Below are 44485 nucleotides of genomic sequence, written 5' to 3'. Positions count from 1 at the left end.
TAGTAGCTCCGCTACGAGGGCTTCCGCCCGGCACGCCGAGAGCACGCACCGAACGCCGCTCCTTCTCCCACGGAGATCCATCAGAAGAGCCCTAGTGGTGCTGCTCTGCCGGTGCCTTGCGCGGCAGCAGTCGTACCAGGGGCAGGCACAGGGCGACGGCCGCGGCGACCACGGCGAGGCTCGCGAGCAGGGCGTGGGTCTCGCCGCCGTCGACCGCCTTGAAGTACACGGTGGTTACGGCCGCAGCGCCGATCGCGTTGGCGAGTTGCTGCACCGCGTTGAGCGAGCCGCTCGCGCTGCCGGCCTCCTCGGGGGCGATGTCACCGATGGTGACGTCGTAGACGGTGCCGAAGCAGGTGCCCATGCCGAGGCCGACGAGGAGGAGGGGCGGGACGAGGGCCCATCCGGACGAGTCGGTGAGCAGCGCCAGGCAGCCGCAGCCGGTGAGGATCAACAGCAGTCCGGCGACGACCAGTTGGCGGCCGTAGGTGTGGATCAGCCGGTGGCAGGCGATGGATGCCACGACGATCCCGGCGGAGAGCGGGATCAGGCCGAGTGCGGTTCCGGCGGGGGAGTGGCCGAGGCCGCGTTGGAGGTGGAGGGAGACGACGTAGAGGAGGCCGGCGACCGCGGCGAAGGCGAGGACGCCGAGGATCAGGCCCGAGGTGAAGCCGCGGTTGTGCAGGAGGCTCGGGCGGATCAGGGGCTCGGGGGCGGTGCGCTGGCGGTGGCAGAAGGCGGCGGACAGGGCGAGGCCGAGGAGGAGTTGGGCGAGCGGGCGGGCACCCCAGCCGCCGTCCGAGCCGTCGATCAGGCCGCCGAGGAGGCCGAGCAGCGCGCCCGCGAGGAGCGCTGATCCCGGGCCGTCGACCGAGACGGACCGGTCGCCCGTGTCTCGCGGGAGCAGCCGGGCGGCGGCCAGGAACGCGGCGCCGCCGAGCAGCAGGTTGATCAGGAACATGGGGCGCCAGCCCAGGCCCGCGAGGTCGGTGTCGACGAGGAAGCCGGCGAGGATCGGACCAGCGACGGCGGACAGGCCCATGACGGGCCCGAAGAGGCTGAACGCCTTGCCGATCTCCTCGCGCGGCCAGGTCGCGCCGAGGATGCCGAAGCCCTGCGGGACGACCAGGGCCCCGAAGGCGCCCTGCACCAGCCGGGCGGCGACCAGCGCCGCCGGATTCGGGGCGAGCCCGCAGGCCAGCGAGGCGGCGACGAAACCGGCGAGGCCGAGCAGGAACAGCCGCCGGCGCCCGTATTTGTCGCCGAGCCGGCCGCCGGGCACCAGCAGCACACCGAGCGCGAGGGCGTAGGAGGCGCCGAGCCACTGCACGAGACTCGCGCCGCCGCCGAGGTCCCTCGTGATGGTCGGCGCGGCGATGTTGGTGATCGTCGCGTCGAGCAGGTCGAGGACGTCTGCGGCGAGGACGACGGCGAGCACGGCCCAGCGGGCGCGGGCGGTCAGGACAGGTTTTTCTCTTGCGTTGCGAAGAATCTGCGTCACGCAGATAAATATCGGGAGTGCCGCCCCCGGCCGTCAAGGGGATATCCCTGCCGTGCGGGCGCCCACCGCTTCCATCTGCGTGAGCGGATGGGCATCACGGCCTTCCGCGTCGTGAAGCCGCTGGGCTGACGGCGGCCGCGTATGCCGTCGGTGGTACGCCCACCGTCGCCGTGAAGTCCCGTGCCAGATGGGCCTGGTCGGCATAGCCGAGGTCGGCCGCGAGGGCCGCCCAGTCGACGTCCCGGTCGGTCTCCGCGCGCTCCAGCGCCTCGTGGATGCGGTAGCGCAGGATGACCCACTTGGGGCCGACGCCGACGTACCCGGCGAACAGGCGCTGCAGCACTCGTACGGACATCCCCTCGGTGCGGGCGAAGTCGCCGGCGCGGCGGATCGTGCGGTCGGTGCGGATGCGGTCGACCAGGGCCATCGCGAGGTCGGCCTGGGGGTCGGGGCGGGGCGAGAGGGAGAGGAGGAAGGCGTCCAGGGCGGCCACCCGGGCGTCCTCGTCGTACGGGGTGAGGACCTCGCGCGGGTCGGCCTCCAGGGGGACGTCGGGGAAGCGGACCCGCTGTCCCGTCCAGTCGCTCACCGTCCGGTCCGGGGCGAAGGGGCGGAAGCCGCCGGGGCGGAACTGGATGCCGCAGACCCGCCCCCGCCCCTCCAGCTTCTGGGTGAACAGCTCCAGTCCGATGCCCGCGATCTCGGCGAAGGGCTCCTGCCCCTCGAACCGCTGGAAGACGATGTTGACCGACGGGTGCGGGACCACGTGCGAGGCGTACGGCTGGGGCAGGTCCCAGTCGATCAGCCAGTAGTGCTCCAGATACGGGCGCAGCGGCTCGGCGGGTTCGCGGCGCCGGAAGCGGACGCGCGCGAAGAGTTCCGCGGCGTCGACGATGCCTCGGGTGTCACGGCGTGGGGCGGCCATGTCGGGATCGTAGGGCGGGGCACCGACAGTCGGCGGAATACGGGGGAGGGGGAGGTCGTTTGCCGGTATAGTTTAATCGTCAACAACTTGGAGGTTGAGCGACCATGCAGTTCGGGATCTTCAGCGTCGGCGACGTCACGCCGGACCCGACGACGGGCCGTACGCCGACGGAGCGCGAGCGCATCAAGGCCATGGTCGCCATCGCGCTGAAGGCCGAGGAGGTCGGCCTGGACGTGTTCGCGACCGGCGAGCACCACAACCCGCCCTTCGTGCCGTCGTCCCCGACCACGATGCTCGGCTATGTCGCCGCGCAGACGGAGAAGCTGGTCCTCTCCACCTCCACGACGCTCATCACCACGAACGACCCGGTGAAGATCGCCGAGGACTTCGCGATGCTCCAGCACCTGGCCGACGGCCGGGTGGACCTGATGATGGGCCGCGGCAACACCGGCCCGGTGTATCCGTGGTTCGGCCAGGACATCCGCCAGGGCATCAACCTCGCCATCGAGAACTACGCGCTGCTGCGTCGCCTGTGGCGTGAGGACGTCGTGAACTGGGAGGGCAAGTTCCGGACGCCGCTGCAGGGCTTCACGTCCACGCCGCGGCCGCTGGACGGGGTCCCGCCGTTCGTCTGGCACGGCTCGATCCGCTCGCCGGAGATCGCCGAGCAGGCCGCGTACTACGGCGACGGCTTCTTCCACAACAACATCTTCTGGCCGGCCGACCACACCAAGCAGATGGTCGAGCTCTACCGGACGAGGTACGCGCACTACGGGCACGGGACGCCGGAACAGGCGATCGTCGGGCTCGGCGGCCAGGTCTTCATGCGGAAGAACTCGCAGGACGCGGTGCGGGAGTTCCGCCCGTACTTCGACGTCGCGCCGGTGTACGGCCACGGGCCCTCCCTCGAGGACTTCACGGACCAGACGCCGCTCACCGTCGGCTCCCCGCAGCAGGTGATCGAGAAGACCCTGTCCTTCCGGGAGTACGCCGGTGACTACCAGCGTCAGCTCTTCCTGGTGGACCATGCCGGGCTGCCGCTGAAGACCGTGCTGGAGCAGATCGACATGCTGGGCGAGGAGGTCGTACCGGTGCTGCGCGAGGAGTTCGCGAAGGGCCGTCCGGCGGACGTGCCCGAGGCGCCGACGCACGCGTCGCTGCTGGCCGCGGTGGAGAAGGAGGTCGTGGCATGAGGCTCGTCGTCGTGTCGGCGGGGCTGGGCGTGCCGTCGTCCACGCGGCTGCTGGGGGACCGGCTGGCCGCGGCCGTGGGCCGGCAGACCCCGGTGGAGGTGCAGGTCGTGGAGCTGCGCGAGCTCGCGGTGGAGATCGCGCACAACTTCACGAACGGGTTCCCGGGGCGGAATCTGTCGGCCGCGCTCGAGGCGGTGACGGAGGCGGACGGGCTGATCGTCGTCACGCCCGTCTTCTCGGCGTCGTACAGCGGACTGTTCAAGTCCTTCTTCGACGTGATCGAGCCGGACGCCCTGGTGGGCAAGCCGGTGCTGATCGCGGCGACCGGCGGCACGGCCCGGCACTCGCTGGTGCTGGAACACGCGCTGCGTCCGCTGTTCGCGTATCTGAAGGCCGTGGTCGTCCCGACGGGGGTCTACGCCGCCTCGGAGGACTGGGGCGCGGAGGGCCTGGACGGACGGATCGAACGGGCCGCGGGAGAGCTGGCGGGGCTGATGGCGGGGCTCACCAAGAGGGCCACGACGGAGGTCGAGCCCGGGTTCGTGCCGTTCGAGCAGCAGCTCGCCGCGCTTCGACCCACAGGGTGAGAGGACGGTAGGGGCGCCGCCTTGGTTGCGCCCCAGGGGTGAGAGGCCAGTAAGAAGGGCGCCCGGTGAGCTGCTCATCACGTCGTACGACACCTGGACCTTGGCAGACTGGAGCCGTGTCCCAAACTGTGCTGCTCGCCGAAGACGACCGCGCCATCCGTCACGCCCTGGAGCGCGCCCTGACCCTGGAGGGCTACCAGGTCACCGCGGTCGCCGACGGCGTGGAGGCGCTGGCGCAGGCCCACCGGACCCCGCCGGACGTGCTCCTGCTGGACGTGATGATGCCCGGCATCGACGGCCTCCAGGTCTGCCGGGTGCTGCGCGCCGAGGGCGACCGCACCCCGATCCTCATGCTCACCGCCCTCGTCGAGACCGCGGACCGCATCGCCGGCCTGGACGCCGGCGCCGACGACTACGTGGTCAAGCCGTTCGACGTCGAGGAGGTCTTCGCACGGCTGCGTGCGCTGCTGCGCCGTACCAGCGCGGACGGCGCGCCCGTGGCCGACGTACCGAAGGAGCCCCCGGCCTCCGCCGACCGGCAGATCCAGGCCGCCGGACTGCGCATGGACGTGCAGGCGCGGCGGGCCTGGCGCGGGGAGCGCGAGCTGGAGCTGACGCGGACCGAGTTCGAGCTGCTGGAACTGCTCGTGCGCAACGCCGGGATCGTCCTCGACCACTCCACCATCTACGACCGCATCTGGGGCTACGACTTCGGGCCCGGCTCCAAGAACCTCGCCGTGTACGTCGGCTACCTGCGCCGCAAGCTCGACGAGCCGGGCGCGCCCGCGCTGATCCACACGGTGCGGGGTGTGGGTTACGTGCTGCGGGAGGACTGAGTGGGCCGGCTCAGGCGGCTGCTGGCGAGACGGCGGCCCGGGCTGGTGTCCCTGCGTACGACGTTCGCCGTGTCCTTCGCGGCCGTCACTGCTGCCGTCACCGTGCTGGTCGGCGTCCTGTCGTACAGCGCGGCCGCGCGGCTGGTGCGGGTCGACCAGGAGTCCGTGTTCGACCAGGTCGTGCAGGACCTGCGCGACGAGGTGCGCCAGCACCGGATGACGACGGACGACTTCTCGTCCTCGGCGCCGGGCCACGACATCGTCCGGCCGGCCCGCACCGATGTGCAGGTGCTGGGGGCGGACGGCAAGGTCGTCGACACCGGCAGCCCGGGCCTGCCCGTCACCGCCGCCGACCGGTCCATCGCGGCGGACCGGACCGCCGGGAAGATGGTCGAGCACAAGGACGTCAACGTCGCCGAGGACGTGTACCGCATCGCCACCGTCTCCCTCGGTGACCGGCGGGGCGCGGTGCAGGTCGCGCAGGAGTTCAGCGACACCGAGGACCTGCTGCGGGCGCTGCAGCAGCGCACGCTGATCCTGATGGGCGCGGTGGTGACCGCCGCGGGCCTGTTCGGCTGGTGGCTGGCGCGCCGCATCACCCGGCGGCTGATCATCCTGACCTCGGCGGCGGAGGACGTCGCCCGCACCCGGCGGCTCGGCATCGAGGTGCCCGTCACCGGCTACGACGAGGTGGGCCGCCTCGGCCGCGCCTTCGACCGCATGCTGGGCCGCCTCGCGCAGTCCGAGGAGGACCAGCGGCGCCTGGTCCAGGACGCCGGGCACGAGCTCCGTACGCCGCTCACCTCCCTGCGTACGAACATCTCGCTCCTGCGCCGCATCGACGAACTGCCTCCTTCCACCCGCGACGAGCTGGTCGCGGACCTCACCCAGGAGGCACGCGAACTCACCGACCTGGTCAACGAGTTGGTGGACCTGGCGGCCGGGCAGTCCGACACCGAGCCGCCCCAGCGGGTCGACATCGCCGACATCGCCGAGGACGTGGCCGGGCTCGCCCGGCGGCGCTCGGGACGTCACATCACCGTCCGCGCGAGCGGCGACACGACGACCGACGGGCGCCCCGGGATGCTCCAGCGCGCGATCTCCAACCTCGTCGAGAACGCGGCCAAGTTCGACCGCGACGGCACCGGGCCCATCGAGATCGCCGTCTCCGGGCCCGCCCGGTCCGGCACGGTCCGCGTCGAGGTCCTCGACCGCGGCCCCGGTATCGCCGACTGCGACCTGATCCGCATCTTCGACCGCTTCTACCGCGCGGCGGACGCCCGCTCCCTGCCGGGCTCAGGCCTCGGCCTGTCGATCGTCCGCGAGGTGGCCATGGCCCACGGCGGCGCCCCGTTCGCACTCCAGCGGGACGGGGGCGGCTCGGTGATCGGCTTCACGGTGGGCGGGGCACCGGGGGGCGGGGGGCGCGACGGGGGCTGAGGGGCGGCTGGGCTCCGACGGGGGTCCGGTCTCCGACGGGCACCTCGTCCGGGCGGTGCAGGAATCGGCCGAAGGAAGTACGGGCCCCGGTGTGCGCGTCTTCCGCCACGGATCGGCTGCCGCCGTCCCCGACCACATCAGCCTGTGGGGCCTGCGTCTGAAGATCTGCCAGAGCTTCGACCAGTGGGCCAACGTCCGTCCCGTGCACTTCCTGCCGGGTGTGCAGAGCCCGTTGCGCAAGGCCGACGACACCGATCTCGACCGGGTCGTCGTCCGGGAGAACAGCGAGGGCGAGTACGCCGGTCTCGGCGGACGCAACCTCGGCGGGCGCGGGCCGGGCGGTGAAGTCGCCGTCCAGTCCGCCCTGTTCACCGAGGTGGGCTGCGAACGCATCATGCGCTTCGCCTTCGACCTGGCCCGCACCTGGGCCCACCGGAAGGTCTCGTCGGTGACGAAGAGCAACGTCCAGCAGTACGGCATGGTCCTGTGGGACGACGTGTTCAAGCGGGTCGCCGCCGACTACCCGGACGTGGAGACGGAGAGCGTCCTGGTCGACGCCATGTCCGCGAAGTTCGTCCTGCGCCCCGAGGAACTGTCGGTGGTCGTCGCCTCAACCCTCAACGCCGACATCCTCTCCGACCTGGGCAGCGCGCTGGCGGGCAGCCTGGGCCCGGCGGCGAGCGCCAACCTCAATCTCGAGCGCCGCTTCCCGAGCATGTTCGAGCCGGTGCACGGCTCCGCGCCGGACATCGCCGGGCAGGGCCTGGCCAACCCCGTCGGCGCGGTGGTCAGTGCGGCCCTGATGCTGGACCACTTCGGCCTCCCCGACCAGGCGGCCCGTCTGAACAAGGCCATCGAGTCGACCACGGCCGCCGGCATCCTCACCCGCGACGTCGGCGGTACGGCCGCCACGGAGGACGTCACCAAGGCCCTGATCGACGTGCTGGGGGCGTGAGCTCGTCCCGGTTCGCCTCATGTCGCGCCGGCGGACCGGGACGGCGGGTTTCCGTGGTGGCGCCCGCCTACCGCAACGGCGCCGTGTCCAGCAGGTCCCGCGCCATCAACTGCGCGGGGCGCGCCGTCTGTTCGGCGATCCGGCGGAAGGTCTCCTGGGCCGGGCGGGCCGGCCAGGCGGGCGGCAGGTGGCGGGCCGGGAGGCGGGGATCCGTGCGGATGGTCCAGAGCCATTCGCTGACCAGACGCAGCCGGGTGCCGATGGGGTCCTCGCCGGAACCGGTGCCGAGGTGGGCGGTCCAGCGCTTGTCGAAGGTGACGTAGCGGGCGGCGATGGACTCCAGGTCCCAGGTGTCGCTGATCATCCGCTCGATGTCGGTCACCTCGGCCGCCCGGGCGTGGAAGATCTTCACGTGGGCCGAGAGACCGAGCTCCGAGACCGGGCCGGAGACGTCGACGTCACCCGGCGCGATCCACAGCCCGCTGTACAGCGCACCGAATCCGGACCAGGTGAGGCGTGAACGCAGGTCGTGGCGCTGGCGCTTCCAGGAGTCGGGCAGGGAGAACCCGAGCAGGGTCCAGGAGCCGTCCCAGTCGTCGTTGACCGCGCCCTGCTTCCAGATGCGGGTACGGCCGTCCTGCAGGACACGGGTGGCCTGCGGGGTGAGACCGAAGTACATCCTGCGGCCCTCGCGCTGGCGCCGCAGCAGACCGCGGTTGACCATGCGGGTGAGGGTGGAGCGTACGGCCTGTTCACCGACCCCGACACGACCGAGCACGTCGATGATGCTGCCCGAGTAGACGCACAGATCGCCCTCCTCCAGCACATGGTTGCCGAAGAAGGCGAGCATGAGCGACTGGGGGCGCGGCGCCGGGCCGTCCACGAGGTCGCTGTCCGAGGTGTCCAGGATGTCTTCGTCCTCCACGGGGGCAAGAGTACGGCCGCCGGCTTTGGACGCGGTGGGCGGCCGCACCAGGTGAAGGTGCCGCGCCGGTCCGTCAGTCGTCTGCGGCACCGTCGTGTCTGGTCGCGCAGTTCCCCGCGCCTCTGCCTGCGGCGACGCCGCAAACCCGGCTTCGCTTACGTGACTTCGCCCGCGGTGCGTCCATGCCGCCTGCCTGCTCCGGCGGGATCCGGGGGGCCTTGCGTCTGCCAGGCCCGGGACATGGCCGGTTTGCATCTGCTTCACATACCGTTCCTTTGAACTCTCAAGATGTCATGACATGCTCGCCGCTCGGCGTGTGATCGTCCCGGCCTTTTGTGAGAGCGAATGCCAGTGAACGTGAAAAGCCATGTGCGGGAGCATCCTTGACCGGGCGGCAGCGGGGACGCCCCGAGCGGCCGCTCGATCCCGACGCGGGGCCGGTGCAGCGCTTCGCCCACGAGCTGCGGTCACTGCGTGCGCAGGCCGGCTCCCCGTCGTACCGGACGATGTCCGAGCAGGCCCGTGTCTCGGTGGCCGCCCTGTCCCGCGCGGCCTCGGGCGAGCGGCTGCCGTCGGTCGCGGTCGTGCGGGCGTACGCGCAGGCCTGCGGGGCCGATCCGGACGCGTGGGAGGGTCGGCTGGACGCGGCGGCCGACGAGGTCGCCTCCTGCGACACGGCCGAGGGGGAGTCGCCGTACCAGGGACTGGCCCGGTTCGAACCGGGCGACCAGGAGCTGTTCTTCGGCCGGGACGAACTGGCCGAGGACACGGTGCAGTTGATGAAGGAGCACCTGTTCGCGGTGCTCGTCGGCGCGTCCGGCAGCGGCAAGTCCTCGCTCCTGCGGGCCGGCGTGATGCCCCGCCTGCAGAAGGTCGTGCAGGAGCTGGGCTGCGACGCGGAGCTCCGGCTGATCACGCCCGGCGCCCGGCCCGCCGCCACCCACGCCCGGCTGCTGGCACCGGCGCCGGGGGAGCCCTCCAGGGCCTGTCCGGCGGATCATGTCGGCGTCGCGGGGTCTGGCACGCACTCCCCCGGAGGGGGGACCCCCATCGCGTCGACGCCCTCCTCCGCCTTGCAGCTGCACGCTCCCCCACGCTCGAACAACCTCGCGCGGGGGCACGCCCATGACCCCGCTCGGGGCGGCCAAGATGCACAGTCTCCCGAGGCCGGCCTGATCCGCCGGACAGGCCCTCGTATCGTCGTGGTCGACCAGTTCGAGGAGATCTTCACGCTCTGCCGGGACCGGGCCGAACGCTGGCGGTTCGTCGACCAGTTGCTCGCCGCCAAGGACTCCGGCGGCCGGCTGCGCGTGGTCGTCGCCGTCGGCGCCGGCTTCCACGGCCGGTGTGCCGAACACCCGGGTCTCGCCGAGGCGTTGCGGCACACGAGCCTGACGGTCGGGCCGATGACCCGCGAGGCGCTGCGGGACGCGGTCGTCAGACCGGCCACAGCGGCGGGCCTGAGGGTCGAGCGGGAGCTCACCGCCCGCATCGTCGAGGAGGTCCACGACCAGCCCGGCGCGCTGCCGATGCTCTCGCACGCCCTGCGCGAGACCTGGCGGCGCAGGCGCAGTGGAGTGCTGACACTGGCCGCGTACGAGGAGGCGGGCGGCGTCCATGGAGCGATCGCCGCGGCGGCCGAGGAGGTCTACGGCGGACTCTCCCCCGACCAGGCCGGCACCGCCCGGCGACTCCTGCTGGCCCTCATCGCCCCCGGCGACGGCACCGCCGACTCCCGCCGCCCGGTCCGCCGGGCCGATCTGCGCGAGTGGCCGGACCCCGAGGTGCCCATCGTCCTCGAACGGCTCTCCCGCGCCCGGCTCATCACCGTGGACGAGGAGAACGTCGAACTCGCCCACGAGGCCCTGATCACCGGCTGGCCCCGGCTGCAGTGCTGGATCGAGGAGAACCGCGAGCGGCTGCGCATGCACCGCCACCTCACCGAGGCCGCCCGCAACTGGCAGGAGCACGGCCGCGATCCTGGCACCCTCTACCGGGGCGTCCATCTCGCCCTGGCCGACGTCCTGTTCACCCGCGAGCGGCACGACGACGACCTCACCGCACGGGAGCGCGCCTTCCTCTGCGCCTCCCGGGTGGCCCACCGCATGGAGCGCTGGACGGCCGCCCGGATGCAGCGCCGCATACGAAGACTCGTCCTCGCCCTCACCTGCGTCATGGCCGGCGCCCTGGTCGCCGGCCAGATCGCCTGGCACGAGAGCGACGTTGCCGAGGGGGAGCGCAGCCTCGCCGGGGCCCGCCAGGCCGCCGACTTCGCCGACCGGGACCGGGTGACCGACCCCCGTACCAGGACCCTGCTCAGCATCGCCGCCTGGCGGCTCGCCCAGCTGCCCGAGAGCCGCGCGGCCCTCTTCGACGCCCTCGCCGAACCCGAGCGCGACGCCTTCACCGACCCGGACCAGAACGACGAAACCCGCGACTTCCTCACCGACTCCGGGCGCACCCTGCTCAGCGTGGGCGGCGGCAGCTGGTCGGCCTGGGACGTGGCCACCCACAGCCGTACGGGATCGGGACGGCTGCCGGACCTTCCGGTGACCGCGGTCAGCCTCGACGGACGGACCCTCGCACTGGCCGGCACCGACGCCGACTCCCACGCCGGGCGACGGCTGTGGCGGCTGCCGGCGGTGACGGAGGGCCCCGCCGAGACGCAGAACCCTTCAGGCCTGCAGGATCCGGATCCCGTCGGATATCAACAGGACCCCGTCGGCCACCGAACGGCGGCCGACTCGAACCTCGGCGTCGACGCCTATGTCGTCAACGGCCCTGATACGACGGCGCAGTTGCGCGCGTTCACGGACGACCCGGTGGTGCTGGAACGTTCCGTCGCCGATGTCGTCGTCCCGAGCGCGGACGCGCAGCTGGCGGCCGTCTGCGCGCAGGACGGGCCGCTCACACTGCGGGACATCGTCCACCACCGCACCGTGTCGGGGGAGTGGCAGAACTCGCCGGCGGTGGACTGCTCGTCCGCCTCCCTCGTCTTCGACCGGGCCGGGACACACCTCGCGGCGGTCTCCGACACCGGGATACACGTCTGGGACACGGCCTCCGGACGGCAGCTCGCGCACCTCGCCCAACCGGGCGCCTCCCACCTGGCGTTCACCCCGGACGGGCGGTTCCTGGCGGCGGCCGGGCAGGACGGGACGACGGTCTGGCGCATATCGGCGGCCACGGCACCGGTGTTCCGCCACACCCTGACCGACGGGCCCGTCACCGCCCTCGCCTGGGACCCCGCCGCCCCGACCCTGCGCTGTCTCACCGGCAGCACGGTCCACTCGCTCGACCTCACGGTGCCCCTCACCTCCCCGTGGCTCGACCGGCCGCTGGACCACGAGACGCTCGGCCCGGACGGCCGCCTGCTGGCCACCGCCGAACGGCACGGCGACCGCTACCGCTTCCACCTGCGCGACACCCGCACCGGCCGTGTGGTCGCCGAACCGCCCGCCCTCGAGGCGCCCGGACGCACCCACGCCGCACCACTCATGACGTTCAGCCCCGACGGCCGGGCCTTCGCCTACGGCATCGGCGACCCAGACGCGTCCGGCGCCCGGTTCGTCATATGGAATACGACAACTCACCGCGTACAGGCGGCAGTTCATCCGAGCGGCTCGCCTACCGTCCGCTCGATCGCGCTCGCCCCGGGCGGCCGGGAACTGCTGCTCTCCCGGGCGACCGCCACCGGCTCGCCCACCGGCGAGGTGTGGAACACCGCCCGCGGCACGCGGACCGACCGGCCCGAGGACCTGGCCGCCACCCTGAAGTCCGCCCTGGCCTCCGGTTTCGCCGGCCCTGTCACCGCCCTGCCCTACGGCCTGGACACCGACGTACCCCTCGATTCCGACGGCGACGCGGACCTCCTCGCTCTCAGCCCCGACGGCGCCCACCTCGCCACCGGCGGCGACTTCGGCAGCGTCACGGTGTGGCACGGCCGCAGGGAACGCCACCGGGAGGCCGTCCTCCCGCCCGCCGCCGGAGCCCGCGTCACCGCGCTCGCCTTCAGCCCCGACGGCCGCACCCTCGCGGTGGGTTACGGCTCCGGCGCGCTGCGCCTGTGGGACACCGACACCCGGCAGCCGCTCGGCGGCAGCCTCAACACGCCGGGCGACGCGATCCGTTCGCTCGCCTTCGGTGCGCACGGCGACTCCGTCTACGCCAGCAGCGCGCACGTCCCCGTCCAGCGGTACGCCGTCGGTCCCGCCCAGGTCGTCGCCCGGCTCTGCGCGCGGGCCGGACGGAACCTGACCGCCAACGAATGGCGTACGTACCTTCCCGATGTGCCCTTCCGGCGGCTGTGCGACGTCTCCGGCTCGGCCGATCCGGTCGCGGAAACCGGTCCCGCACCGGCCGCGACTCCCCATCCGACCGCGGCTCCGGCGCCGGAGGGTGCCCTCTCGTCCTCGCATGCCGCCCGGAAGCCCGCGTCCCGTAAGCACGCGTCCCAGAGGCCCGGCGCGCGTGTGCACGGCACCGGGAAGCACACCGCCGTGAAGTCCCCCGAGGCGCGCCGCGAAGCCGCTGCCCCCTCGGCCGCCGAGGCGCATCCGCACGCCATGTCGCGAAAAGCCGCCCGTTCGGAGTCGGGGAAGAACGGCCGGGGCAACGGCACGAATGATCACGGCCGCTCCTAGGAAAGGCCCTGGCAGCGCGGGGGCCGCGGTCCGAGTCGGACGGACCGCGGCCCTGATCAATGGGACGTGAACGGGCGGTCACAGGTCCGATTTTCGCCTGCCGTTGGGTTGTTTACGCCTCTGACCTGCATTGATAGACAAATCCGGGCCGCCAAGAGTGGGGGTCAACCGGTCCGCTGCACTCCCCGGTCAGTGAAACCGGCGGGCAGCCGACGGCAACCCCGTCGGCTGCCCGGAAACCAGCTGTACCCCCCACACCGACGTTCGCTGCCGTCGGTATCCGACCCTCTCCCCTCACTGGAGTGATCGATGGCATTCGCGCGCCGCAAGACCGCTTCCCCCAAGCGCACCCTCCGCACCGCCGGGGCCGTCGCGGCCCTGACCCTGGGTGCCTCGCTGATGGCGGCCCCGCAGGCCTCCGCGGCGGACAGCCCGACCACGAAGGAGCTTCTGGACGCCTGCAGTTGGGCGGACCTGTGCGAGTTCCACGCGACGAACTACTGGACGTACACCGGCCCGAACCACCAGGTCGGCACCACCGCGTACAACTGCGCGAGCCAGACCAACCAGCACCGTATCGACTGGTCGGACACGACCGGCTCCACGAACACCTTCGGCATCTCGATCAGCGCGAGCTACGAGTTCTTCAAGGTGTTCACGGTCGGCGTCGAGACCAGCTACAGCCACAGCTGGGAGGCCTCGCACACGGACACCGAGAGCAACACGGTGAACGTTCCGGCCGGTTACAAGGGCTGGATCGAGCGCGGTACGGCCAAGCAGCAGGCGACGGGCTGGTACGAGATCCACTTCGGGAAGCGCTACTACGGCCACTACATCTGGTACGTCAACAACTACCAGTCGTCCGGCTTCAACTCCGACAGCCCCAACAAGGGCTACGTCAACTTCAAGGACGCGAAGATGACCTCCGGCGAGCGCTCCGCCCACTGCAACTGAGACCGGGCGACAGCATGTGGTGCTCCGTGACTCCGGGAATCCGCCCCCGGCTCCGCCTCGCCGCGGCCGCCCTCTGCTCACTGGTCCTGCTGACCGGGTGCGCGGCGGGCGCACAGAACAAGCCCAACACCTCCTACGCGGACGGCGACGGCCCGACGGTGATCGGCACCGACACCTCCGCGGAGAGCCGGGTGGTGGCGGCCATGTACGGCGAACTCCTCACCAGGGCCGGACAGAAGGTGGTGACGGCGAAGACCCGCTACTCGTCTCCCGCCGCCAGCGCCAAGGCCGTGGTGGCGGGGAAGCTCGGGCTGGCTCCCGCCTACGAGAGCACCCTGCTGCGTACGTTCCCGGACGGCGACACCCTGCCCGGGAACATGTCGGCGACGCTGAGCATGGCGCTGCCGATGGGCATCACCGCCCTGCCCCCGGCCGCCGCCCAGCGCGGCGTCGTCCTCGCGGTCACCCAGGCCACGGCCCGGCGCCACGACCTGCACAGCCTCTCCGGCCTCCGCAAGGCCGGCAGCCGCCTCACCCTCGGCGGCTCCGCGTCCTCGGCCCCCGACGCCCCCACACCCTCGTCGTTGAAGAAGGTGTACGGCGTCACTCTCACCACCGCCGGCACCTCGGCCAACGCCGATGTCCTGGCCCTGCGCGGCACGGACCCGTCCATCACCGAGGACAAGCTGGTCGTGCTGGCCGACCCCGAGGGCGTCATCCCGCCCGAGCACGTCTTCCCGCTCATCCAGGCCCCCTACGCCGGCCTGGCCGCGAGAAAGGCCCTGGCCCGAGTCAACTCGGCGCTCACCACGGACCAGTTGGCCGCGCTCGCCGCCTCCGTCGACACGGGCGGGTCGCCCGCCGAGGCGGCGCGGAACTGGCTGAAGTCCAAAGGGCTGCTCAGCTGATCCCCCGCACTTGATCCCCCTCACTCGAACAGGACGGTGGTAGTGAAATGCGTGACCTCAGAAGGAAGTTCGCGGTCGCGGCGCTGACCGCGGGTGTCGTCGTCGGCGGCCTGGCCGTCCCCACGACGGCCGGCGCGGACTCGGTCAAGGCCGTTCAGATCACGGTCTGCAACGACGCGAGCGTGGAGCAGCTGTTCTGGGTCAAGGGCTACAACCAGCACGGCGACTGGGACGACTCGCCCATCTGGAAGGTCAACGGCGGGACCTGCGCGACCGGTTGGGACTACTGGTGGCAGCAGGACCGGTCCGTCGAACTCCACTACAAGCGCGGCAACGCCGGGTGGACCTGGAAGCAGGCGTACGTCCCCAGGACCAAGGACCGGACGACGACGCTTCGACTGTCGTAGAACCTCGGCCGGACACACACCCGGGGCGGGACTCGAAAGGGTCCCGCCCCGGGCGTGCTCACGCCACGGGCCTCACCGGCGCCACGCTCAGGTGAGTTCCTTCGGTTCGTGCAATGCCGTGTCGGCGGGGCCGTGAGCGAAGCGGGTGAAGCGGACCCGCAGCCCCTCCCGCTCCGGCGAACAGCAGAAGGGGCCGGCCGTTGCAGGGACCTCCGGTGGCAGTGGCGCCAGCCGGACCATGCGCCAGGGACCGTCCTCGCAGCGGGCGCGGACGGTCACCGCGTCTCCGGCGCGGCTGGCCCGAACGGTCACCGGACGGCCGTGCCACTCGGGCACCGGCGCCACCGACCAGTCCGAAACCCCGTGGGTGACGACCGCGCCCAGCTGCGGGAGACCGTCCGACATCTCGATGCCCGCCTTGATCCACGTCCCGGCGTCGACGCGGACCATCAGGCCGGCCTGGTCGTAGAGCGTGTCGAAGTCCGCGAGGAAGGTCACTTCGATCGCGCTGTCCTGCGGGAAGTCGTGGAGCAGCGCATGCCCGTCGTCGCGGACGAAACCGTAGCTGGTGGTCCGCCAGAAGTCACTGCGGCCGCGTGCGGTGACCAGGAGATCGGTCCCGTCGCTCTCGGTGTGCAGGGGCTGGTTGAGCCAGGCGGCCTCGTGCCAGGGGATCACGCGTTGCTGCTGCATGTGCCGTCCTTGTCTGCGGATGCGGAGGATGCTCAGCAACATACGCCGGGCCAACTTTCCTTGGTCCCGCGGGAGATGAGGATCCCGGGCCGAAATCCCTACGGAGATGAGCACCCGTACTCATGCCTGCCCTCGCGCTCCGGTCCACCGTTGAGAACACCCCCCCCACGGACCCGATCCGAAGGGACCCGCGATGCCGATGCCGAAAGCCTCCCGCCCGCGCCGCCTCCCGTGGCTGCGGCGGCTGGTCGCGCTCGCCACGGACAACTGGCCCGCCCGCGGTTATCTGGCGGCCTTCGCCGCCTCCGTGCCGGCCGCGTTCGTCTTCCCGGACAGCGTCTGGGCCATGGCACCCATGCTGTTCACGGAACCCCTCTCCTTCCTGGGCGTGGCCCTCCCCGTCGGCCCCGGCAGCGTGGACGGCAGCGGCCCCGCCGCGGTGCTTACCTCCGCCGCCACGGGCGCCTGGCTGCTCCTGTGCGTCCTCGTGAACGCCGCCGCGATCGGTGCCCTGGCGCACCATGTCCGCGACGTCCGGCACGCGTGAAGCCCTCGTACTGCTCCCAAGAGAAAGGAACGGACATGGCGCGCTCCACACGCCCCCGACTGCACAGGATCCGGGCCCTGTTGGCGCCCGCGGTGGACAACTGGCTCGCGCGCGGCTACCTCGCGGTGGTCGCCGCGTCGCTGGGGTTCTTCCTGTACGCCGTGTATCTGTCGCCGGACCCGGGCTTCGCCGGCATCTGGCCGATCATGGCCACGGCACCGCTCAGCATGTTCGTGACCCTGCCCCTGATGCTGGTGTCACCGGACTGGGACTCCCCGCTGGCCTGGCTGAGCCCGCTGATCTTCTCCGCCGGGGCGGCCCTGTCCGGCCTGGTCAACGCAGCACTGATCGGCCTGCTCGCCCGCAGGCTGACGGAACGGGAGCCGCGGCCGGCGGCCTGAGCGGCGCCGGTCGGCTACTGCCGAGGCCGGGGTGATCTGACGCTGCACCGCGTCCACGAGAACTGGACCGGTTGGCGCGGCAGGGCCGTCGAACCCCTCGTCCGCGAGGCACTGGCCCGCCTCCTGCCCGATGACCAGCTCGCTGCCGCGCCTGCCATCGGCGCCTACTGGACCCGCACCAACGATGTGGAGATCGACATCGTGGGAGCCGATCGCGCGCCCATCGCCAAGGAACTGCAGTTCGTCGGCTCGGTGAAGTGGCTGGAGAACGCCCCCTTCGACCGCCACGACCTTGCGGCCCTCCTGCGTCACCGCGCCGTGCTCACGCCCGACCCCGTCCCGTTGGTCGCGATCTCCCGGAGTGGCACAAACTGCACGGGGCTGGATGCCGAGTACGGGCCGACGGACCTCCTCGACGCATGGCCTTCCTGAGCCCGACAGGACCTACGACAAAGGGCGGGGCCCCAAGACCCCGCCCGCTGTTCGACAGACCCCGCCTCAGGGCCAGACCAAGCAATACGGCTGATGCCCCGCCTCATGCAACCGATGGCTGAAGTCCTGCCACTCGTGCAGCAGCTGGTACACGTTGAACGCATCCCGCGGTCCACCCCGGTCCGGCACCGTCGACCAGATGAACGCCGCCGCGCCGACCGCCTCCTCGCCTATGCCGCGCAGGGGGTCGACCACCGTCATCGGGAGCTTGACCACCGCGTAGTCGGGATGCAGGACGACCAGTTCCAGGGGCGGGACCTTGTGGAGGGGGACGCCCTCTATGCCGGTCAGGACCATCGCCGCCATCGTCTCCGGCTTGATCTTGGTGAACATGCCGTTCATGCCGAGCTCGTCGCCGCCGAGTTCCTCGGGGCGCATCGAGATCGGGACGCGGGCCGCGGTCGCGCCGTCCGGCGCGCCGAAGTACTTGTACGTCACCCCCACCCGACCACCATTCCTGCTCCCTGCCCGGAGCTGCTCGACCCGGCGGTCGATCCGCCGGTCGATCTGCTCGGGCTCACCCGGTACACCCTGTGTCCGACGTGCCTCGGCAGCTTCCTCCGCCTCGCGTCGGTGCCTTCCCCGCCGGGCACGTCGAGGACCGAGGTCATCAGTCCCCTCGCCCAGTCCGCCACCGCGATGCATATCTCCACCCGACTGCTTTTCTAGGACGCGCAGGCCCCGCTGCGCAACCCGATCATCGTGTCAGTGACCTCCCCCACGGCCGCCCGCCGAAACGTGCGTTGAAACACCTGTCCGCAGGATCTTCGCAGTCCCTGAACAAGGCCCTGCAGACCTTGTCGTACATCTATACGTACGCCGAAGTCGTTTGAGCTGTGTGTATCAGGTCCCAGTTTCGCAGATCGAACCGGGCCGCGACTGTCCCCGCGGTCAGCAGCGGTGCCCGCTGCCGTGCGGTTCTGCTGGCCTACCCTGAGGAGGTCACAGCCAACCGGAGTCCGAGAAGGTCGGAGAAGTCGCTGGTCATGAGCGAACTGCCATATCCATACGAAGCACCCGTGTCGCAGGCGCTGTTCGACCGTGCGGCCGCCGTCACGCCCGGTGGCGTGAACTCACCGGTGCGCGCCTTCCGCGCCGTGGGCGGTACGCCCCGGTTCATGGTGTCCGGTCGTGGTCCGTACCTGACGGATGCCGATGGGCGGGAGTACGTCGATCTCGTCTGTTCGTGGGGTCCGATGATCCTCGGTCACTCGCACCCCGACGTCATCGCCGCAGTCCAGGACGCCGTCTCGCGCGGCACCTCCTTCGGTACGCCCGGTGAGGGCGAGGTCGCGCTCGCCGAGGAGATCGTCGGGCGGGTCGAGCCCGTGGAGCAGGTGCGGCTGGTCAGCAGCGGGACCGAGGCCACGATGAGTGCCATCCGGCTGGCCCGTGGGTTCACCCGGCGCTCCAAGGTGATCAAGTTCGCCGGGTGTTATCACGGTCACGTCGACTCGCTGCTGGCCGCGGCGGGCAGTGGTGTCGCCACGTTCGCCCTTCCCGACACCCCGGGTGTCACGGGCGCCCAGGCCGGCGACACCATCGTCCTCCCTTACAACGACCTCGAGGCCGTCAACGAGGCCTTCCACCGGCACCCCGGCGAGATCGCCTGCGTGATCACCGAGGCCTCGCCCGGCAACATGGGCGTCGTCCCGCCCCGGCCCGGCTTCAACCAGGGGCTGAAGGACGCCTGCTCCAAGAACGGCGCCCTCTTCATCTCCGACGAGGTGATGACCGGGTTCAGGACCAGCAGGGCGGGTTGGTACGGCATCGACGGCGTGCGGCCCGACCTCATGACCTTCGGCAAGGTCATGGGCGGTGGCTTCCCCGCCGCCGCCTTCGGCGGGCGCGCCGACGTCATGGGGCACCTCGCCCCCGCCGGGCCCGTCTACCAGGCCGGCACCCTCTCCGGGAACCCGATCGCCACCGCGGCCGGTCTCGCCCAGCTCCGCCTCCTCGACGACGCGGCCTACGGCAAGGTCGACTCCGTGTCGCAGACGATCCAGGGGCTCGTGACCGACGCCCTGAGCAAGGAAGGCGTCGCGCACCGGCTGCAGAGCGCCTCCAACATGTTCTCCGTCTTCTTCACGGACCGTGAGGTCCGCGACTACGAGGGCGCCAAGAAGCAGGAGTCCTTCCGCTTCACCGCCTTCTTCCACTCGATGCTGGCGCAGGGCGTCTACCTCCCGCCCTCGTCCTTCGAGTCCTGGTTCGTGTCCACGGCCCACGACGAGCAGGCCGTACAGCGCATCGCCGACGCCCTCCCGGCGGCGGCCCGAGCAGCGGCGGAGGCAACCGCGTGAGCGAGAGCACCAACACGGCAGGCAGCGACATCACCGTCGTACACCTCATGCGCCACGGTGAGGTCGCCAACCCGGACGGGATCCTCTACGGCCGCCTCGCCGGCTACCACCTGTCCGAGCTCGGCCGGCAGATGGCCGACCGGGTCGCCGAGCACCTCGCCTCGCGCGACATCACATACGTCTGCTCCTCCCCGCTGGAGCGGGCGCAGGAGACGGCGACCCCGATCGCCAAGGCGCACGGGCTCGACCTCGCGAGCGACGAGCGGCTCATCGAGGCCGACAACATCTTCCAGGGAAAGACCTTCGGGGTGGGTGACGGGGCGCTGCGCAAGCCGGCGAACTGGAAGCACCTCGTCAACCCGTTCAAGCCGTCCTGGGGCGAGCCGTACGTGGACATCGTCGTACGGATGATGCAGGCGCTGGACGCGGCCAAGGAGCAGGCGCGGGGGCACGAGGCCGTGCTCGTCAGCCACCAACTGCCCATCTGGACGGTGCGGTCGTACGTCGAGAAGCGGCGGCTGTGGCACGACCCGCGCAAGCGGCAGTGCACGCTCGCCTCGCTGACGACCTTCACGTACCAGGGCGACAAGCTCGTGTCCGTCGGCTACAGCGAGCCGGCCCGGGACCTCGTCCCGGCCCATCTCCTCGCGGGCGCCAAGCCGGTGAAGGGGAAGGACAAGGCCTTCGGCGCCTGAGGAATCCTCCAAGGGGGGCGCGAGGCGCCCCTTTTGAGAGGCAAGAAATCCCCTTTGGGTTCCCATGACTCGCTTGTGACATTTGTTGCGAGATCGACGTGATCGAGGGGAACCTCCCGCTTCGTCATGTCCTCTGACTGGGTGACCGCCAGAGCACATGACGAATCGGGGTTGTTGGAATGCGCACTCGCAGCGCTCTCACTCGCAGGGGAATGCTCGGTCTCGGCGCGGGCGCCGCGGCCGCCGTCGGACTCTCGGGCTGCGGCACTCTCAAGCCGTCAGACGGGTCGACCCACGACTCGGGTTCCAAGGGCGCCGGATCCGGCGGCAAGAAGCACTCCGCGCGACCTCTCGGTGACGGCTCGACCTCCTACACCGGCAAGCAGCCCCACCAGCCCGCGAAGCCCGAGCCGTTGGAGCCGGGGCAGACCCCGCCGCAGTTCGTGATCTTCTCCTGGGACGGCGCCGGCGAGGTCGGCAACGGCCTCTTCCCGCGCTTCCTCGACCTCGCCAAGCAGCACGGCGCGTCCATGACCTTCTTCCTCTCCGGGCTCTATCTGCTGCCCGAGTCGAAGAAGCGTCTGTACAACCCGCCGAACAACCCGCGCGGCGCCTCCGACATCGGCTACCTCACCGACGAGCACGTGAAGGCCACGCTCACCAACGTCCGCCGCGCCTGGCTCGAGGGCCACGAGATAGGCACCCACTTCAACGGCCACTTCTGCTCGGGCTACGGCACCGTCGGCAACTGGACGCCCGCACAGTGGCGCAGCGAGATCCAGCAGGCCAAGTCCTTCGTGAAGGAGTGGCGCACCAACACCGGCTGGACCGACATGCCCTCCCTGCCCTTCGACTACGACAAGGAGCTCGTCGGCGGCCGCACCCCCTGTCTGCTCGGGCAGAACAACCTGCTGCCCACCGCCAAGAGCCTCGGCTGGCGCTACGACGCCTCCTCGCCCGGCGGCCGCCAGGTCTGGCCCGACAGGAAGCAGGGCATCTGGGACCTGCCGCTGCAGCAGATACCTTCCCCGGGCACAGCTTCGAGGTCCTGTCGATGGACTACAACATGCTCGCCAACCAGTCGATCAACTCGACCCAGGCCCCCGCCTACAACTACCCGGGCTGGCGCACCCAGTCCGCACAGGCGTACATATCCGGATTCAAGCGGTCATACGAGTCGAACCGGGCGCCCTTCTTCATAGGCAACCACTTCGAGCACTGGAACGGCGGCATCTACATGGACGCCGTGGAGCAGGCGTTCAAGCACATCGCGCAGGAGAAGGAGAAGGGCGCGGACGTACGGCTGGTCTCCTTCCGTCAGTTCGTCGACTGGATGGACGTACAGAAGCCGGAGGTGCTCGCCAAGCTGCGCACGCTCGACGTCGGACAGCAGCCGGTCGGTGGCTGGAAGGAGTTCCTGAAGGAGACTCCGTCGAGCTCCTCCTCGCCCACCGGACAGGCCGCCTGAAATGCGGATTTCGGGCGGCAAGGCTCCCGTAAGGGGGGTGCGCAAGATCCCCGGAACGGGCATGCGAAACTTTTCACATGAGTGCCGCCAGCCGCGCCCCCCTGCGCTCGAACCGCGCACGTCGACGTGCCGCCCTGACCACCGCCGGTGCCGCGGTCGCCGCGCTGCTGATGTCCGCCTGCTCGTCCGGGGGGACCTCCGGCGGAGGCGGTGACACCAACTTCGTCATGGGCAAGGACGGCATCTCCACCGCCAAGAAGGGCGAGCGGGCCCAGGCGCCGGACCTGTCCGGCAAGACCGTCGACGGCCAGCAGCTCGACGTCGCCGACTACAAGGGCAAGGTCGTCGTCCTGAACGTCTGGGGCTCCTGGTGTGCGCCCTGCCGCGCCGAGGCACCCAACCTGGAGAAGGTCTACTCGGACCTCAAGTCCAAGGGCGTCCAGTTCGTCGGCATCAACACCCGTGACACCAGCACCCAGAACGCGATCGCCTTCGAGAAGTCGTACGGCGTCACCTTCCCCAGCCTGTACGACCCCACGGGCAAGCTGATGCTCCGCTTCAAGAAGGGCACGCTCAACCCGCAGGCGGTTCCCTCCACGCTCGTCCTCGACCAGGAGGGCAGGATCGCCGCCCGCTCGCTGGCCGCGCTCAGCGAGGACAAGCTGCGCAAGATGATCTCCCCGGTCCTCGCGGAGAAGTGACGTGACCTCAGTCACCACGCTCGCCGCGACGGGCTACAACGACACGGTGCTCAACGGAGCCCTGCTGCTCGCCCTGCCCATCGCGCTGCTCGGCGGACTCGTCTCCTTCTTCTCTCCCTGCGTCCTGCCGCTCGTCCCCGGCTATCTGTCCTACGTCACCGGGGTCGCCGGCACCGACCTCGCCGAGGCCAAGCGCGGGCGGATGGTCGCGGGCGCCTCCCTCTTCGTGCTCGGCTTCACCGCCGTGTTCGTCTCCAGCGGGGCCCTGTTCGGCTTCTTCGGCGACACGCTCCAGGACAACAAGACCATCCTGTCCAAGGTGCTGGGCGTGCTCATGATCCTCATGGGTGTCTTCTTCATGGGGCTGATGCCCTGGATGACCCAGCGTGAGTTCCGCTTCCACAGGAAGCCCGCCACCGGACTGGTCGGCGCCCCGTTCCTCGGCGCGCTGTTCGGCATCGGCTGGACCCCGTGCATCGGCCCGACCCTGGGCTCCGTACTGACCCTGTCCGCCCAGCAGTCGAGCGCGGGCCGCGGGGCCATACTGACCGTCGCCTACTGTCTCGGCCTCGGCGTACCCTTCGTGCTCGCCGCGGTCGCCTTCCGCAAGGCGCTCGGCGCCTTCGGCTGGGTCAAGCGCCACTACGTCTGGGTGATGCGGATCGGCGGCACGATGATGATCGTGACCGGTCTGCTGCTGCTGACCGGTGCGTGGGACCGCATCGTGCAGGACATGCAGTCCTGGTCCGCCGGCTTCACTGTGGGGATCTGATCGATGAGCAAGACCACCGGCACCGACACGACCCCCGAGCGGGCCGACGAGGACCTCGGAGCCGCCGGCTCCCAGCTGTCCACCGCGCCCAGGGAGGACCTGCCCAACCTGCCCTCGCTGGGGGTCATCGGCTGGGCCCGCTGGTTCTGGCGGCAGCTCACCTCCATGCGGGTCGCCCTGCTGCTGCTCCTGCTCCTCTCGCTCGGCGCGATCCCCGGCTCGCTGATCCCGCAGTCCGGCATCGACGAGACGAAGGTCGCCGACTTCCGCAAGGCCCACACCTTCCTCGCCCCGGTCTACGACAAGCTGGGCCTCTTCCACGTCTACAGCTCGGTGTGGTTCTCCGCGATCTACATCCTGCTGTTCGTCTCCCTCATCGGCTGCATCATCCCGCGCACCTGGCAGTTCGTCGGCCAGCTGCGCGGCCGCCCGCCGGGCGCCCCCAAGCGGCTGACCCGGCTGCCCGCCTACACGACCTGGCGCACCGAGACCGAGCCCGAGCAGGTCCGCGAGGCCGCGCTCGCCCTCCTGAAGAAGCGCCGCTTCCGCGCGCACCTCGCCGGTGACGCCGTCGCCGCCGAGAAGGGCTATCTGCGCGAGGTCGGCAACCTCGCCTTCCACATCGCCCTGATCGTGCTGCTGATCGCCTTCGCCTGGGGCCAGCTCTTCAAGTCCGAGGGCAACAAGCTGATCGTCGAGGGCGACGGATTCTCCAACACCCTCAGCCAGTACGACGACTTCAAGTCCGGCAACCTCTTCAGCAGCGACGACCTGGTGCCGTTCAGCTTCACCCTGAACAAGTTCACCGGCACCTACGAGGTGAGCGGCCCCAACAAGGGCACCCCGCGCACCTACCAGGCGGGGCTCACCTACAGCGAGGGCGCCTACGGCAAGGACCGCAAGGCCCTCGTCAAGGTCAACGAGCCGCTGGAGATCGGCGACTCGAAGGTCTACCTCACCGCCCACGGCTACGCCCCCGTCATCACCGTCCGCGACGGCAAGGGCAACGTCGTCTACCGCGATGCCGTACCCCTCCTCCCGCTCGACTCCAACGTCACCTCCACCGGTGTGGTGAAGGTCCTCGACGGCTACAAGAACGCCAAGGGCGTCGGCGAACAGATCGGCATCTCGGCGTTCCTCCTGCCGACCTACACCAAGGGCAGCGAGACGGCCTCCACCTTCCCGGCGCTGCTCAACCCGGTGCTGAACCTGACGCCGTACCACGGAGACCTCGGCGTCAACTCCGGTATCCCGCAGAGCGTGTACCAGCTGGACAAGTCGCACATGAAGGAGTTCAAGGACTCCAAGGGCGCCCAGCTCAGGGACAACCTCAAGCCCGGCCAGACCATGAAGCTCCCGAACGGTGCCGGCACCATCACCTACGAGACCACCAAGCAGTGGGCGAACTTCCAGGTCGTCCAGCAGCCCGGCACCGACTGGGCGCTCGCCGGCTCCCTCGCCGCCATCTTCGGTCTCGCCGGCTCCCTGTTCATCCAGCGCCGCCGCGTCTGGGTGCGCGCGGTGGCCGGCCCCGACGGCGTCACCGTCGTGGAGATGGCCGGACTCGGCCGCAGCGAGTCCGCCAAGGTGCCCGAGGAACTCGGCGACCTCGCCGGGATCCTCTACGACCGGGCGCCGGGCGCGCCCGACCCCGACGAAGACGACAACACCACCCCCGACCCCCAAGTCGTACCTGCCGAAGGGGCTGAGAAGTGACTCTCGCCGCCGGAACCGAGTTGGCCACCGCGACCAACGAACACCTCGCGAACATCAGCAACACGCTGATCTACTCCGCGATGGCCGTCTACACCCTGGCCTTCTTCGCGTACATCGCCGAATGGATCTTCGGCAGCCGCAGCAGGATCGGCCGCACCGCCGCCGCGCTCACCGGCGCCGGGGAGGGCAAGAAGGCCCCCGCCGTCACCGTGAACAAGGCAGGTGGGACCGCCGTGCTCGAGCGGCCGAAGGTCGTGGTGCGGGCCGCGGCCGGGGCGCGTGACGTGCCCGACGGGCCCGGGGCGCACGGCGGGGACGAGAAGGGCGACCTCTACGGCCGTATCGCCGTGTCCCTCACCGTCGTCGCCTTTCTCGTCGAGCTCGGCGGGGTGCTCGCCCGCGCGGCCTCGGTGGAGCGGGCGCCGTGGGGCAACATGTACGAGTTCAACATCACCTTCTCCACCGTCGCCGTCGGTGTGTACCTCACGCTGCTCGCGCTGAAGAAGAACGTCCGCTGGCTCGGCCTGTTCCTGATCACGACGGTCCTCCTCGATCTCGGCATCGCCGTCACTGTCTTGTACACCGCCAGTGACCAGTTGGTTCCCGCCCTCCACTCGTACTGGCTGTACATCCACGTCTCGACCGCCATCCTGTGCGGCGCGGTCTTCTACGTGGGTGCCGTCGGCACGATCCTGTACCTGTTCAAGGACTCGTACGAGAGCAAGCTGGCGAGCGGCGGCAAGCCGGGCCAGTTCGCCACCTCGTTCCTGGAGCGGCTGCCCTCCTCGTCGACCCTCGACAAGTTCTCCTACCGGGTCAACGCGGCCGTCTTCCCGCTGTGGACGTTCACGATCATCGCGGGCGCGATCTGGGCCGAGTCGGCCTGGGGCCGCTACTGGGGCTGGGACCCGAAGGAGACCTGGGCGTTCATCACCTGGGTCGCCTACGCCTGCTACCTGCACGCCCGCGCCACGGCCGGCTGGAAGGGCCGCAAGGCCGCCTACCTGGCCCTCCTCGCCTTCGGCTGCTGGCTGTTCAACTACTACGGCGTCAACATCTTCGTCTCCGGAAAGCACTCCTACGCGGGCGTGTGACTCCGGGGAGCAACTCCCTCACGGTGAAGGCCGGTTCCTGTGACCTGAGTCACGGAGCCGGCCTTCGTCATGGGGCATCAGAGCTGCGGAAGAAGCCGGATCGTCAGCTCGAAGCCCAGGCTCACGCCACGCGTGCGCAAAGAGAGTGGATATTCCACAGGGCCGCGACCTCCATATCGAGCGCGCACATCGTCGCTGGGGCCTTGTGAACATCCCGAAGGTCGGTCGATTCCGTTTCCGATGGACCAAGGATCTGCGTTCAGACCGTCGAACCAGACGGGAATCTCCGGCACCTGTATCGGAGAACGCTCCAAAACCACGCCTACCGGCTTTCCCGATGCCGCAGCCATCCATGCGCGTGCGAGAACCGGAGGCCCGCGTCAGGCTGGTGTCATGACCGGGTCGATAGAACAGGGCACCAGCCGGATCCACGGGGGCACGCACATCCTGCACTTCCTGGTGCGGATCCCCCGGCCCATGGAGCAGGTCTGGGAGGCGGTCGCCACCCCGGAGGGGCTCGCGGAGTGGCTCACCCCGGCCGATGTCCTCGAACCCCGGCTCGGCGGCGCGGTCACCCTGCGTGACCTGGGCAGCGGCCGGGTCACCGCCTGGGACGTGGACCGGGTCGCCGAGTACACGCTGGACGACGGCGGCCGCGTCAGGTTCCACCTCGAGCGGGGCGGGCAGCGCGGTACGACGCTCCGCTTCACCCGTGAGTTCCGGGGCGAGGAGGAGGCCGAGCCGCGCTGGCGGTCCCGCTTCGAGCGGCTGATCAGTCGACGGTGATCGAGTCCAGCTTCGCCCGCAGGTAGACGTGCGAGTCCACCGGTTCGTACGCCACCCGTCCCACCGGCGCCGGCACGGACTCCACCAGCGTCCCCGGCGTGCACTCGCCGAAGTAGACCAGCGACATCAGCTCCTCGGCGGGCGCGTCGGCCGGGGGCGGGAGCACCCGGTGGCGGCCCGAGCGCCACCTGTCGCCGGTCCAACGGGCCATCAGGTCACCGATGTTGATCGTGAACGCGTCCGGGTCGAAGGGCGCGTCCTCCCAGCCGCCCTCGTCCGTGTAGACCTGCAGTCCGCCCTTGCCCGCCTGCCGGTCGAGGATCGTCACCGTCCCGAAGTCGGTGTGCGGGCCGATGCGGAACTGGCCCGGCTGCGGCTCCCCCATGACCTCGACGCCCGGGTACCAGTTGATGTTGAAGCCGTACGTCGGGTGGTCCATGTGCCGGGAGAAGAAGTCCGGTTCGAGCCCGAGGGCCTCGCCGAGCAGGGAGAGCAGCTGCTTCTCCAGCTCGCCCATCCGCTCCAGGTACTCCTCGCACAGCGTCTCCAGCTCCGGCACCTCGGCCGGCCACACGTTGGGCGCGTACCACTCCGCGTTGACCACCGGGTCCTCGAAGGGGTCGTGCGTCGCGAAGGTCAGCGACTCCTTCAGGTCCGGCGGGGTCTCGGTCCCCTCCGAGTAGCCGTTGGCCTCCGCGCCGGGCCCGAGCCAGCCGCGGCCGCCGACCTTCGCCTCGTACGGCTGCTTGACGCCGGCGGGAAGCCGGAAGAAGGTCCGCGCCGCCTCGCGGATCGCGGACCGCAGCCCCGGGTCCACGCCGTGCCCGGTGACCAGCAGGAATCCGGCGGTCTGCAGGGCCTCGTCGACGGTACGGGCGATGGCGGCGCGGGCCTGCTCGTCGCCCTCCGCCCAGGGCCGCAGATCGATGGTCGGGATACGGGGGTTACGCGGGTCACTCACCGATGTCCTCATTCCACAGGGCCGGATTGTTCTTGATGAAGTCGCGCATCAGCCCGATGCACTCGGGGTCGTCCAGCAGCACGATCTGCACGCCGTGCTCGGCCAGCCAGTCGTGTCCGCCGTGGAAGGTCGCCGCCTCGCCGACCACGACCCGGGAGATGCCGAACTGGCGGACCAGGCCGGAGCAGTACCAGCAGGGCGAGAGGGTGGTGACCATGGTCGTACCGCGATACGAGCGCTGCCGTCCCGCCGCGCGGAACGCGGCCGTCTCCGCGTGCATCGAGGGGTCGTCGTCCTGGACACGCAGGTTGTGGCCGCGGCCGAGGAGGGTGCCGTCGGCGCCGTAGAGCGCGGCGCCGATCGGGATGCCGCCCTCCGCGAGCCCGGCGCGGGCCTCCTCGACGGCGGTGGCGAGCCAGGTGCGTGCCGTCGCCTGATCCATGGGGTCCATGTCTTCACTCTCCTGTGGCCGAAACACGAGGGCAACGTGCGGAAAGTACTCTCCGGGCATCCCGCCGCCGGACGAACTGTCCATGCCCTGGAGGTGCCCGTGGCCGCACTCACCCTCCGCGAGGTCCTGGACCTCGATCCCGTACGGGCCTCCGAGCCCGTCCTCCTCGCCGGCGAGGGCGCCCTGGACCGTCCGGTGCGCTGGGTGCACTCCAGCGAGGTGTACGAGGGCGCCAACTTCCTGGACGGCGGGGAACTGCTGCTCACCAACGGGTTCGGCCTGACCGACGCCGACGAGGAGGTACGGCGCCGGTACGTGCGCGAGCTGGCCGCGCGGGGTGCCGCAGGGCTGGCGGTGGAGGTGGGGCGGTCCCTGCCGCACATGCCCGCCGAGGTCGTCGACGAGGCCCGCAGGCTGGGGCTGCCGCTGCTGGCCATGCACCGGGTCGTGCCCTTCGTACGGATCACGGAGGCGGCGAACCGCGCGATCGTGGCGCGGGGGCTGTCCGGGCGGTCGGTCGTACGGCCGTGGGGCGACGACCACACGGCCGCACTGCTGGCGGACCTGGCCGACCGGGCGGCGCTGAACCAGCCGGAGGTCGAGGCACGCTCGGCGCTCGCCGGGTTCCACCCCGGGCCGGGGGCGCGGCTGATCGGGGTGTCGGTGCACGGGACGCGCGAGACGGGTGCCGTCGACCGGGCCGTACGGCTGCTGGGCGGGGCGGGGGCGCTGCGGGCCGCGTTCCCGGGGGATGTGCTGGCGCTGATCACCCTGCCCGGCAGGGGTTCCGGCGCGGGTGACCCGATACGCGCCGTCCAGGAAGCCTTCCGTGCCGCCGCCGACCCCGGGCTCACCGTCGCCGTCGGGCATGCCGTCGACGCCGGGAGCGGGTGGCTGCGGTGGAGCGACACGTTGCGGGCGGCCCGTACGACTCTGGAGCTGGCGCTGACCGTGCCGGCGGCCGAACCGTCCGTCCCCGACGGCCCGTTGGTGACCTCCGCCCGCGCGCTCGCCCTGGAACGGGAGCTCACCCGCGGTGGCGTCGACACCAACCGCGACCGTCTCGCCCGGCTGGTGCAGCACACCCTGGGCCCGCTGCTGGCCTGGGAGGCGGCCCACCCCAGCGACCTCGTCCGCACCCTCGAGGTCCATCTGCGCCACGGCTGCTCCCCGACCCGGACCGCGTCCCTGCTGCACATCGGCCGCCAGTCGCTCTACCAGCGGCTGGAGCGCATCGAGTCGCTGCTCGGCCTGGAGATCGACGACCCCGACCTGCTGGGGGAGCTGCTGGCGGCGGCCTGTGCGCACCGGGTGGTGCGGGGGATGGGTGCGGCCCAGGTGCGGGGGCTGCGGACCGTCGCCTGAGCTCTCAGCGAAGGGTGACCCGGCTGGGGCCGTTGAAGGGGGCGTAGCACGTCACCGTCTGCGGAGTGCGCAGGACGTCGTCCTCGGCGAACAGCTTCCGCGCGGCTTCGAGGGACACCTCACCGCAGGTCACGGGGGCGACGCGGTCGTAGAACCCGCGCGACGGCTCCGGCAGCGGCTCCCCGGGCCTGCCCTCGTCCTCGCCCCATACGTCCCAAAGCAGGGTCTCCACCTTGTTCAGCGCGGCGAGGTCGAGCCGGATGTTGCCCGCCACGAAGCGCTCGCCCCAGAACGGTCCTTCCTCGGGCGGGTGCAGGCCGAACGTCGTGGGGTCCGCCCCGCCCTCCCGGATGTCCCGCCAGGCCCGGCCCGCGACGAGGAAACGGTCGCGGGGTACGTCCATCGGGTCGAAGTCCGCGTTCCAGTCGGCGGTGATGCTCGGGTCGGCGAGCTGGGCGTCCGCGAACAGCCAGCCGCGCTGCTCGTCCCAGTACTCGGTGACGACGTGGTCGTGGTGGAAGCCGTTCGAGGTGAAGTAGTCGGCGAAGCCGGAGCGGATACGGGCCGGGATGCCGAAGTGGCGCAGGAACGAGCAGTGCAGCAGGGCGAAGTCGCGGCAGGTTCCGACGAAGCGGTCGCCGACTTCGCGCCGTCGGGAGAGCGGGGCGTCGTTCCGCTCGACGAGGATCCGCAGGATGTCGTCGATGTAGCGGGTCTCGGCGTCGTTGTGGAGGCGGTCGGTGGGGTGGGTGTGACCGAAGAGCTCGCCCTCCACCCGGTGGATCAGCAAGTCGCGCACGATGCGGGCGAGTTGGGCGGCATCGCGCGGTAAGTCGGCGTAGAGACCGGCGAGTTCGCCGGGGTCGGAGAACACGCTCTGCGAGGCATGGAAGTCGAGGGACACGGGGGGCCTCCCGGGCAGGCTTCATCGACCTCATGTTCGAATACGGGTCGGCGGCCCCAACCGTGCCAAAATTCGCCGGGATTTGTCCAGGGAGCCGCGGCTACGCGCGCTGCCACACCGTCACCGCGAGGTCGATGTGGTCGGCGTCCGGGACGTCGGTCACCTCGACGTAGGCGACCCGCATGTTCTCCGTGCCGACGCAGGCCCGGTCGCCCTTCTGTACGTCCACTGTCTGCTGTCCGAGGGTGGTGTTGAGGAGCGCGGCGCACTGGGCTCGCGTGGGCGGGCCGGAGTCGTCCCAGCGGGCGAGGGCGTAGGCGCCGTAGAGCTCGGCGGGGCCCTTGACGGCGAGGTCGCCCACGGGTGCGCGGCCGGGTGGGGTGTCGTCCAGGAACCAGCCCCGGACCCCGGCGGTGCCGTCCAGCACCAGGGTGCCCTGCCAGCGTGTTCGGCTCTCCGGGGAGGCGGACGGGGTGGAGGTCCGGGTCGGGGTGGGCGTCGGCGGGGGAGTGGGCGACGGCTCGGGCGGGTCCGTGTGCGGTGCGGTCGTCGTGGGGGCGGGGGTCGTGGTGTCCGGGATGGGCGGGGTGTCGGAGTGTGCCGGGGACGGGCCCGCGGTGGTGCTTCCGCCCGGTGGGCGGTTCAGTGCGACGATCAATGTCACCGTCGCCGTGATCAGGGCCGCCGTCAGCGTGCCGACGAGCCCGATGAGTGCCGCCTTCACCCCGGTGTCCTGGCTTCGGAACCAGCGGAGAAACCTCAGCATGACGTCCCTCTCGTCCCCGATGGACCGTCAACTGTACGGTCATGCCGGGTGGTTGACGATCAGGAACCGGCTTCGAGGCAACCGTCGCCGGATCTTCACGAATGGCGGATTCCCGGCACAAACCGTACGAGGCCGACGGCATCCCCTACCGTGAACCACGTGGACGAAGAAGAGGACAAGCGCCTGTCCGCGCTCGCGCCCGAGGTGTCCCGTCTCTCCATCGCCCTCCTGCGCAGGGCGGTCGGCACCTACCCCGCCGAACGCGTCGCCCAGGAGGCCCTGGACTGCGCCGACGACATCCTGGAGCGGTACGGCACGGACGGCCTGCGCGTCCTCGCCATGAGCCTGGCGTGCTGGGCGACGGTGCAGGTGGAGATCAACTCGCATGCCTCCGGGCGCCCGTTGGAGTCCCTCCTCGACGACATGCAGCTGACGTGGCTGGAGGTGGACACGGAGGGGTGAGCGGCGACACCCTCGCGCTGCACGTCGCGCTGCCGATCCTTGGATAGAGGTGCTATCCAAAAGTTCTTCCCGACGCTAACCTTCCGGGAGTGACGATCAACGGGGGCACCGGGGACAACCGGGACGGGCTGGATCTGCGGGGCAGCGGCGCCGAGCCGCTGGAGGACGGAGATCCGCGGTCGATCGGGGGGATTCCGCTGGTCGGGCGGCTCGGGGCCGGCGGGATGGGACGGGTCTACCTCGGGGTCCACGAGCGGCGATACGTCGCCGTCAAGCAGCTGCTGCCCTCCGTGGTCGGCGAGGACAAGGACTTCCTGCGCCGCTTCGGACACGAGCTGGACAACCTCTCCCGGCTGCCCGCCGGGGCCACCGCACCGCTGCTCGCCAGTGACCGCACGGCACGGCCGCCGTGGCTGGCCACCGCGTACGTTCCCGGGCTCACGCTGCGCGAGGCCGTCGAGCTGAACGAGGGCCCCCTCCCGGTCGGCGCACTGTGGCTGCTGCTCCGGGAGGCGGCCTCCGGGCTCGCGGCCGTGCATGCGCTGGACATGGTCCACCGGGACCTCAAGCCGTCCAACGTCATGCTGACCCTCGACGGCTTCACCCTCATCGACTTCGGTGTCGCCCGCGCCGCCGACCAGAGCCAGCTCACCCGGACCGGCATGGTCGTGGGCACCCCCGCCTACATGTCGCCCGAACAGGCCTCCGGGGCACGGCAGTTGAGCGGCGCCGTGGATGTGTTCGCGCTCGGGTCGGTGCTGGCGTACGCGGCATCCGGCCGGCCGCCCTTCGGCGACGAGTCCGGGCACGGTGTGCTGTACCGCATCGTCCACGAAGAGCCCGACCTGAAGCCCGTACGAGATCTCGATCCGCGGCTCGCCGAGGTCGTGGCCGCCTGTCTCGACAAGGACCCGGAGGGTCGGCCGACCGCCGCCGAACTCCTCGAACAGGCCGCGGAACACGGGCCGCCCGCCGATCGCCCCTGGCCGGAGGCGGTCACCGAACTGCTCGCCGAGCGGGCCGCGTTCGCCGCGGACGAGGCCCGGATCGACGAGGTGCCCGAGCCCGCTCCCACCCTTCCCGCGGCCGGTTCGGAGCCGGCTCCCGAGCCCGAGCGCAGGCCCGAAGCCCGACCGGAGCCGCGCGAACGGCGCCGTACCCGCATTCTGTTCGGCGTCGTCCCCGTGGTGGTCGTGGTGACGGGTGCGACCCTCGCCATCCAGTACCTGCCGTACACGTCCTCGCCCGACGACGAGGCACGGGCCACGCCGTCCGTCTCCGTCACGGCCTCCGGCGGCTCCACGCCGTCCGTGTCGGGCAGCCCGTCGAACTCGGCGTCCCCGCACCGGTCCTCGTCCCCGGCTGCGAAGGAGAGCAAGGGCAACGCGACGGGAGGATCCCGGACCGGAGGCGCGGGCGGCACGGGAGCGGGCGCGCAGGGCGACTCGGACGGCAGCGGCAACTCCGGCTCCGGGTCCGGTGGTTCGGGCAGCTCGGCCGGTTCCGGCAGCTCCTCGACGGCGGCACCCGCATCCACCGGCTACTACCGGATCAGGAACGCCTCCAACGGCCAGTGCCTGGTCGTGGAGAACACGACGGGCTCGTACGGGGTGCGCTTCGGGGACTGCACGGACAGCCCGGCGGCCTCCTGGACCTCCAAGACCGTGTCCGGCAGCACCTACCGGATGGTCAACGAGTTCACCGGCCAGTGCATGACCCTGGTTCCTTCCGGGAACCCCCTCGCCTCGGTGAGCGACTGCGGCCAGGACGCCGCGCAGTCCTGGCGCACCGGCTCCGGTGGCACCCTGCAGAACATGTCCAACAGCCAGTGCCTGGAGAACTCCGCCGGATGGCCGGTCACCGAGGGCTGTACGTCCGGCAACGAGGCGCAGCGCTGGACGAAGGTCTGACAGCGGTCAGCCGCCCACCCGCAGCAGCAGCTTGCCCGTGCTCGTGCGCGTCCCCATCAGCCGGTGCGCCTCCGCCGCCTCCTCCAGGCCGAACTCGGCGGTGACCGGCAGGGACACGGTTCCGTCCACGGCCTTCGCGAAGGCCTGCTCGGCGAGGGCGCGCAGCTCGCCGGGTGCCGTCTTCGCCAGGGTCAGGATCGAGAAGCCGCCGACCGTAACCCCCGACGGGTACAGCTCCGGCTGCCCCACGGTCCACGCCGGCGCCGAGCTCGCGTTGCCGAAGGAGACCAGGCGGCCGAAGACCGCCAGCGCGGCCAGGCTGCCGCGGAACGTCTCGCCGCCGACGGGATCGAGCGCGAGGTCCACCCCGCGGCCGCCGGTCGCCTCCCGCGCCGCCTCGGTGAACTCGCCGACGAACACTTCGTCGTAGCCGTACTCCCGCGCGTACTCCGCCTTCGCCGCACTCGACACCACGCCGTACACCGCACCGGCGCCCGCCGCCTTCGCCAGCTGGCCGACCACCGTGCCCACGCCGCCCGCCGCACCCTGCACCAGCACCGTCTCCCCGGGCTGCAGCCGGCCCACCGCGTGCACCAGGGCGTACGCCGTCGGCAGTACGGTCGGCAGGGTCGCCGCCGTGCGCAGACCGACGCCGGCCGGGACCGGGAAGACGGTCGCGGCGTTCGCGAGCACGACGTCCGCGTAGGCGCCGCCCTCCGTCAGTGCCGTCACCTCCTGGCCGACGGACAGACCGGTGACGCCCTCGCCGACCGCGCGGATACGCCCGGACGCCTCCAGCCCGGGCACGAAGGGCAGCTTCGGCACCCGGTAGCCCTCGCCGCGTGCCTTGAGGTCCGCGAAGTTCACCCCGCTGTACGCCACGTCGAGGCTGACCTGACCGAATCCCGGCTCGGGGACCTCGGCCTCCACGACCTTCAGGACCTCGGGACCGCCGTACTCCTGGAACTCGACCGCGCGCATGACACGACACCCCTCTTGAGTGTTCGATGGGAAGCGAACAGTCGCGAGTGTATGGTTTTCATCGAACAGTCGGCAAGCCAACACTCTGCAGGCGTCGAAGGAGTCCGCGTGGCGCAGCGCACCACCACCTCTCATCGGGCCGCCCCCGAGCACACCCACCCCGACGAGGTCTCCGTCCAGACGGCGCTGGCCGCGCTCGCCGATCCCGTACGGATCAGCCTGGTCAGGGAGCTGGCGGGGTCCTCCGAGTGGTCGCGCAGCTGCGGCAGCTTCGACGTGCCCGTCGGCAAGGCGGCCCTCAGCCATCACTTCGCCGTGCTGCGGGGCGCGGGGCTGGTGGAGCAGCGGGACGAGGGGCCCAAGCGGGTCAACCGGCTGCGGAGGGCGGAGTTCGAGGCCCGCTTCCCGGGGCTGCTGGACCTGGTCCTGCGCGACGAGCCGACGGCCTGAACGTCCGGGCCACCTCCTGCGTCACAGTGCTGACGCCAACGGACGGAGGGGGACATGCGCAATCGCACCTGGGTCGCGTCCGCCGGAGCGACCGTCGCCCTGGTGGTGGCCACGGGCCTGTATGTGCAGGCGCTGGAGACCGGGCACACCGACGGCGGTCTCCGCGCGGATCCCGGCCGGGTCAAGTCGGCACCCACGGACCGTACTTGCCTCGGCACCCGCCCCGTCGACAGCCTCCCCGACAGGGACGACGGCACCCCGCTGACGCGCGTCGTCGTACACGTCGACGAACTGGCCCAGAAGCGGTACTCCGACGTCTACACGGGCCTTTCCGTCGACGAGGACCATGGCGCCGCCGACATCTGGCGCATCCCCTCCACCGCCTTCGACGACGAGGTCTGCGGCGACGCCGTGAAGGGCGTGACCCTGCGGCTGCACGACACCGACGTCAGCGGGAGGACGCTCGCCGCCCTCGCCGACCGGATCGGCGACGACATGCACCGCTGGGACGGCACCTTCGAGATGCGCGAAGTCGCCGCGGACGAGCACGGGTTCGTCGCGGTGGGGGTCGACGACCCCGACAAGGCCGGGCCGATCCTGGAGAAGGCCTACGGGGAGAGCAACCGCAGGTACATCAGGGTCGAGTACGCCGATCAGGCCGAACCGCTCGACGCCGGCTGATCCTTCCGCCGGCGCCGCAGCCGCTCCAGGTCCTCGGCCGCCTCCGGCACCCCGGCAGCCGCGGCCTTCCCGAGCCAGAGCTCGGCCTCGGTCAGATTGCCGGTGTGCCACGAGCTGACTCCCAGCTCGTGCATGGAGGTGGGATCCCCCGATTCGGCGGCCCTGCGACGCCACAGTCCCGCCTGTACGTGATTTCCGTCCCGCTCCAGCAGCCGGCCCAGTTCCCTCATGGCGTCGGACCGCCCGGCACCCGCGGCCTGCCGGTACCAGTGCACCGCGCCCGCACCGTCACCGATCCGCTCCAGCCGCCCGGCCTCCTTGACCATCGCGTCCGGATCTGAGATGGCCGAGCGCGCCCGGTTCCGGGCCAGTGCGAGACGGCCGACCGTGTGGGTGCCGCGCAGTTCGGGGCGCGGATGTCCCTTGCTGGGCAGGACCCTGGCGAGATGCTCGTGGATGGTCTGCAGGGTGAGGAACTCCGCGGTGTCGTCGGTCCCGTGCCGCAGCAGACCGAGCAGTTCGCGGAAAGGTGGGTCAGGGCGGCCGCCCTCTGCCGCGCGTTCGGGATGGCGCGGGCCGTCCGTTCGGCCTGATGGATCTCTTCCCTGAGACGACGACGTCCTGCCATGGCTTCCCTCTGAGGCCCCGGCGACTGAAGTGACCTTGATGACAGCACGGGGCATGTGCGGCCGCAAGGGTGCGAAGTCCCCATACGGTGCACGGCCGCGAGCCCGCACAGGTCACCGGACCGGCGGGCTCGCAGCTTTCACAAGTTCAACTCTTTTGAATTCTGCGCCAGTTGGCGCAAACCTGTCGCTCCCGCTACTTCTGACGCCTGCGCAGCACCGTGTACAGCCCCGCGCTCACCACGAACCCGACCAGCGGCGTGATGTCACCGAAGGACGGCCAGTGCTTCGGTACGTAGCCGACGTAGTCCTCCTGGTTGGAGAAGAGCGGGACGGAGACCGCGACACCGATCAACAGGGCTGCCAGGCCGGGCCAGTTGGCGAAGGTGCGGTCGCCCAGGCGGGCCGCCAGCTCCTCGTCCGTGGCCGTACGGCCCTGGAGCCACCGCTCCACCAGGACGACCCCGAGCCACGGCGCCACCCAGTACGCGATCACCAGCAGGAACGCCTCGTAGGCCGACCCCGCGTCGTCGAGCGACGCCCACGCCGCCGCCGTACCGGCGATCCCGGACACCACGACCAGCACGGAGCGGCTCAGCCAGGTCGGGAGCTTCAGACCGAAGGAGGCGATGGAGATCGCGCCCGAGTAGATGTTGAGGGCGTTGGCGGAGATGGCGCCGAGGATGATGGCCAGGAGCACCAAGTCACCAAGCCAGCCAGGGAGATGACCGGTGAAGGCCGCCGTCGGGGTGGCGTTCTTCGGGGCCACGATCGTCGCCGAGGCCGCGCCGATGACCGCCACGACCGCGACCGACACAAACAGGCCGACGGCCGGGTACACGACGGTCCTGAGCTTGTTCGCGGTGCGCGGCAGGTAGCGGGAGTAGTCCGTGGCGTACGGGTTCCAGCCGGCCGCGTAGCCCCAGGCCGCGCTGAACGCGAGCAGGAACCCGCCGATGCCGCCGCCCGTGCCGCCCCCGCCGAGGTTCGCGTCCTTGAAGGTCCACACGCCCGCCAGCAGGAAGACCACCGCGAGGGCCGGGAAGGCGTACTTCTCGAAGGTGTGCACGAAGTTGTGGCCGATGAAGCCGATCACGATCTCGGCGACCACCACGAGGAGGAGCGAGGGCAGCGGTCGTAGCCCGGTGAGGGTGTTGAGCGCGAAGGCCGCGCTCACGCTGTTCACCGCGAACCAACCCACGCCCGCGATCAGGCCGTTGGCCGCGGACGGCAGGATGTTGCCGAAGTAGCCGAAGGAGAACCGGCCGATCACCATCTGCGGCACGCCGAAGCGCGGGCCGTCCAGGGAGAGGAAGCCCTGGGTGATCGCGCCGACAGCGGTGCCGAGCACGATGGCGGCGGTCGCCTCCCAGAAGCTCAGCCCGAAGAAGAGGACCGAGATCACGCCGATGAAGACGGTCGCGAACTCGATGTTCGGGGAGGCCCAGGTCCACAGCAGCTGGAGCGGGGAGCCATGGCGTTCGGCGTCGGGGATGGGCTCGGAGCCCGCCGTCTCGACGGCGATGACCTTGTCACCGTATGCGGGGGCGAGGGTGCCGGAGGAGTCGGCGGGTGCAGTCGTCATGCGAGGTAAGTGTCCGGTTCTCACCGGTCCGGGCACAGGGGCGCATTGTCCGCTTCGGGAGCCTCGTCGGCGTACAACCTGTAGGCACCTGGGGTCATCGCCGGGGCCGATGGGGGCATCGGAAGGACGCCCCACTGGCGCGTGGACCCGCACCACCGCCCGCTCGTAGCGTCCAGGACATGACCTCGCAGAGCAAGACCGCAGAGAGCAGGGGCGTCGCCCAGCTGACCATCGCCATGGTGCTGTCCGGCACCCTCGGCGTCTTCGTGGTCGAGTCGGGCGCCTCGCCGTTCGACGTCGTTTTCTTCCGGGTCGTCTTCGGCGCCCTGGCGCTGGGCGGCTATGTCGTCGCCCGCGGCTGGCTCCGCGACCACGGCTTCACCCCGCGCACCCTCGGACTCGCCGTCCTGGGCGGCGTGTTCATCGTCTTCAACTGGGTCTTCCTCTTCCAGTCGTACGAGAACACGTCGATCTCGGTCGCCACGGTCGTCTACCACACCCAGCCGTTCTACTTGGTCCTGCTCGGCGCCCTCCTCTTCCGCGAGCGCCTCACCGCCGCCAAGGTCGGCTGGATCGCCGTGGCCTTCGCGGGCCTGATCCTGGTCTCGGGCGTGACCCCGGCCGACTTCACCAGCGGCGGCACCTACCTGACGGGCGTCGGCCAGGCCCTCCTCGCAGCACTCCTCTACGGGCTGTCCACCCTGGTCACCAAGCGGATCACCGGCGTCCGCCCGCACCTCATCGCCCTGGTCCAGGTCCTGGTCGGCATCCCGCTCCTGCTCCCCTTCGCCGACTTCGGCGCGATGGCCGGCACCGGCTGGGACTGGGGCTGGCTGGTCGGCCTCGGCTTCATCCACACCGGCGTGATGTACGTCCTCATGTACGCCGCCTACGCCAAGCTCCCGACCTCGAAGATCGCCGTCCTGGCCTTCGTCTACCCGGCGGTCGCGATGGTCATGGACTGGGCGGTGTACGGCCACCACATCGGCCTCGTCCAGGCGCTGGGCGTGCCGCTGATCGTGCTGGCGAGCCTCAAGGTGACCCTGGCCAAGCAGTCGCCCCGGACCGTCATGACCCGGAAGCCGTCTGCTCCCGCACCAGCCGCACCGCAGCCTCGATGAACAGCGTCAGATGGCGTGGCAGCCGCTTCCCGGCCCGCCACGCCACCTGTGTGTACAGCTGGAACGGCGGCTGCCAGGCCAGCTCCGTGAGCGCGCCGGACGCCAGCTCGGCGCCGACCGCCATCCGCGGCAGCAGCGCGACACCGAGGCCGCCCGCCACGCCCCGCTTGGTCGCCTCGATCGTGCCGAACTCCATGAAGGGCGGCGCCTGTCCGGTGAGGTGGGCGAGCTCGGACTCGAAGAGGTCGCGGTAGGGGCAGCCCGGCTCCGTGCCGACCAACTGGACCTCCACCAGGTCCTCGGTCTTCAGCCCGGGCGCCCGGCCTGCGAGCGGGTGCCCGGGGGCGGCCACCAGAACCAGCGGTTCGGGAGTGAGCACCTTGCTCTCCAGCCCCGTGTGCTCGGTCTCGGGCTCCATCAGGAAGCCCACGTCGAACGTCCCCTGCCGCAGCGCTTCCCGGGTGCCGTCACCGATGGTGGTGCGCAGCGAGAGCCGTACCTTCGGGTACCGGTGGTGGAAGAGTTCGAGCAGCGGCGGCAGGCGGTACGAGGTCAGCGACTCCATCGTCCCGACCACCAGCGAACCGGCCGGCTCCTCGGCACCGACGACCGCGGCCCGCGCCTCCTCGGAGAGCTCGATGATCTGCCGGGCGTAGGGGAGCAGCCGCTCACCCGCCTCCGTGAGCCGGATACGGCTGCCGAGCCGGTCGAACAGCTCGACACCCAGCGACGACTCCAGCGCCCGTACCTGACTGGTCACACTGGACTGCGCGTACTTCAGCTCGGCCGCGGCCTGCGTGAAGCTCAGCACGGTCGCGACCTTCTCGAAGGTGACGAGCAGCCGCAGTTCCATCAGCTGTCGGTCTCTTCCCCGCGCTCCCGCCGCCGCAGCTCCTCCTCGCGGCGCCGCAGATCGGCCTCCCAGTCCTTGAGCAGCGCCTCGTCCTTTTTGTTCTCCTCCTTCAGGGACTTCAGGAACGCGGGATTGTCGTCGGGCGCGACGAACTCCGTGCGGTGGTTGCGATGCCACTCCGAGGGCGTGGAGCCGGTGACCGGGGCGGTGCGCTGCTTGCCCGCGACCAGCCAGGCGACCGGTCCGACCAGCACCTCGCCGAACAGCAGGATGATGATGACCCAGACCACCTTGGGCAGTCCGCGCACCTGCTCCTCGGGAGTGTTCAGGCAGTCGATGAAGGCGTAGATCCACAGCGCCAGGACCAGCAGGAACGGCAGATACCTGAGCATGGTCGTGCGATCCCCCAGAAGACGGTGAGGGGCGCTGGACGGCCCCGGTGACGGGGTCAGGGTAGCGGGTGGCCGATACTTGGACGCATGGCTTACGACGATCTTCGCTCCCTGCTCAGGGCACTGGAACGCGAGGGTGACCTCAAGCGCATCAAGGCCGAGGTCGACCCGTATCTGGAGGTCGGGGAGATCGTCGACCGGGTGCAGAAGTCCGGCGGCCCGGCGCTGCTCTTCGAGAACGTGAAGGGCTCCGCCATGCCCCTCGCGATGAACGTCTTCGGGACCGACCGGCGGCTGCTCAAGGCGCTGGGTCTCAAGTCGTACGGCGAGATCTCCGACAAGATCGGTGGCCTGCTGCGGCCCGAGCTGCCGCACGGGTTCGTGGGCGTGCGCGAGGCCTTCGGGAAGCTCGGGGCGATGACGCACGTACCGCCGAAGAAGGTGAAGTCCGACAACGCGCCGGTGCAGGAAGTCGTCCTGACCGGCGACGACGTCGACCTCGACGCCCTGCCCGCGTTGTTCACCTGGCCGCAGGACGGCGGCTCCTTCTTCAACCTCGGGCTCACGCACACCAAGGACCCGGAGACCGGGATCCGCAACCTCGGGCTCTACCGCCTGCAGCGCCACGACAAGCGCACCATCGGCATGCACTGGCAGATCCACAAGGACAGCCGGAACCACTACCAGGTCGCGGCCCGGCGTGGGGAGCGGCTGCCGGTCGCGATCGCCTTCGGCTGCCCGCCCGCCGTCACCTACGCCTCCACCGCCCCGCTCCCCGGCGACATCGACGAGTACCTCTTCGCCGGGTTCATCGCGGGCAAGCGGATCGAGATGGTCGACTGCAAGACGGTCCCGCTACAGGTCCCGGCCCAGGCGGAAGTGGTGATCGAGGGCTGGCTGGAGCCCGGCGAGATGCTCCCCGAGGGCCCGTTCGGCGACCACACCGGGTTCTACACCCCGCAGGAGCCCTTCCCCGCCCTGAAGATCGACTGCGTGACGATGCGGAAGCGGCCACTGCTTCAGTCGATCGTCGTAGGCCGCCCTCCGACGGAGGACGGACCCCTGGGCCGTGCGACGGAGCGCTTCTTCCTCCCCCTCCTGAAGATCATCGTCCCGGACATCGTGGACTACCACCTGCCGGAGGCGGGCGGCTTCCACAACTGCGCGATCGTCTCGATCGACAAGAAGTACCCCAAGCACGCCCAGAAGGTGATGCACGCGATCTGGGGGGCACACATGATGTCCCTGACCAAGCTGATCGTGGTCGTCGACTCCGACTGCGACGTCCACGATCTGCACGAGGTCGCATGGCGGGCCCTCGGCAACACGGACTACGCCCGCGACCTCAGCATCGTCGAGGGACCGGTCGACCATCTCGACCACGCCTCCTACCAGCAGTTCTGGGGCGGCAAGGCGGGGATCGACGCGACGAAGAAGTGGCCCGAGGAGGGCTACACCCGCGACGGCGGCTGGCCCGACATGGTGTTGTCCGACCCGGAGACGGCGGCGAAGGTCGACCGCCGGTGGAAGGAGTACGGCCTGTGAGCAGCGCCTCCGCCGCGATCCCGCAGCCAGGACGCACCAAGGCGTTCCTCCGGCTGGTGATGATCGAGCACTCGGTCTTCGCCCTGCCCTTCGCGTACATCGCCGCGCTCACCGCGATGTTCCAGTGGGACCGGAACATCCACTGGGGGCGGCTGCTCCTGGTGACCATCTGCATGGTGGGACTGCGCACCTTCGCGATGGCGGTGAACCGGATCATCGACCGCGAGATCGACGCCAGGAATCCGCGGACGGCGCACCGCGAGCTGGTGACGGGGGCGATGTCGGTCCGGCACGCGTGGACCGGCGCGCTGGTCGCCCTGGTGGTCTTCCTCGGCTCGGCGGCCCTGCTCAACCCGCTCTGCCTCGCCCTCGCGCCCATCGCGGTGATCCCGATGGTGGTGTACCCGTACGGGAAGCGGTTCACGAACTTCCCGCAGGCCATCCTCGGTCTCGCCCAGGCGATGGGCCCGGTCGGCGGCTGGCTCGCGATCAGCGGGGAGTGGTCCTGGGACGCCACGATCCTCGGCCTCGCGGTCGGGGTCTGGATCGGCGGCTTCGACCTGATCTACGCCTGCCAGGACGTCGAGACCGACCGCGAGATCGGCGTCATGTCGGTCCCGGCCCGCTTCGGCATCCCGGCCGCGATCTGGGGCGCCCGGATCTGCCACACGGTGGTGACGGCACTGCTCGTCTGGTACGCGGTGGTGACGGACGCCGGCACCTTCTTCTGGATCGGCCTGATGATCGTCGCGGGCGCGTTCGTCTACGAGCACAACATCGTGCGCCCGCACGATCTGTCCCGCCTGAACCGGGCGTTCTTCAGCGTCAACGGCTTCATCGGCATCGCCCTGTTCGTGTGCGCGCTGCTGGACCTGCTGGTGCGCGGGCTGACGGTATAGGGCCTGTCCGGCGGACCAGGCCGGCGTCGCGGGCCTGGCACGCGCTCCCCACTGCCTCAAGGGCGTGGAGACGTTCAGCGGCGTTTTCTTCGGTCTCCCCCACTTCTCGGTTTCGCTCGAGCGGGGGCCCCCGTGACCCCGCTCGGGGCGGCCCAGGAGTGCCGTACCTCGCAGCCGGCCTGATCCGCCGGACAGACCCAGGGCGCAGGCCGGACGCACCGTGCGGTGGGCAGGGCTCAGCGTGCGAGTGCGGGAGGTGTCGTGGTTCGGCGGCGGAACCAGAACGCCGCCGCCACGCCGGACACGAGGCCGAACAGGTGGGCCTGCCAGCTGACCCCGGACTGGGTGGGTGCGAGGCCGAGCAGGATCGAGCCGCCCCACACCGCGCCGACCAGCAGGCCGACCAGGACGCCGAGCGGGCGGCGCTCCACGAAGCCGCTGACCAGCAGGAAGCCGAAGAGGCCGAAGATCAGGCCGGAGGCGCCCGCGGTGTTGGTGTGCGCCGGGGCCACGAGCCACACACCCAGTCCGTCCGCCACGATGATCGCCAGGCACAGCGCGGCGAACCGGCGTATCCCGCCCAGCGCCGCGAGGAAGCCCATGACCAGCAGCGGCACGCTGTTGGCGGCCACATGGGCGAAGCCGAAGTGGATGAACGCGGCGGGCACGACATCGACGAGCTCGGAGGGCTCGCGCGGCGTGATGCCCAGCCCGTCCAGGGCATGGCCGCTGACCACGTCGACCACTTCCAGCAGCCACAGCAGCGCGACCCAGCCCACCATCAGCTTGGCCGCCGCCTTCGCCCGGTCACCGCGCGACCACTCGAACCCACTACCTGACATGGCAACCCCCCGGACTGTTCACTCGTCCCTCAAGGGGAACGGCCCGACCCCCTCGACCGGTTCCCACCCTGCGACGCCAGCTAGGCTCGGTGTCGTGAACCCAGTCAAGCCAGGAGAGACGCCGCGTACACCTTGGATCGTAGGGGTGTCCGGCGCTTCCGGCACGCCTTATGCCGCGTCGGTCCTGCGCGCACTCCTCGACGCCGGCGAGAGCGTCGACCTGGTCGTCAGCCGGGCCTCGCGGCTCACACTGCTGGACGAGACGGGGATCGCGTTCCGGGACGCGTACTGGCAGGCGGACCTGCGGGAATGGCTCGGGCGGGGTGCCGACGGGAAGCCCGGGAGCTTCGAGGCGGACATCAGCGGGGTGCGGTACTGGCCCGCCGGGGACCTGGCCGCGGGCCCGTCCTCGGGGTCGTACCCGAGCAAGGGCATGCTGATCGTGCCCGCCTCCACGGCCTGCGTCGCCGGTGTCGCCCTCGGGCTGTCCAAGGACCTGCTCCAGCGCGCGGCGAGCGTCACGCTCAAGGAACGCCGGCCCCTGGTCGTGACCGTACGGGAGACCCCCTTGAACGGTCAGACCCTGCGGCACCTCGTCGCGCTCGACGACGCGGGCGCGACCGTGGTGCCCGCCTCGCCCGCCTTCTACGCGGGCGCCACCCACATCCAGGACCTGGTGGACTTCGTCGCCGGGCGGGTGCTGGACGCGGCGGGCGTCGAGCACGGCCTGTACCGGCGCTGGAAGGGCG

At 70.7% G+C, this 44485-nt stretch carries 42 protein-coding genes and 3 pseudogenes (1 of these 45 only partly in view); 30 read left to right on the top strand and 15 right to left on the bottom strand.

Going from position 1 to position 44485, the window contains the following annotated elements; translation table 11 throughout:
* Positions 1-91: 91 nt before the first annotated feature.
* Both ABZ880_RS22445 and ABZ880_RS22440 read right to left on the bottom strand, forming a co-directional pair.
* On the bottom strand, positions 92-1501 hold the full coding sequence (locus ABZ880_RS22445; RefSeq protein ID WP_361265654.1) for an MFS transporter: 1410 nt from the start codon (positions 1499-1501) through the stop codon (positions 92-94).
* A 94-nt stretch (positions 1502-1595) separates the two neighbouring features.
* Entirely contained in the window at positions 1596-2426 is an 831-nt protein-coding gene (locus ABZ880_RS22440) for a helix-turn-helix domain-containing protein (RefSeq protein ID WP_361265651.1), read from the bottom strand.
* A 104-nt stretch (positions 2427-2530) separates the two neighbouring features.
* Here ABZ880_RS22440 and ABZ880_RS22435 point away from each other — a divergent pair, with 104 nt between their 5' ends.
* The 5 genes from ABZ880_RS22435 (at position 2531) to ABZ880_RS22415 (ending at position 7437) form a co-directional block, all read left to right on the top strand.
* The gene (locus tag ABZ880_RS22435; RefSeq protein ID WP_361265648.1) at positions 2531-3619 is read left to right on the top strand and encodes an LLM class flavin-dependent oxidoreductase; all 1089 of its coding nucleotides are present in this window, start codon (positions 2531-2533) and stop codon (positions 3617-3619) included.
* The gene (locus tag ABZ880_RS22430; RefSeq protein WP_361265645.1) at positions 3616-4206 is read left to right on the top strand and encodes an FMN reductase; all 591 of its coding nucleotides are present in this window, start codon (positions 3616-3618) and stop codon (positions 4204-4206) included. Before ABZ880_RS22435 ends, ABZ880_RS22430 begins: the two co-directional genes overlap by 4 nt.
* Before the next feature lie 128 nt (positions 4207-4334).
* The gene (locus tag ABZ880_RS22425) at positions 4335-5042 is read left to right on the top strand and encodes a response regulator transcription factor (RefSeq protein WP_361265672.1); all 708 of its coding nucleotides are present in this window, start codon (positions 4335-4337) and stop codon (positions 5040-5042) included.
* Positions 5043-6482: a HAMP domain-containing sensor histidine kinase gene (locus tag ABZ880_RS22420; RefSeq protein ID WP_361265642.1), complete on the top strand. Its 1440-nt coding sequence runs from the start codon at positions 5043-5045 to the stop codon at positions 6480-6482.
* A 91-nt stretch (positions 6483-6573) separates the two neighbouring features.
* Positions 6574-7437 (top strand): isocitrate/isopropylmalate family dehydrogenase, encoded by an 864-nt coding sequence (locus ABZ880_RS22415; protein ID WP_361265639.1) that lies wholly within the window; start codon positions 6574-6576, stop codon positions 7435-7437.
* Positions 7438-7504: 67 nt separating this feature from the next.
* Here ABZ880_RS22415 and ABZ880_RS22410 read toward each other — a convergent pair whose 3' ends face one another.
* Positions 7505-8362, bottom strand: a complete 858-nt coding sequence (locus ABZ880_RS22410) for a PaaX family transcriptional regulator C-terminal domain-containing protein (protein ID WP_361265636.1) — start codon at positions 8360-8362, stop codon at positions 7505-7507.
* Positions 8363-8745: 383 nt separating this feature from the next.
* Here ABZ880_RS22410 and ABZ880_RS22405 point away from each other — a divergent pair, with 383 nt between their 5' ends.
* The 4 genes from ABZ880_RS22405 to ABZ880_RS22390 all read left to right on the top strand — a co-directional run bounded on the left by ABZ880_RS22405 (position 8746) and on the right by ABZ880_RS22390 (position 15274).
* On the top strand, positions 8746-13005 hold the full coding sequence (locus ABZ880_RS22405; RefSeq protein ID WP_361265633.1) for a helix-turn-helix domain-containing protein: 4260 nt from the start codon (positions 8746-8748) through the stop codon (positions 13003-13005).
* A 309-nt stretch (positions 13006-13314) separates the two neighbouring features.
* A complete protein-coding gene (locus ABZ880_RS22400) occupies positions 13315-13959 on the top strand; it encodes a hypothetical protein (RefSeq protein WP_361265630.1) in 645 nt (214 codons plus the stop codon).
* A 26-nt stretch (positions 13960-13985) separates the two neighbouring features.
* Positions 13986-14867, top strand: coding sequence for a glycine betaine ABC transporter substrate-binding protein (locus ABZ880_RS22395; RefSeq protein WP_361265627.1), 882 nt, complete (start codon positions 13986-13988; stop codon positions 14865-14867).
* Positions 14868-14914: 47 nt separating this feature from the next.
* Positions 14915-15274, top strand: a complete 360-nt coding sequence (locus ABZ880_RS22390) for a hypothetical protein (protein ID WP_361265624.1) — start codon at positions 14915-14917, stop codon at positions 15272-15274.
* A gap of 87 nt (positions 15275-15361) precedes the next feature.
* On the opposite strand, the gene ABZ880_RS22385 is transcribed toward ABZ880_RS22390, so the two are convergent.
* Complete coding sequence (locus ABZ880_RS22385; RefSeq protein ID WP_361265621.1) at positions 15362-15967, bottom strand: DUF1349 domain-containing protein; 606 nt, start codon at positions 15965-15967, stop codon at positions 15362-15364.
* 193 nt (positions 15968-16160) lie between these two features.
* Here ABZ880_RS22385 and ABZ880_RS22380 point away from each other — a divergent pair, with 193 nt between their 5' ends.
* The 3 genes and pseudogenes from ABZ880_RS22380 to ABZ880_RS22370 all read left to right on the top strand — a co-directional run.
* A complete protein-coding gene (locus tag ABZ880_RS22380; RefSeq protein WP_361265618.1) occupies positions 16161-16514 on the top strand; it encodes a hypothetical protein in 354 nt (117 codons plus the stop codon).
* Between the two features lie 35 nt (positions 16515-16549).
* Positions 16550-16915, top strand: coding sequence for a hypothetical protein (locus ABZ880_RS22375; RefSeq protein ID WP_361265614.1), 366 nt, complete (start codon positions 16550-16552; stop codon positions 16913-16915).
* A 21-nt stretch (positions 16916-16936) separates the two neighbouring features.
* A pseudogene (locus tag ABZ880_RS22370) lies at positions 16937-17347 on the top strand (DUF234 domain-containing protein); the annotation flags it as partial.
* A gap of 66 nt (positions 17348-17413) precedes the next feature.
* On the opposite strand, the gene ABZ880_RS22365 reads toward ABZ880_RS22370, so the two are convergent.
* A complete protein-coding gene (locus tag ABZ880_RS22365) occupies positions 17414-17851 on the bottom strand; it encodes a hypothetical protein (RefSeq protein ID WP_003974483.1) in 438 nt (145 codons plus the stop codon).
* Positions 17852-18393: 542 nt separating this feature from the next.
* Between ABZ880_RS22365 and hemL the strand changes: the two genes are divergently transcribed.
* From hemL to ABZ880_RS22320, 9 genes and pseudogenes are all read left to right on the top strand, one after another.
* Positions 18394-19710: a glutamate-1-semialdehyde 2,1-aminomutase gene (gene hemL / locus ABZ880_RS22360; protein WP_361265611.1), complete on the top strand. Its 1317-nt coding sequence runs from the start codon at positions 18394-18396 to the stop codon at positions 19708-19710.
* A 47-nt stretch (positions 19711-19757) separates the two neighbouring features.
* Positions 19758-20405 carry a histidine phosphatase family protein gene (locus ABZ880_RS22355; RefSeq protein ID WP_361265669.1) on the top strand — a complete coding sequence of 216 codons (648 nt, stop codon included), beginning with the start codon at positions 19758-19760 and terminating at the stop codon, positions 20403-20405.
* Between the two features lie 179 nt (positions 20406-20584).
* Positions 20585-21873 (top strand): annotated as a pseudogene (locus ABZ880_RS22350) (hypothetical protein).
* A gap of 77 nt (positions 21874-21950) precedes the next feature.
* A complete protein-coding gene (locus ABZ880_RS22345) occupies positions 21951-22574 on the top strand; it encodes a TlpA disulfide reductase family protein (RefSeq protein ID WP_361265608.1) in 624 nt (207 codons plus the stop codon).
* Position 22575: 1 nt separating this feature from the next.
* Complete coding sequence (locus ABZ880_RS22340; RefSeq protein ID WP_361265604.1) at positions 22576-23346, top strand: cytochrome c biogenesis protein CcdA; 771 nt, start codon at positions 22576-22578, stop codon at positions 23344-23346.
* 3 nt (positions 23347-23349) lie between these two features.
* Positions 23350-25062 (top strand): cytochrome c biogenesis protein ResB, encoded by a 1713-nt coding sequence (locus ABZ880_RS22335; RefSeq protein ID WP_361265601.1) that lies wholly within the window; start codon positions 23350-23352, stop codon positions 25060-25062.
* A complete protein-coding gene (gene ccsB / locus ABZ880_RS22330) occupies positions 25059-26156 on the top strand; it encodes a c-type cytochrome biogenesis protein CcsB (RefSeq protein WP_361265598.1) in 1098 nt (365 codons plus the stop codon). Before ABZ880_RS22335 ends, ccsB begins: the two co-directional genes overlap by 4 nt.
* 145 nt (positions 26157-26301) lie before the next feature.
* Positions 26302-26412, top strand: a pseudogene (locus ABZ880_RS22325) (RNA-guided endonuclease TnpB family protein); the annotation flags it as partial.
* A gap of 137 nt (positions 26413-26549) precedes the next feature.
* Positions 26550-26942, top strand: coding sequence for an SRPBCC family protein (locus ABZ880_RS22320; RefSeq protein ID WP_361265595.1), 393 nt, complete (start codon positions 26550-26552; stop codon positions 26940-26942).
* On the opposite strand, the gene ABZ880_RS22315 is transcribed toward ABZ880_RS22320, so the two are convergent.
* Positions 26929-27903 carry a 2-oxoglutarate and iron-dependent oxygenase domain-containing protein gene (locus ABZ880_RS22315; RefSeq protein WP_361265592.1) on the bottom strand — a complete coding sequence of 325 codons (975 nt, stop codon included), beginning with the start codon at positions 27901-27903 and terminating at the stop codon, positions 26929-26931. The genes ABZ880_RS22320 and ABZ880_RS22315 overlap by 14 nt on opposite strands.
* On the bottom strand, positions 27896-28354 hold the full coding sequence (locus tag ABZ880_RS22310; RefSeq protein WP_361265589.1) for a nucleoside deaminase: 459 nt from the start codon (positions 28352-28354) through the stop codon (positions 27896-27898). The genes ABZ880_RS22315 and ABZ880_RS22310 overlap by 8 nt, the downstream gene beginning before the upstream one ends.
* A 99-nt stretch (positions 28355-28453) precedes the next feature.
* Here ABZ880_RS22310 and ABZ880_RS22305 point away from each other — a divergent pair, with 99 nt between their 5' ends.
* Positions 28454-29719 carry a PucR family transcriptional regulator gene (locus ABZ880_RS22305; RefSeq protein ID WP_361265586.1) on the top strand — a complete coding sequence of 422 codons (1266 nt, stop codon included), beginning with the start codon at positions 28454-28456 and terminating at the stop codon, positions 29717-29719.
* 4 nt (positions 29720-29723) lie between these two features.
* Here the strand turns inward: ABZ880_RS22305 and ABZ880_RS22300 are convergent, their stop codons facing one another.
* Positions 29724-30623, bottom strand: coding sequence for a transglutaminase-like domain-containing protein (locus ABZ880_RS22300; RefSeq protein WP_361265583.1), 900 nt, complete (start codon positions 30621-30623; stop codon positions 29724-29726).
* Positions 30624-30723: 100 nt separating this feature from the next.
* Positions 30724-31389, bottom strand: coding sequence for a hypothetical protein (locus ABZ880_RS22295; protein WP_361265580.1), 666 nt, complete (start codon positions 31387-31389; stop codon positions 30724-30726).
* Positions 31390-31548: 159 nt separating this feature from the next.
* Between ABZ880_RS22295 and ABZ880_RS22290 the strand changes: the two genes are divergently transcribed.
* Both ABZ880_RS22290 and ABZ880_RS22285 read left to right on the top strand, forming a co-directional pair.
* Positions 31549-31851 (top strand): hypothetical protein, encoded by a 303-nt coding sequence (locus ABZ880_RS22290; protein ID WP_361265577.1) that lies wholly within the window; start codon positions 31549-31551, stop codon positions 31849-31851.
* An 89-nt stretch (positions 31852-31940) separates the two neighbouring features.
* Complete coding sequence (locus tag ABZ880_RS22285) at positions 31941-33761, top strand: protein kinase (RefSeq protein WP_361265574.1); 1821 nt, start codon at positions 31941-31943, stop codon at positions 33759-33761.
* Positions 33762-33767: 6 nt separating this feature from the next.
* On the opposite strand, the gene ABZ880_RS22280 is transcribed toward ABZ880_RS22285, so the two are convergent.
* Complete coding sequence (locus ABZ880_RS22280) at positions 33768-34742, bottom strand: zinc-binding dehydrogenase (protein WP_361265571.1); 975 nt, start codon at positions 34740-34742, stop codon at positions 33768-33770.
* Positions 34743-34850: 108 nt separating this feature from the next.
* Here ABZ880_RS22280 and ABZ880_RS22275 point away from each other — a divergent pair, with 108 nt between their 5' ends.
* Both ABZ880_RS22275 and ABZ880_RS22270 read left to right on the top strand, forming a co-directional pair.
* Positions 34851-35192: a helix-turn-helix transcriptional regulator gene (locus tag ABZ880_RS22275; protein ID WP_361265569.1), complete on the top strand. Its 342-nt coding sequence runs from the start codon at positions 34851-34853 to the stop codon at positions 35190-35192.
* 54 nt (positions 35193-35246) lie between these two features.
* Positions 35247-35873, top strand: coding sequence for a hypothetical protein (locus ABZ880_RS22270; protein ID WP_361265566.1), 627 nt, complete (start codon positions 35247-35249; stop codon positions 35871-35873).
* Here ABZ880_RS22270 and ABZ880_RS22265 read toward each other — a convergent pair.
* Together ABZ880_RS22265 and ABZ880_RS22260 are read right to left on the bottom strand one after the other, a co-directional pair.
* Positions 35846-36556, bottom strand: coding sequence for a hypothetical protein (locus ABZ880_RS22265; RefSeq protein WP_361265563.1), 711 nt, complete (start codon positions 36554-36556; stop codon positions 35846-35848). The genes ABZ880_RS22270 and ABZ880_RS22265 overlap by 28 nt on opposite strands.
* A gap of 139 nt (positions 36557-36695) precedes the next feature.
* Entirely contained in the window at positions 36696-38084 is a 1389-nt protein-coding gene (locus tag ABZ880_RS22260) for a cytosine permease (protein WP_361265560.1), read from the bottom strand.
* Positions 38085-38263: 179 nt separating this feature from the next.
* On the opposite strand from ABZ880_RS22260, the gene ABZ880_RS22255 reads away from it, so the two are divergent.
* Complete coding sequence (locus ABZ880_RS22255) at positions 38264-39205, top strand: DMT family transporter (RefSeq protein ID WP_361265557.1); 942 nt, start codon at positions 38264-38266, stop codon at positions 39203-39205.
* Here ABZ880_RS22255 and ABZ880_RS22250 read toward each other — a convergent pair.
* Entirely contained in the window at positions 39153-40058 is a 906-nt protein-coding gene (locus tag ABZ880_RS22250) for a LysR family transcriptional regulator (RefSeq protein WP_361265554.1), read from the bottom strand. The two genes, ABZ880_RS22255 and ABZ880_RS22250, sit on opposite strands and share 53 nt — an antisense overlap.
* Positions 40058-40450: a PLD nuclease N-terminal domain-containing protein gene (locus ABZ880_RS22245; protein WP_361265551.1), complete on the bottom strand. Its 393-nt coding sequence runs from the start codon at positions 40448-40450 to the stop codon at positions 40058-40060. The genes ABZ880_RS22250 and ABZ880_RS22245 overlap by 1 nt, the downstream gene beginning before the upstream one ends.
* An 87-nt stretch (positions 40451-40537) precedes the next feature.
* On the opposite strand from ABZ880_RS22245, the gene ABZ880_RS22240 reads away from it, so the two are divergent.
* On the top strand, positions 40538-41995 hold the full coding sequence (locus ABZ880_RS22240) for a menaquinone biosynthesis decarboxylase (RefSeq protein WP_361265548.1): 1458 nt from the start codon (positions 40538-40540) through the stop codon (positions 41993-41995).
* Positions 41992-42894: a menaquinone biosynthesis prenyltransferase MqnP gene (gene mqnP, locus ABZ880_RS22235; RefSeq protein WP_361265546.1), complete on the top strand. Its 903-nt coding sequence runs from the start codon at positions 41992-41994 to the stop codon at positions 42892-42894. The genes ABZ880_RS22240 and mqnP overlap by 4 nt, the downstream gene beginning before the upstream one ends.
* 236 nt (positions 42895-43130) lie before the next feature.
* Here the strand turns inward: mqnP and ABZ880_RS22230 are convergent, their stop codons facing one another.
* Positions 43131-43736 carry a rhomboid family intramembrane serine protease gene (locus ABZ880_RS22230; RefSeq protein WP_361265543.1) on the bottom strand — a complete coding sequence of 202 codons (606 nt, stop codon included), beginning with the start codon at positions 43734-43736 and terminating at the stop codon, positions 43131-43133.
* A gap of 94 nt (positions 43737-43830) precedes the next feature.
* Here ABZ880_RS22230 and ABZ880_RS22225 point away from each other — a divergent pair, with 94 nt between their 5' ends.
* Positions 43831-44485, top strand: partial view of a UbiX family flavin prenyltransferase gene (locus ABZ880_RS22225; RefSeq protein ID WP_361265540.1) — the 5' portion only. Its footprint extends 29 nt past the window's final position; the window shows 655 of its 684 coding nt (coding positions 1-655); the start codon lies at positions 43831-43833; the stop codon falls past the right edge of the window.

Source organism: Streptomyces sp. NPDC047043 (assembly GCF_040644055.1).
Classification (GTDB): Bacteria; Actinomycetota; Actinomycetes; order Streptomycetales; family Streptomycetaceae; genus Streptomyces.
This window is presented reverse-complemented; position numbering and strand designations above follow the sequence as displayed.

What these genes read in the sequence shown, in the direction of transcription:
- ABZ880_RS22440 (WP_361265651.1), bottom strand. Translation starts at nt 2,426, where the DNA reads ATGGCCGCCCCACGCCGTGACACCCGAGGCATCGTCGACGCCGCGGAA.
- ABZ880_RS22435 (WP_361265648.1), top strand. Translation starts at nt 2,531, where the DNA reads ATGCAGTTCGGGATCTTCAGCGTCGGCGACGTCACGCCGGACCCGACG.
- ABZ880_RS22430 (WP_361265645.1), top strand. Translation starts at nt 3,616, where the DNA reads ATGAGGCTCGTCGTCGTGTCGGCGGGGCTGGGCGTGCCGTCGTCCACG.
- ABZ880_RS22400 (WP_361265630.1), top strand. Translation starts at nt 13,315, where the DNA reads ATGGCATTCGCGCGCCGCAAGACCGCTTCCCCCAAGCGCACCCTCCGC.
- ABZ880_RS22390 (WP_361265624.1), top strand. Translation starts at nt 14,915, where the DNA reads ATGCGTGACCTCAGAAGGAAGTTCGCGGTCGCGGCGCTGACCGCGGGT.
- ABZ880_RS22385 (WP_361265621.1), bottom strand. Translation starts at nt 15,967, where the DNA reads ATGCAGCAGCAACGCGTGATCCCCTGGCACGAGGCCGCCTGGCTCAAC.
- ABZ880_RS22380 (WP_361265618.1), top strand. Translation starts at nt 16,161, where the DNA reads ATGCCGATGCCGAAAGCCTCCCGCCCGCGCCGCCTCCCGTGGCTGCGG.
- ABZ880_RS22375 (WP_361265614.1), top strand. Translation starts at nt 16,550, where the DNA reads ATGGCGCGCTCCACACGCCCCCGACTGCACAGGATCCGGGCCCTGTTG.
- hemL (WP_361265611.1), top strand. Translation starts at nt 18,394, where the DNA reads ATGAGCGAACTGCCATATCCATACGAAGCACCCGTGTCGCAGGCGCTG.
- ABZ880_RS22355 (WP_361265669.1), top strand. Translation starts at nt 19,758, where the DNA reads ATGCGCCACGGTGAGGTCGCCAACCCGGACGGGATCCTCTACGGCCGC.
- ABZ880_RS22345 (WP_361265608.1), top strand. Translation starts at nt 21,951, where the DNA reads ATGAGTGCCGCCAGCCGCGCCCCCCTGCGCTCGAACCGCGCACGTCGA.
- ABZ880_RS22335 (WP_361265601.1), top strand. Translation starts at nt 23,350, where the DNA reads ATGAGCAAGACCACCGGCACCGACACGACCCCCGAGCGGGCCGACGAG.
- ABZ880_RS22320 (WP_361265595.1), top strand. Translation starts at nt 26,550, where the DNA reads ATGACCGGGTCGATAGAACAGGGCACCAGCCGGATCCACGGGGGCACG.
- ABZ880_RS22310 (WP_361265589.1), bottom strand. Translation starts at nt 28,354, where the DNA reads ATGGACCCCATGGATCAGGCGACGGCACGCACCTGGCTCGCCACCGCC.
- ABZ880_RS22295 (WP_361265580.1), bottom strand. Translation starts at nt 31,389, where the DNA reads ATGCTGAGGTTTCTCCGCTGGTTCCGAAGCCAGGACACCGGGGTGAAG.
- ABZ880_RS22280 (WP_361265571.1), bottom strand. Translation starts at nt 34,742, where the DNA reads ATGCGCGCGGTCGAGTTCCAGGAGTACGGCGGTCCCGAGGTCCTGAAG.
- ABZ880_RS22270 (WP_361265566.1), top strand. Translation starts at nt 35,247, where the DNA reads ATGCGCAATCGCACCTGGGTCGCGTCCGCCGGAGCGACCGTCGCCCTG.
- ABZ880_RS22265 (WP_361265563.1), bottom strand. Translation starts at nt 36,556, where the DNA reads ATGCCCCGTGCTGTCATCAAGGTCACTTCAGTCGCCGGGGCCTCAGAG.
- ABZ880_RS22260 (WP_361265560.1), bottom strand. Translation starts at nt 38,084, where the DNA reads ATGACGACTGCACCCGCCGACTCCTCCGGCACCCTCGCCCCCGCATAC.
- ABZ880_RS22255 (WP_361265557.1), top strand. Translation starts at nt 38,264, where the DNA reads ATGACCTCGCAGAGCAAGACCGCAGAGAGCAGGGGCGTCGCCCAGCTG.
- ABZ880_RS22250 (WP_361265554.1), bottom strand. Translation starts at nt 40,058, where the DNA reads ATGGAACTGCGGCTGCTCGTCACCTTCGAGAAGGTCGCGACCGTGCTG.
- ABZ880_RS22245 (WP_361265551.1), bottom strand. Translation starts at nt 40,450, where the DNA reads ATGCTCAGGTATCTGCCGTTCCTGCTGGTCCTGGCGCTGTGGATCTAC.
- ABZ880_RS22240 (WP_361265548.1), top strand. Translation starts at nt 40,538, where the DNA reads ATGGCTTACGACGATCTTCGCTCCCTGCTCAGGGCACTGGAACGCGAG.
- ABZ880_RS22230 (WP_361265543.1), bottom strand. Translation starts at nt 43,736, where the DNA reads ATGTCAGGTAGTGGGTTCGAGTGGTCGCGCGGTGACCGGGCGAAGGCG.